This window comes from Nonomuraea sp. NPDC049625, assembly GCF_040675285.1.
GTDB classification, from domain to species: domain Bacteria; phylum Actinomycetota; class Actinomycetes; order Streptosporangiales; family Streptosporangiaceae; genus Nonomuraea; species Nonomuraea angiospora_A.
On record NZ_JBFAOQ010000008.1, the window covers coordinates 281956 to 339457 of the forward strand.

A 57502-nucleotide genomic window follows, 5' to 3' on the forward strand; every position below is an offset into this window, starting at 1 on the left:
TGCGCCGGTGGTCGGCGCCGGTGGCGTCCACGGTGCTGGTGAGGTTGCCGTAGGAGTCATAGCCGTAGGTGGTGGTCTTGCCCGCGGCGTCCTTGACGGACGAGACGCGGGCCGCGGAGTCGTAGGTGTAGTTCGTGGTGCGGGCGGCGTCCTTGCCGGTGGGGTCCGTCTGCTCGACCTTGGAGACGTTGCCGTCGACGTCGTAGGTGTAGATGACCCACGGCAGATGCTTGACGCCGCTGATCGCGTCCGTGGTCGCGGGGCCGACGGTGGCGGTGAGGTGGTTGAGCGCGTCGTACCCCATCGAGGTGACGACGCCGTTCGGGAACGTGTCGGAGACCTCGGTCACGGCGGTGGGCCGGCCGGCGCCGTCGTAGTCGTACTTCGTGGTGAGCCCGGCCGGGTCCACCACCTGGGCGAGGTCGCCGTTCTGGCGGTAGCCGTACCGGGTGGTCCTGCCGCCGGGGGTGGTCACGGAGGCGAGCAGCCCGTCCGGGGTGGTGCCGCCGTCGACGGCGGCCTCGCTGCCGTCGGTGTAGGCGTATTTGGTGGTACGGCCGGCGGATCCGCTCACGGGAGGCGTGGTGACGCTGAGCAGGTCGCCCGAGATGTCGTAGGTGTAGCTGGTGCGGTGCGCCGGGTCGTTCCCGGCGCCGGCCCGGGCGTCGTACGCGCCGGTGAGCTTGTCGTTGCGGGGGTCCAGCGGGTCGCCGGAGTCCAGGTAGTAGGTGAAGTAGGAGGTCTGGCAGGAGCGCGGCCCCCGGCAGGTCACCTTCATGACCGGGTTGCCCCGGTCGTCGTTGAACAGCTGGGTGGTGTGCCCGTCCGGGTCGGTCACCGAGGCCAGGTTGCCGTTGAGGTCGTAGCCGTACCGCGTGGTGCCGCCCGAGGCGTCGTACAGCGAGGTCGGGCGGCCGCCGTGCCGGGGGTCGAAGCTGTAGACCATCGGCTTGTCGCCCGGGTCGGCGGCGAGCACCGTGGTGGCGGGGATGCCGAACGTCGCGACGTCCTTGTAGTGCGCCTCGATCGCGTCCGTGCTCAGGCTGCTCCAGTAGATCGCCACCTCGTCGATGGTGCCGGTGAAGTGGCCCAGGGTGTCGGAGGGCTTGGCGGGCCAGTTGCCGGCGATGAAGCCGGCGCCGACGTAGACGTGGTTCTGCGCGACGGTGGACACCGGCCCCTTGGACCTGGTCCCGACCACGGCGCCGTCCAGCCAGAGCCACTGGGTGCCGCCGGAGGCCGTCAGCACGACGTGGTGCCAGCTCGCGTCGGTCACGCTCTTGCTCGTGGTGATCGGCGCGACCGATGCGCCGTCCCAGAACTGGCCGCGCAGCTTGCCGTCCGTCCCGACGTACAGCGCGGGCGTGTAGTTCGCCTGCGGCCCGGCCGGGTCGGTGATGGCCTGGGCCTGGTAGGCGAGCAGGACGCCGGGCTTGGCGGTCTTGAACCACAGCTCGGCCGACAGATCTCCGCCGCCCTTGATCTCCCCGTCGGGAAGCTCCAGGTAGGAGGTGGAGCCGTTGAACCCGGCGGCCGTGTCGCCGCCGGTGGCCAGGAAGATGGGCGCGGTCTGGTTCAGGGAGACGTTGTGGTAGGTCGCGTCGGTGTCGCGCCCGTCGCCGTACGCCGCGCTGGCCGCCCGGGTGCCGGAGTACTCGGCCAGGCGGTAGTACTCGCGCGGCCGGGCGCCCAGGACCGCGCTCGGGTAGTACTCGGTGCCGGCCTGCGTCTGGGCGGGGTAGACCCGCCACTTCCCGCCGCCCGCGTCGGTCACCGAGGCGACGCGGTCGTTCTGGGCGTCGTACGCGAGCGTGGCCTGCAGCTTGCCCGAGGGCAGCTTGACCATCTCCAGCACGCCCGTGTACTGCCCGGCCGCGTACTGGGCGGCGACCGACGTGGAACCGAGCGGGTGGGTGTAGAAGGCGGGGTCGTCGATCTGGCCGGTGAAGTGGCCGCGCGCGTCGGCGGGCGCGGCCGGGCACCAGCCCGAGGTGGTCGTGTAGCCGGCCCCGACGCTGGCGTACGGCAGATGGGTGGCCTTGATCTGCTTGGTGCGGCTGGCCACCATCGACCCGTCCACGTACAGGCTCTGCCACGTCCCGCTCGAGGTGAGCACCACGTGGTGCCAGGCGCCGTCGTTCACCGCCGCGGTCGACGCCATCGAGCCGCAGCTGCCGTCGTCGGCCATCTGGCCGTGCAGCTTGCCGTCGGTCCCGACGTAGAGCATCGGCAGGAAGCCCCAGGGCAGCGGGCCCCGGGAGTCCTCCAGCGTGTTCAGCTGCGCGCCGTACAGCACGCCGGCCTTGGTGGTCTTGAACCACATGCCGACCGCCGCGTAGGTGGTCTCGTCGGTGACGCTGTACGGCATGCGCAGGTACGAGCTCGTGCCGTTGAACGTCGCCGAGCCGTCCGTGGTCCCGGCCGGGGCGCCCGCCGCGCCGTAGGAGAGGTTGACCGCCTCCGCGTCGTCCTGGCCGACGAACAGCCGGGCCTCGTTGGACGCGCTCTGGTGCAGCCGGTAGTACATCGCGGGGGCGGCGTCCACGACGGCCGTCCGGTAGTGCGACACCATTTTGTAGGAGTATTTCGTGCAGGCCGTCGTCGTGCCCGGCGGGCAGACCTGGGCGAGCAGGCCGTAGCCGTAGCCGTAGGTCCACGCGGGCGCCCCCTGGGCGGGATCGGTGGCGACCGAGGTCACCACCCCGCTGTTCCAGGTGAAGTAGAGGCCGCGGCCGCTGACCTTGTTCACGACCTTGGCGAGGGTGCCGTCGCCGTTGTAGGTGAGGTACTCGGCGTGCTGGTCGTCGTCGTAGATCGCGGTCAACCGGCCGTTCGGGTCGAACACGTACGCGCCGCCGGACTTGTCGCGGAGGAACCAGGCCAGATCGGTCTTCACCAGGCTCACCGACCGGCCCTCGGGCGGGGCGTACGTGCCGTCGGGGTTGCGGCCGAAGCGCGCCTGCCGCCCGTCGGGGTAGGTGACCACGACGTTGCCGGTGAAGTCGTTGTCGGTGACGATCTTCATGTCGTAGGCCGTGGTCCAGCCCACGCCGAACATCCCCGTGCGCGAGTTCAGGCTGCTGTACGAGCGGGTGACCGCCAGCGCGGGACCGGCGGTGGTGAGGCTCGCGTCCGTGGTGGTGGCCGCGTACTGGCCGGTCAGCGGGTCGATGCCCTTGACGGCGGCCGTGCCGGCGCTGTCGGAGACGTGTGAGGAGACCAGCGGCTGCGGCACGACCGTGCGGAACGTGCTCCACCCGGACGCCGGGCTGGAGTCCTTGCCGTCGGTGACCAGGACGCGCCACATGTACTGCTCGCCCCACTTGAGCTTGCCCTGCGGCACCGCCCAGCTCGCGGTCTGGGCCCCGGTGTTGGAGTCGCCCGTGACCAGACCGGCCGCGGGGCACGTGTCGGGGTCGGAGACCAGGCAGACGTTGAAGATGAAGTTCAGCTCCCCGCCGGGCCACTCGTCCCCGTCATGGCCGGAGGCCGTGAACTCCGGCGTCAGCGTGGACTCCACGTACCCGCTGCCCGGCCACATCGAGTCGATCTGGGGCGGCAGGTTGAGCACGGTCAGGCTCACGCACCAGACGGGTACGCCCCAGTCGGAGAAGAACTGCCCGTTCGTCACCATGTCCCAGCAGATCTGGTACGAGCCCGGGTTGAGCGGGTCGATCGTGGCGCTCACCTTCGCCGAGCCGTTGTTGCCGATCGTGGAGGGCAGCGCGGCGGCCGCGGTGGAGCTGCCCACGAAGGTGCCGCCGGTGGTGTAGACCTTGTAGCCCAGCTTGACCGTGCCGGGGGACCAGGAGTTCATCCCGTTGTTGATCACCGTGACGGGGAGCCGGCCGGCGCTGTTGGCCGTCACCGGCGGGTCGATCGTGGCGCCGGAGTCGATCGCGTACAGCGCTCGCCAGGGGCTGTAGTCCACCTGCAGATATGGCGGATTGGCCGAGTTGGCGCTGGCGAACTCCTTGAAGCTGTCGGCGGTCAGCGCCAGGCCGTTGTTGCCCGCGCCGTTGGCCCAGTCCGACAGGGCGGACAGGCCCGCGCTGTTGATCCCGATCCACGCCCAGGCGGCGCCGCCGCAGGTGACGCCGCCGGTGAAGCTGGCCGCGCCCCAGGTGTCGCCGAGGGTCACGCCGGGATAGGAGGCGATCGTGCCGACGTTCCAGCTGCTGGTGATGGCCTTCACCGTGACGGGGTTGGCCGAGCAGGAGTTCGACAGGGTGTTGTAGAGGAAGAGCGCGGCGCCGGTCACGTAGGCGTGGGGGATCTGGGAGGCGAGGTTGAAGTTGATGTAGGCGTTGTTGCGCTTGGTGCCGTCCTGGGAGCCGACCAGGAGCTGGTCGCTGCCGGAGTGGTTCGCGCCGGAGTGGTTGTCGACGTACGTGTCGGAGGCGGCGCCGCTGGTGGTGCGCACGTACGAGGAGGGGTCGACGACCACCGGGAACGCGCGGTCCTTGTCGCGCAGCCACTTCTGGTCGGCGCTGACGCGCAGAACGTCGCCGACGAGGGTGTAGCGGACCGCGTCGGAGCGGGCGCCCTTGGCGTCGAGCATGAATCCGGCGGGGACGGTGATGCGGACGGCGCCCCGCTCGTCCACGAACTCCACGCCCTGCGACGAGCTTCGCGCCGTCAAGCCCCTGGCCTGGAAGGGGAAGTCCCAGGGGCCGGTCGCGGCCTGGCGCGAGGTCAGGACCAGCGACTCCTTGATACCGTTCCAGGTCGCCTCGACCTCGATGTCCGTCTCAGGCAGCACTCCACGATATTTCGCGATATTTCGCGAAATAGTGGCCTTGGTGCTCTTTGCGCCTTGGAGGGCGAAGGACAGGCTGTGCTCCGCGTCCAGGGTGAGCGATTGGAGCCTGGGGTCGGCGGCGTCGTCGGCCACCTCGACCCCGACGTCGTTGGCCGCCTGCCGCCAGCGTCCGTCCGCGCCGGTCAGGTTGACGTCGATGTCCGCCCACTCCCCCGTGGCCGTGCGATAACGCACTGGCCTGGAGTACGTGCGCACGGTGTAGGTGTGGTCGGGGTTCTGGAAGACCTTCGACGTCGCGTCTCCCAGCGTGGGCACCGCCTTGCTCTGCTCGGCGACGAACCCGTGCGCTTCCCTCTTGCCGGGCTTGCCGGTCGCCTTGCCCACCCGCTGCGGGGTGTTCGACAGCCGGGAGACAGGCTCGGGCGGCTTCGGGGCCTCCCGCGGCACGGTCCCCTTGGGCGGCTTGGCGGTGGCCCGCTCCGGCAGCTCGGTCTTCGCCCGGGTCGCCTCCGCCGTCGTCTGGTGGGCGCGGTTCGCCGCCGAGCCCAGCAACTGCTCGGGGAGCGTGGGCTCCTTGGGAGCCGCGTAGGCTGCCTGACCTGCTACGCCGATGACAAGAGTGGTCACCGTCAGTGCAGCGCAAAGACGGGTGGCCCAACGGTTCCTCACGGCGGCGACCGTAATCGCGGCCCGTCCGTCCCACATCAGTACGGATGACGTGGATCAAGCACGTCTGAATGTTCCCGGTTAGGTATGAGATCAACTACGAGTCCGGTACTCTCGCCTCGTGCTGCACGGGCGGATCGCGGAGCAGGCCGGAATCACGCGACTTCTCGCTGGTGAGAGCGGCGCCTTGATGGTCCGCGGGGAAGCCGGGGCGGGCAAGAGCGCGTTGCTCGACTTCGCGGCCGAGATCGCCCGTGATCAAATCGTGCTGCGCGCCTCCGGCACCCCCGAGGAGTCCCACCTTCCGTACGGCGGCCTGCACATGCTGCTGGCGACCACCCGCCCGCACTGGAAACACCTGCCCGCCGGGCAGCGCGACCTCCTCGACCGCCTGGGCGAGCCGGAGCCCCTGGAACAGGTTCCCGGCGAACCCGCCTGGCCGCGCTCGCCGTACCTGCCGGTCTGGAACCTCCTGCGCCACCTGGCGGGACGGCGGCCCGTGCTCTGCCTGATCGACGACGCGCACTGGCTGGACCGGGAGAGCCTGGCGGTCCTGTCCTTCTGCGTCCGCCGCCTCGCCGCCGCGCGCGTGGTGATCCTGGTGGCCGCCGAGGGCGAGCTGCCCGCGCTGCGGGAGATCGACGAGCTGGACCTGCGGGGTGTCGACAGGCAGGCGGCGCTGGACATCGTCGCCGAGTGCCGGCCGGGCATCGTCCCGCAGGTGCGCGAGCGGATCGTCGCGGATGCTCGCGGCAATCCGCTGGCCCTGCGCGAGCTGGCCGCGGGGATCGGCCCCGCGCAGGTCGAGGGCAGGCTGTCGCCGCTGGGCCTCCACACCGGCTGGCCCGGACGTTCGCGGCGGGCCGACCAGCTGTACGGCGAGCGCTTACGCGCGCTGCCCGACCGGACCCGCTCACTCCTCCTGCTGGCCGCCGCCGACCCCGCGGCCTCCCTCTCCGAGCTCCTCGCCGCCGCCCGAGCGATGCCCGCCTTTCAGCCCCGGCTCGTCGCCACCGCCGGAGCGATGCCCGGCCCTCAGCCCGAGCTCCTCGCCGCCGCCCGAGCGACCCCGGCCGATCTGGAGCCTGCCGAGACCGCCCAGCTGGTCGAGGTGCGGCCGACCGGACTCACCCCTCGCCACCTGCTGATCCTGGTCGCCGCCTACCAGTCCGCGCCGGTCTCGGCCCGCATCGCCGCACACCGGGCCCTGGCCGAGGCGTCGCCCGAGCGGCGGGTCTGGCATCTCGCCGCCGCCGCGCTGGAGCCGGACGAGGAGATCGCGCGCGAGCTGGCGGCCATCGGGACGTCGTCGGCGCTGGAGCGCGCGGCCGAGCTGACCGCCGACCCCGAGCTACGCGCCCGGCACCATGCCGCCGCCGCGCTCGCCGCGTGCGACGCGGGGCACCTGCGCCGCGCGGCGGACCTGGCGACCCGCGCGTCCAAGCTGAGTACCGCACCCTCGACGCTGGCCTCGGCCGCCCGCGTGCTGGCCACCGTGGAGGCCGAGATCGGCTCGCCGGCCAAGGCCGCACGGATGCTGCTGGACTCGGTGGCCAGGATCGACGACGACGACCACGCGACGGCCATCGTCATGATCGCCGACGCGATCCGCCTGTTCGGCTACAGCGGCGACGAGGGGCTGGCCGGCCAGATCGCCGCCGCCGTCTGGGCGGCGCCGGCGGCTTCGCAGGTCGCGTGGCCGGAGACCCAGCCCACCTGGTCCGCTCCCCTGGCCCGGTCGCTGCCCCCGCTGGCGAAGATCATGGCGGGTGGCCCGTTCAGCGGCTTCGCCGCCGTCGGCGAGCTGGTCGAGCACACGCCCGCCCTGGCCACCCAGCAGGCCATCACCGCCACCTCTTTGGGCCTGATGGCCGCCGACGCCGGCGCGGCGCTCCGGCTCACCTCCACGCTGGTGACCGACTGCCGTCACCAGGACCTGATGGGGCTCCTGCCGTACGCGCTGCAGCTCCAGTCCCACGCACTCCTGCTGAGCGGCCGCAACGCCGAAGCCCTCAGGCAGGCCACCGAGGGGCTGAAGCTCGCCGGTGAGCTCGGCCAGACCCACCGGGTCGGCCACCTGAGCGGCGTGGTCGCGCTGATCGCCGCGATGAACGGCGACGAGAAGCGCTGCCGGGCCTACGCCGAGTCGAGCCTGGCCCACTGCGCCGACCACGACGCGCCGGCCAGCGCGGCGCTGGCCACCTGGGCGCTCGGCCTGCTGGAGCTGGGGCTGGGCCGGGCGGGCGCCGCTGTGAACCTCCTCGAGCGCGTGGTCATCGGCCCGGCGCACCACCCGGTGATCGCGGTCCGCTGCGCGGCCGACCTGGTCGACGCGGCGGTCCAGGCCGACCTGCCCGGCGCCGCCGTCGAGCCCCTCGCCCTGCTGGAGCAGTGGGCGAAGGACACACGCCAGCGCTGGATAGGCGCGGTGGCGCTCCGGTGCCGGGCGCTGGTCGCGCCGGACGGCGAGGCGGAACCGCTCTTCGTCGGCGCGCTCGACCTGCACGGCCCGCCCCAGGCTTCCTTCCAGCGGGCCAGGACCGAGCTCGCCTACGGACAGTGGCTCCGCCGTACCAGGCGCAGGTCCGAGGCCCGCTCCCACCTGCGGGCCGCGCATGCCGCGTTCGAACAGCTGGGCGGGCTCCCCTGGGCGGAGCGCGCCGCGACCGAGCTGAGCGCGGCCGGGGAGCCGAGCCCGGCAAAGCCGCTGCCGGAAGCCCTGCGCGGGCTGACGCCGCAGGAGCGGCACGTGGTGTTCCTCGCCGCGCAGGGGGCGTCCAACCGGGAGATCGCCGCCCGGCTCTTCCTCAGCCCGCGGACCGTCGGCTACCACCTCTACCGCGCCTTCCCCAAGCTGGGCATCACCTCGCGGACCGAGCTGGCGAACCTGCTGTAGAGGCGGCGGGCGCCCTCAGGGGTAGTACGCGGCCAGCTTGGCCTTGATCTTGGCGACGGTGCCGTCGAAGGGCATGAGCTGCGGGTCGCCGTGCCGGTAGTCGAGGAGCTGGACGGCGTACACGGCGCGACCTTGGCGGACCACGGCGACCCAGAAGTGGTACGTCAGGGTCGAGTACGGGTTGGTGGCGGCGGTGACCCGCAGGACCTCCACGCCGTCCGCCTCACCCGCCCGGGTGATGTCGAACACCGCCGAGCCGCTCTCGCCCGGCTGGTTGCGGTCGACGCAGGTCGCCAGGTCGGCCCGCCACTGCCGTTCGAAGGCGGCCGCGCCGTCCGCGCTCGGGAAGACCCAGACGTCGTTGTAGGAGTGGAACCACGTCGGCGTGGAGAATCTCGCGCTGACGCCCGCGCTCGCGCCGGTGCCGCGCCCGTACTCCCAGCAGGTCGGGCCGGTGACGCCGGGCTCGAAGTACGGGTTGACCCACGGGTCCCCGTACGACTCGCCGGCCGGGGGCTGATCCGCCTTGGTCAGCAGCACGCCGCGGTCGACTCCGGCCTGGGCGGTCGAGGCCAGTGGGACGGAGGCGGTCGCGGGGAGGGCGGTGAGGAGCATCGCGCAGACGACGGTGGCACCGCTCAGAGCAGCCCGGACTGCGGATAAATGCATGTGGTGTCCTCTCTCCGAAACTTGACTCCATTGATCATCCGATGTCATGCGGGAGAGTCATGCAGATTCGGCAATCGTGATCGAAGCGCAACAAAGATCACGGGCATCGCGGCATGATCCCCTACCGGCGAAAAAATGTACAGCCGTTGAGTTTTGTTGCCCGTCCTCCTAGCCTGAGGGCGACCGTCATCGCGGACGACAGGGGAACTCGGCATGATGAAAGTCATCGGCGCGGGCCTTCCACGCACCGGCACCACGTCAATGAAAGCCGCGTTGGAGCGGCTGGGCTTCACCCCCTGCTACCACATGGTCGAGGTGATGACCCATCCCGGCCACGTCGATCACTGGCTGGAGGCCACCGCCGGGAAGGTCCGGACCCGAGAGGACTGGGACCGGGTCTTCGAGGACGGCTACCAGGCGGAGGTGGACTGGCCCGCCAGCTTCTACTGGCGGGAGCTGGCCGACGCCTATCCCGAGGCGAAAGTCATCCTCACCGTACGTGACCCGCACAAGTGGGACCCGAGCATCCGGATGCTGCTCTCCGGCGAGAACCGTCCGGCCCCTTCGGACGAGATGCCCGAGCAGATCCGCCGGCTCTTCACGACCATGCAGCGCATGCGGCCCGCTCTGGACCAGATGGGGCGCTCCCTTTTCGGCCCCGACTGGACCTTCGGGAACGACCCCGGCGACGAGGAGCTGGTCGTCGCGGCCTTCAACCGGCACGTGGAGACGGTGAAGCAGAGCATCCCGGCGGATCGGCTGCTGGTGTTCGACGTGCGGGAGGGGTGGGAGCCGCTGTGCGCCTTCCTCGGCGTGGACGTCCCGGTCGACGAGCCGTTCCCGCATCTGAACGACGCCGAGTCGATGCGGCAGGCGTTCGAGCGGATGAAGGCGGGCGACATGTCCGGCTTCCCGCTCGGGCGGCCCGGCGGCTGACAGGCCGGTAGTCGATAGCATCGGCCTGCGCAGGAAGAGGTGACCAGCAGTGACCGATGTCATCGAGCAGGCCGGCAACGGTGAGAGAAAGGGCGAGCGCACCCGCCGCCGCATCCTGGAGGCAGGGCGGCGGGTGTTCGGCGAGGTGGGCTACGACCGCGCCACCATCCGGGCCATCGCCGCCGAGGCGCAGGTGGACAAGTCCTCGGTGATCCAGTATTTCGGCACCAAGGAGCGACTCTTCCGCGAGGCCCTCGACCTCCGCATCAACGTGGACGCGCTCACTGTCGAGGGTGACCCGGCGGCCTCGGCGGAAAGGTACCTGCGCGCCATGCTCGAACGCTGGGCCGCCGCCCCCGACAGCCCCATGGCCGTGCTCCTGCGTACCAGCCTGACCAGCGATGAGGCCGCCGACCTGCTACGCAGGCACATCACCGCCGAGGCCATCGACCGCATCGCCTTCCACCTGGAGGGCCCGGACCCCCGGCTGCGGGCGGCGCTGGCCGGGGCCGTCATGTTCGGCATCACCTTCCACCGCCACCTGCTGCGCACTCCCGATCTGGCCGGCGCCCCGCTGGACGACGTCCTGCGCCTGGCCGTCCCGCTCATCCACGAACTCCTCGCACCGCCGCCCGCGACCGCCACACAGGAACCCTGACGGCCCGCCCATGATGAGCTGGACCTACGAGGCCGAATGTTGGCTCACCTCAAGCGCTCGGCCCCGGCTCTCCTCGATCCACGGCACCGGTCTGTTCGCCGTCAAGCAGATCCGCCAGGACGAGGTCGTGATGCGGCTCGGCGGACGCGTCATCGGCGATGAGACCCTGGCCCGCCTCACACCGCCCTACAGCAGCCTCACCGTCGCCGAAGGCGTCCACCTGCTTCTCGATCCCGCTCACCCGGTGCGCTACGGCAACCACTCCTGCGACCCCACTCTCTGGCACCGTGACGCGACAACGGTGATCGCACGACGCGACATCGATCCAGGCGAGGAGCTCACCATCGACTACGCCACGCACACCGGTGTCGAAGCGTGGTCGATGGCCTGCCGTTGTGACACGCCTTCGTGCCGTCGCGTCGTCACCGGCCACGACTGGCGGCTGCCACGGCTGCAGGCCGCCTACGGCACCATTGGAGCCCGCCCCTGCTCGAACGTATCGAGGCGACCTCTAAGGTCAGCGACCAGCCGGAGTGACCACAACCCCCGGCGGGGAGAAGTGCTTTCTGCGACGATGGCCGCATGGACGGGAGGGGCCAGGACCACACGGTCAACGTCGTGACCGGCGACGTACACGGGGCCCTCGTCCAGGCCGGGTCCGTCAGCGGCGGCGTCCACGTCCACATGCCGGCGCACCGCTCCGCCTCGCCGCGGAGCCGGGCTGCCGAGCGGCCGTCGTGGCTGGCCCGTCTGTCCGACGGCACGGCCGGCGTACTGCTGGGCCCGCGCCGGATTCTCGCCCTCGGGTCTCCGTCGTCGGCCGAGATACTGGCCGACCTGCCTTTCGGCGGGGTACACGGGCGTTCGGCCACGGTCGCGCTGCGCGGGTCCACCGCCACGGTGCTGGAGTTGGCCGAGCCCGTCGACGTCATCGGGGCGCCGTTGGCCGCGCCGGCCCTCGGCGAGGGGCACGAGTTCGTGCTCGTCATCGGGATCCAGAACGACATCGCCGTCATCGAGACCGAGATCCAGGGCGTCGTCCCGGAACTCGGCACGCCGTCCGAGCCGTGAGCCTCCTGTCGCGCGATCGACGGGTTGTCACGTCACTCAGTACAGTGTCGGGGTGTCAGGTGAGCAGGTGAGTGCGCGGGTGGACAGCTGGATCTGGTCGGTGCGGCTGACCAGGACCCGTTCGATCGCGTCCGACGCCTGCCGGGGCGGTCACGTCCGGGTCAACGGGGTACGGGTCAAGCCCGCGCACGTCGTCCGGGTCGGTGATGAGGTCCGGCTGCGGCACGAGGGGCGCGAACGCATTGTGGTCGTCTCCCGGATCATCACCAAGCGCGTCGGCGCCGCCGTGGCCGCCGAGTGCTACGTCGACAAGAGCCCTCCGCCTCCTCCGCGCGAGGAGACGGTGACGGTGGCCGTCCGGGCTCGTGGCGCGGGCCGTCCCACCAAACGCGAACGCCGCAGCATCGACAAGCTGCTCGGACGCCGGGCGGCCGAGGAGCGGGGGCCCGCCCCCGAGTGAACCCGGCCATTCGTCTGAACCCTCACATCAGCGGACCCGGCCGGGTCACCCCTGTGCCGCGTCAGAACGCAGCCATGATGGCTCTGACCTGTGGTTGGACGGGCCCCGTCCCTGCAGACAAGATCGCGTCTTGTGCTTGTCCGCCTGCTTGACTGGGCCGATCGAGCCGTCCTGGCGGCCTTGGCCCGGTGGCTGCCGGCGTGGCATCGTCGTTTGCTACGACGGGCCTGGACCTACCCACATCGGCCTTCTTCCACGTTGGGACGATCTTCCTGCAGCGCCTGGATCAGGACGGTCGCGCCAAGTGCACCGACCGCATGCTGATCTACGGTGAACGTCGCCTGCGCTCGGTTCTGAACGAGTACATCGATCACTACCACGGCCACCGACCACCCGATCAAAACGAACAGGCAGTGGTGTCCATGGAAGGCCAGATCGAACACCACGAGATACTCGGAGGAGCGATCAACGAGTACCGCCGAGCCGCCTGGCCCGATCAGCGAAACCCCAGATCAGACCCTACGCGCGAGTTATGACGCGCTGCACCACTGGCTGATCGTTCGCTCGGACTGCGACAACCTCTCCTCCTGCTTTTCGCTCGCGGGTCAGGCCAGGGTTGAGAAGTCCGGGGAGGTGGAGACGGTCATGATGGCTCCCACCGCCGTGATCATCGTCGGCCCGACCAGCCTTAGCCAGTACAAGTCAGGCAGACCGTCGAAACGAGTCACCAGTCCGTCGGCTTCACTGGGCCATGTCGTGGCCGTGCGCAACAGCGGCGTGAGAGTGATCTCGTCGACGAGTGACGATGCGATGTCCGGACCCTTGTCGACGGTGACGTGCCGCACGTCCTCCAGCAGCAGGCTCACCATCGGCCATTTCAGGGTCTGGACGATCTTTATGTCGAGATAGTCGCGCTCGCCGAGAGCTGCGAAGGCCACCGTGTCGAGGAAGCCACCGGCGCAGTGCGCAAGCACCGCGCCGGCTCGCTCACAGGTCATCTGGACCGTGTTGTCCACCATGGGTTGCTCAGCATTGCAGGTTCTCGCCCGTGTGGTGGGACAACAGGGCGTACGAGCACGGCCGACATCACTCACGATCATTCCACCGATGACGACAGCCACCCCTGATCCTGTCTCCGCTGTTGCGGTCGGCGGTCTCGCCCGAGTCGGCACGCTCAGCCGTCCTTCATGACGTAGCGGATGGGGAGGCGTTTGAGCCCGCCGACGAATGTGGTGGCGGTCCACACAGGCTCGCCGCCGAGCTCGACGCTCGCCAGCCTGGGGACGAGTTCGGCGAAGAGCGCGCGGATCTCCATGCGGGCGAGCGCGGCGCCCAGGCAGTAGTGGATGCCGAAGCCGAAGGCCAGGTGCCTGTTGGGGTCGCGGCCGACGTCGAAGCGGAACGGTTCGGCGAAGACCTCCTCGTCCCTGTTGGCCGACGGGTACGACAGCAGCACGGATTCGCCCTTCCTGATTGGCGTGCCGTTGACCTGCGTGTCAGCGGAGGCGGTGCGCATGAACTCCTTCACAGGGCTCACCCACCGGATCATCTCCTCGACGGCCGTCGGCAGCAGGCCGGGGTCGTCCCGCAGTCGCCGCAGCTCGTCCGGGTGCCGGATGAGCGCCTCCAGGCCGCCCGCGATGGTGGAGCTGGTGGTGTCGTGCCCGGCCGTGGCAATGAGGATGTAGTAGGAGGCGGCGGTGTTGTCGTCCAGCGGCCGGCCGTCGATGCGGGCGTTGGCGATCTCCGAGGTGAGGTCGCCAGTCGGCCTGGCCCTGCGCTCGGCCGTCAGCTCGTGGAAGTAGGCGAAGAGGTCCTCCAGCACGGAGGTGTGGCCCTGCGGACTGCCGCCGCGCCCGGTCTCCTCGTCGTGCTGGCCGAACAGCTCCTGCGTGAGCCGCAGCATGCGCGGGAAGTCCGACTCGGGCAGGCCCAGCAGGGTAAGGATGACGTAGAGCGGATAGTGCACGGCGACTTGGCGGGCGAAGTCGCACGCGCCGCCGTACTCTGCCATCCGGTCCACGTGCAGGCGGGCGAGCTCTCGGACCCGCATCTCCAGGGCACGCATGGCCTTGGGGCGGAACCAGTCGGCCCCGACGGCGCGCAGGACGCGGTGCTCCGGATCGTCCATATGGACGATGCTCCTCAGCGCGGTCCCCCGCGCCCGGCGCGTTTCGAGTGCGGCGTCGAGGTCCGCGGTCCTCAGCACGGGGCGCGGGGCGCTGAGCCACAGGGTGTGGTCCCGCTCGATCTCCAGCACGTCGGCGTGGCGGGTGACCGCCCAGAACGGGGTGTATCCGGGGACCTCCACGCGATGGACGGGAGATTCACGGCGCAGCAGCGCGAGTGCCTCGTGGAGGCGGGTCTCGTCGGTGTACGCGGCGGGCCTGGCAAACGTTCGCCCGGCTTCGCTCACGGACATGGTGGGGTTCACGGTGAAGCCTCCTGTCTCATCGGGTGGCGCGACGGGGGCAGTACATCCGGCCGGGAGGAGTGCCTTCCCTCCGGCGCCCTCCAGGCCAGGAGGTGCCATTCCCGCGGCGCCGCCTCCCCATGCGGGGAGTCGATTCGATCAGACGTTGACCCGGTTCTCTCTGAACGTCGATGGGGACAAACGTCGCCGCACCGACACGGGGGTGACAAAAGGATCATTTATCCCGTAAGTTCACCGGATTCCCACCAATTGGAGGATCTACGGTGAGCACCCCCCAACGTCGTATGGCTGCGGCCTGTTTGGCGTTCGGCACCATCACGGCGCTCCTCACGCCGGGCACCGCCCAGGCCACGACCGAACCGACCGCCACCGTCTTCTACCCCAACGCGGTCCAGAGCACGGGCGACGAGTCCCTCGTCGACGACCACGACCGCGACGGCGCGGCCTTCGCACCGGCGTACCGCACCGTCACCCTCACCGACCTGGACAGCTCCGGCACCCTCACCGGGCGCTACGTCACGGTCAAGAGCGAGACCGGCAAGGCCGCCAAGACCGTGAACGGGGCCTTCCCGACCTGGCACCGCGACACCGACCAGTTCGAGCAGGTCATGGGCTACTACTGGGTCACCACCGCCCAGCACTACATCCAGTCACTGGGCTTCGGGTCCCGGCTGCGCCCGGTGAACCAGCGTCAGATCGAGCTGCGGATCAACCAGTACGGCGGCGACAACTCCTTCTTCAGGGAGGACAAGGCCAACATCACCCTCGGCAAGGGTGGCGTGGACGACGCCGAGGACGGCGAGGTGATCGTCCATGAGTACGGCCACTCCGTGCAGGACGGCCAGGTGACCGGCTTCGGCACGACCCTGGAGTCGGGCGCGATCGGTGAGGCCTTCGGCGACTACCTCGCCGTGGCCGTCAGCAGCTGGAAGACCGGCGTACCCACGCGGACTCCCGAGGCATGCGTGGCCGACTGGGACTCGGTCTCCTACACGTCAAGGGCCCCGCACTGCCTGCGCCGACTGGACGGCACCAAGCACTACCCCGAGGACATGGTCGGCGAGGTGCACGCGGACGGCGAGATCTGGTCGTCAGCCCTGTACGACATCCGCACCAGGCTTGGTGACACGCTGGGCAGCACGGTCATCATCGACGCGCAGTTCGACTTCGCCAAGGACACCACCTTCAAGGCGGCGGCCGAGGCCGCGGTGAACGCGGCACAACGGCACGGCGGTGACACTGCCGCGGCAGCCGTACGTGCCGCGTTCACCTCCAGAGGGCTTCTCTAGCTCTGCCGGAGCGCGGGCATCGAGATCGGGACGGAGTAGGCGGTGGCACCTCCGCCTACTCCGCCCTCACACGGCCTCCAGCCCATGGCCGAGGACGGCCATGGGCTTCACGAGGAGCGCTGTTTTGACCTGCGAGGCTCAGTCCGAAGAGCATGAGGCTGAGGAGCACCAAGCTGCTGGTCAGGGTCGCCTGGGATCGTACGCCGTTACTCGGGTGTTCACCGGCGCCGGCCTGCGGGTCATCAAGAGTCCACCGCAGAGCCATCCTCGGCGGCCTCATCCACGAGTACCAGATCGGCAGCTGACGAGGCGTTCAACAACCGGCATCGGGCCCATCAAGTCCTGGCTCAGGCGGCTCCGCTAAGCGCCGTCCCGGATCCGGCTGGAATCGTCGACCTGAACGTACGCCGACGAGACCGGCTGGGTGGGGTTCTTCACGAATACTCCCGTGCCGCTTGAACTGCACGGACGGAGTTTTCGGCAGGCGCACTGTTCAACGCCGTCACCGGCCACGCACCGTCCCTGGAACACGCCGCCCACTGGTCACCCTGGCGACGCCGCCACCAAGCACGCGCCCGCCTGACCACCGCATACATCCAGCTCAACCAACCAAAAATGGCTGCCGTACCAGCGTTATCCCCATCGCCTGGTGCATTGATAGGCGATCCAGCGACCGCCGCCCGCATTGGCTACGGCGTTCCTCTTCGCCCTGGCGGGCGTGCTCCCCCTGCCGCCCCAAAAGACGTTTCTCCTGGAATTGTAGGCGACGGCGCCGCACCCGTTGACGAAGGTGACAAGGACTTTGCAGCTGGAGCGGCCGCATTCTCTCAGTGCCCGCCGTTTGGCGGAAGCCAGTGTTCTGTAGTCCCAGGACCTGCCGGTCCGGCCGTTCCGCGCCACAGCGATGGCACCGTAATAATAACGTGCTTGACTTTCCCCCGCAGTAGCCGATGTAGCCGCAACAGCTGCCACGGGAGACGCCGTAGCCAGCACCCCGCTCGCCATAAAGACGCAAGCGGCCATAGCAGTGAGCCTCTTGCCTAGCTGCATGATGTCTTCCCTTCGTGCCGTCCAAGCGGACGGCAGCGTGATTCGTGAGGAGAGTCTGTATTGTGCCACTTGCAAACCACTTAAACCGATAGATGCTCATGGGAGCAATGTGAAGGCCGTCAGCGGAACGGGCAGGAGTTGAGCCGCTTGCGCGCCTCGCGGAGCGGCGCCGAGCCAATCCCGTTGCATAGGGCTTGAGCTGCACGTTCTTCAAAGCGCCTATGCGCGTCCCGCTCAGAAACACGATTTCGTGCTCTGAACTGGGATTTTGCTGTGCGCGGATCGGAACGGTCGCGGCGTCATCGGAGCGATCAACCGCGGTGGGGAGGCTCTTGTCCACGTGACAGGACCTGAGCCACGGCGGCGCTCCCAAACCCGCGTGTGATCGCCGCTCCCGGAGCGGGGACCGTCAACGACCCGCCGGAGGAGAACGTCGTGGCGGTCACGATCAATGTCTCCGCTCAGATCACCAGGAGTGCCCGTTTGAGGGCCGGCCGCTGAGACGACGTGCCTTCAAGGCGAGGTGCAGGTGGGAGCGCACCAGCCCGTCGCGAAGATCCGCCCCGAGGGTCGTGGCTATCCGGTCGAGCCGGTAGTACACCGTGGTGCGGTGCAGATGCAGCGACGCCGCCGTGCGCTGGACATCACAGCCGGCATCGAGGTACGTCTCCAGGGTCCGCACAAGCTCTTCATCGTTTTCAAGCGGGACGAGCACGGGATCAGGCCCCGGCGCGACGGGAAGCAACATGCGGTACGGCCCGGCGCCCGACCACGGTAGAACGCGCGGCAAGGCCGGATCCAGCGCGGCCACCCCGGCCGCCGCCCTGGCTTGTCCGTACGCCTCGCGCACCGCGCGAACTTCGAAAGGCACCGGGTCACCGATCCCGATGGCGAAGGGACGACGGGCGGACTTGCGCAGCGCCTCGTCCAAGGCCATGGGACCGCTGGGACCGTTGGGACCAGACAAGAGCAGGGCGGTCACGTGCGTGGGAGCGACGAAGCAAGGAAGCGCCCGCGGTAGAGCCGTGCCGAGGCGCTCCAGCTCGGCGGCGGACAAGGCGGGCACCTGCTGGCGGTGGCGACTGATCGGCACGCCGACGCAGATGAGAACCTCGGAGGAGAGCAGCGACGGCTCGAGCACAGCCAGCCGATCACGGGCTCCTTCCCCGGTTCGGTCCGGATCGAGCAACCAGCGGATCAAGTCCTCGCGCTCGTCGCCCCGCCCTGCCAGGACCCGGGCCAGTTCGGCGGCGGCACCCTGCAGCGCGCCGAGCGCAGTCTCGTCGAGCGCCTTACCGTCCGCGGAGGCCCACAGATAGCCGAGGCATCGCCCATCACGCCGGATGGGGACACAGAAGCGAGCCCGTATGCCGAGCTCGGCGTTCGGGGGCAGGCGGACGACCTTCGTGGCCTTGGAGATCCCGTACCGGTTCTGCCACTCACGAATCTCAGGCGCGACCCGGCGCGACATGACCGAGGCGACGCGGGCCGGGTCCGCGTGCGCGTCCTGCTTGCTGTAGCCGAGCATTCGGCCATCCGTCGAGTCGACGAACAGTCCGCGGCCCAGCCGCTGAGCGAGGTCTTCGAGCAGGTCTTGAAGATCCATGCATGACTCTCCCTCCGCCGTGCGACAAATGTCGAGACCGATACGGCACGATCTCGGCGTCGATCCGATGTGCCGGCCGCCTGTCGCTGCTTACCGTCGAACCGCACGAGCCCGAACCGGGAGATGAGACCGTGATGCGTGCCCGCTTTCCCCGTCCCTGGATCTCCGCCGCGACCGAACGGCTGACGCGCGAGGTAGCAGGCGCCGTGGCCGGGCGATCCCCCGCCGCCACGTTGGAGGAGATCGGCCGTCTGGTGGCCTGGAATGACCGCATTCACCAGGCTGAGGCGGTCAATCTCAATCCTGCGACGAACGTCATGAATCCCCGGGCCGAGGCGCTGCTCTCGGCTGGGCTCGGCACACGTCCCTCACTCGGCCATCCGGCCGAGAAGTACGAGACGGGCCTGGAGGCCATCGAACGGATCGAGATCATCGCCGCCGAGCTGGCCGCGCAGGTCTTCGACGCCGACTACGCCGAGGTCCGCGTCGGCTCCGGCGCGCTTGCCAACCTGTACGCCTTCATGGCGACCTGCCGCCCCGGCGACACGATCATCGTTCCACCCACGAGCGTCGGCGGCCACGTCACCCACCACGCTGAGGGCGCCGCCGGACTGTACGGACTCACCACCGTTCCCGCCCCCACCGACGTGGGCGGCTACACGGTCGACCTGACCGGGCTGCGGGAAATGGCCATGCGGTTCCGTCCGAAGTTGATCACCATTGGTGGCAGCCTCAACCTCTTCCCCCACCCGATCGCGGCCGTGCGGGAGATCGCCGACTCCGCCGGAGCACGCGTGCTCTGCGATGCCGCCCACATGTGCGGCATCATCGCCGGTGGGGTCTGGCCGAACCCGCTGCGCGAGGGCGCGCACCTGGTCACGATGAGCACGTACAAGAGCCTTGGGGGGCCGCCCGGCGGGCTGGTGGTCACGGACGATGAGGAACTGGCGCAGCGTCTTGACGCCATCGCCTACCCCGGGTTGACCGCCAACTCCGACGCCGGTCGCATCGCCGCATTGGCCGTCACGATGCTCGACTGGCAGGCGGAGGGGGCCGCCTACGCGCAGGCGATGGTGGCGAACGCGGCCCGGCTCGCGGCCGAACTGCGAGCACTGGATGTGCCGGTGTTCGCGGATGGGACCAGGTCGCACCAGTTCGCCGTGCCCGCCCACCGCTTCGGCGGAGGGCAGTGCGCCTCCCGCCGACTGCGAGTCGCCAACCTGCTCGCATGCGGCATCGGCCTGCCTATGGCGCCGGTGGCCGGCGACCTGAACGGCCTGCGGCTCGGCACCCCGGAGATCACCCGTATCGGCATGAACGAGGACGACATGCCCGCTCTGGCCGCCTTCATCGCCCGTGCTCTCGCCTCCGACAGCGTGCCGGCCACGCTGGCGGCCGAGGTCACCGCATGGCGTGCGCCCTTCACCGAAGTGCGCTTCACAGCGGTCCCTCACCAGTGAGGACCGCGTCACGCCCCCTTCGACCAGCAAGGACCATGATGGAGCCGCTTTCCCGTTACAGCGACCGCTATTTGGATGTGCCCCGGCTGACCTGCCAGGTCGGGGTCCCGCTCGCCGATCAGCCCAAGATCGGGCACAACCGCTGGCATCCCGAGATCCCACCGGCCGTGACGGTGGATCCAGGCGGCGAGGTGATCCTGGAGTCAGCCGCTTATGACGACTACCAGATCCACGACAACGGCAGTCTCGACGAGTTGCGCCACGTCGATCTGTCCCGCATGCATCCGCTGACCGGCCCGGTGCACGTCGACGGCGCACGGCCCGGTGACGTGCTGGTCGCGGAGGTGCTCGGCGTCGAACCGCTGAGCGGCATCGCCTTCGCCAACATCCTGCCCGGCACGCCCGGACTACTTGGCGAGATCTTCCCTGACGGTTATCGCTCGACGTGGTACGCCCGCGGCGGCATCGCCGAGTCGCCGGAGGTGCCAGGCGTGCGCATCCCCGCCCAGCCCCATGCCGGAACCATGGGGGTCGCGCCATCGTACGAGCTGATGCGCCTGTGGGACGAGCGCGAGAAGCCCCTGTACGCCGACGATCGCGCCTTCCCCCCGGATCCGCGCAACGCGTTGCTGCGCGGCCTCGGAGCCGACGCCGCCCGGATGGCGGCCCGAACCCAGCCGCCCCGGGAGAACGGCGGCAACATGGATATCAACACTCTCGGTCCGGGGGCCACGGTCTACTTCCCAGTGTTCGTGGAGGGCGCACTACTGTCGCTCGGCGACCACCATCTCGCGGCAGCGGACGGGGAGTGCAGCTTCAACGCGATGGAGATGGACGGCCGCACCTGGCTACGGCTGCGTCTGATCAAGAACGGCATGGCCCGTCACCGAATCACCACGCCGATCGTCCGTCCGGCGCCCCTGGTCGCGCAGTTCGGTGCCGACCGCTATCTCGGCTTCACCGGTTTCTGCTTCCGCGGCAAGGAGCAGCGGTATCAGGACGCGAGCTTCGCCGCCCAAGAGGCGGTGCGCCGGGCCGTGGACTACCTGACAGGGCTGGGCTACAGCGGCGAGCAGGCGTACGTGATCCTGAGCGTCGCGCCCGTCGAGATCCGCGTCAGCTGCATCGTCACCATTCCCAATCCGACGGTGACGCTCTACCTGCCGATCGACATCTTCGACCGGGACGTCTTGCCGAGCTGACATCCAGCCCCGGCCAGGTCGGCGATCACACCGTTCTCAGCGCTCTGTCGGCGACAGACGTGCGGCCTGTCGGTGACAGGCGTGTGGCGCGCACGGCGGCAGGAGGCCCGCGACGATCGGCCCCGGCGGCTTGCATCGCCTGCGAGTTGTGAGCGCGGTCCTCCCGCCGGCGCGTCGAGACCCGCACGAGCTGCTGTTCCAGTCGGGGATCAGCCTGGCCATCATGGCGGTGGTGTCAGTCGAGCTGGGCTGGTTGGCCGCGGACCTCGCTCGGGCGTCGGAAGGTACGGATTCCGGACTCGTGGTGTGGGGTGAGCTGGGTATCGGACGCATCCGGGGCACCGCAAAGGCGCGCTCACCGTCGAACCACGCTCGCTCTGCCCGACTGGCGGCTGCTCGTGCCGCGGAAGTGGTCCGGGAAACGCTCGCCGACCACCGGGGCCGACCGGAAGGCGTTCGTTCTGGAGTCGTTGGCGGCGGTGGGGCCGCCTCAGGATCACCTGCGCATGCGGGCGGTCGCGGAGCGGATTCGGTGGAGAGTCGAGTACGACCGGACGTTGCCGGCCGCGAGTCCGCCGCATCTCTCGCCTACTCGGTCGGCGGCCTGACCGCCATTTCAACCACCATCGCCCGCATCAAAGCCGTTCGCTTCGCCCGCCGTTGCACGAACCTGGTGAGGTGATCGACATGGCCTCCCGGATGCACCGTCGAAGGACCGTCGCTGGACTGATCAGCGAGTACCGGAAAGCGGCCTGATCGCCCTGCGAACGCCCAGTTCAGCAAATGGTACTCGCCGTTCTGGCACCCCACAGGCCGTGCTCATCCTGGTGCTCGCCCTCACCAGACACGCCCCTGCCCCAAGCCACTCCGTACCGGCGGAAGGCGGGCACAGCAGGTGAGGGGCCGGGAGCAGGCCCTGCGGGCACGTCCTTGAGCCGCTACGGCAGCGAGGACCATTGAACGGCAGGCGCCCCGGGTGGAACGCCCGTGCGGGTGCCGACAAATCAGGTCTCAGAGGGCGTTTCTCTATGTTTTGTGGCGATGTGCTGGCTTTGCGGCCAGAGACTTTGGTCCGATTCGCCCTCTAGCGATGCATTCATAGATACCAGCGCGATCATGAGAGCGCCCGTTTAGCGAGCATATACACCTCGAATTCCGTCTGATCTAGAGATGAAACAGAAACTCCATAATGGTGGAGAGCCGCCGCCGATCACACAGTACGGGGGAAAATTCTGCCATGAATGAGCAGAAGCCGTACCCCAGCGACATATCCGATGCCCGCTGGGCGTTAATCGAGCCCACCTTGACCGCCTGGCGGCAGGCCAGGCTCAACCGCCGGCCCACCGGCCAACCAGCCTCCGTCGAGCTACGGGACATCTTCAACGCGATCCTGTACGTCAACAGAACAGGAATCGCCTGGAAATACCTGCCGCACCGACTTCCCCTCCTACAACACCGTCTACACCTACTACGCAGCCTGGCGCGACGAAGGAATCTTCGCCCAGCTCAACTACGAACTGACCGGCCTGGCCCGCGTCAAGGAAGGCCGAAAAGCCGAACCAACCGCCTGCGTGATCGACACCCAGAGCGTGAAGACCTCCACCAACGTGCCCCTCACCAGCCAAGGCACCGACCCCAGCAAGAAGATCGTCGGCCGCAAGCGAGGCATCGTCACCGACACCCTAGGCATCATCCTCGCCGCGACCGTCGCCGCCGCAGGCCTGTCCGACAACGTCATCGGAATACGACTGATCAACCAAACCAAAACCGCCTACCCGACGATAACGAAAACCTGGGTCGACTCCGGCTTCAGAAACGCCGTAATCGAGCACGGCGCCACATTAGGCATCGACGTCGAAGTCGTAGCCAGAAAGCCCGAGACCCGCGGATTCCATGTCGTCAAACGCCGATGGGTCGTCGAACGCAGCCTGGGCTGGCTCATGCTCTATCGCCGCTTAACCCGCGATTATGAAACCCTCCCCTCCAACTCCCAAGCCATGATCCACCTCGCATCAATCAACAACCTCACCAAACGCATAACGGACGAGACCACCCCAACCTGACGAGGCGCCTACTAGGACATAAGCCGCAACCTACTCAAATCAAATGCCCTCTTAGGCGACCCCGCCGATACGATCCTGCACGAACTCTGACTGGTCGGCACGCTGGAGCAGGCCCGCGCCGCCCCTTGCACGCTCATCCGCAGGAAGCTGGGGCCATGATTATGCTGGCTGTCCCATAGGTGCACTGATGCAGATGGCCGAATTGTTGGAGTTCTGAATCGTCTCAGTGAGTGGCGATGAGTTTCTGTAGCTGCGGACCGCTCTGCGAAATAAGATGAGGATAATGTCGAATGAGCAGCTTTGCCACGAGATCGTCGACATTTTCCCTAAGGAGGCTGCTGTTCATGCTGAGAAGCTCTTCGCAGATGTCGAGGAAGCACCTGATCACGTCCTTGTCGTCGTCCTCCTCCACGGCTGGCATAAACACTTCGGCAACGACCTCGAGCAGATATTCGAACATGCTGATGTAGGTTTCACCGTCTTGCTCGGCCTCCGCGTCGAGCGTCTGAATGAGTCGTCGCGCAGAGGGCATCTTCCAAAGGATCTCACGAGTTCGCCGGATCTGTTCTTCCAGGCTCACAAACTCGTCGCGATCAAAGTCATTCATGGTCATCCCCGAGGGAATATTCGCCGAATACTGAAGTGATAGGTCGAGGAGGCCTCAGGCCGCTGCGCAGTGCGCCTGCCCATAATTACATCCGCCCAGGTCATGACCGTGCGAGAGCTTCGCGTGGTGTGCGCGAGCTCCGGCCATCCAGGAGACGGAACCAAGTGCGGCATGATGATCAGCCGTGCTCCTTCGCCTGGCCTACCTCACCATCACGAACACGTTCGCCGCGCTGCGGTTGCTGCCCATGGGCGATCGGGACAAGGATTCGCACCTGAGGACCGAGCCTTTCTTACCGCCCTGCTGACCTCGTTGCCCCGCGAGGTCCTGCGCCGACTGCGACTCCTCGTCCGGCCAGACACCGTCCAGCGCTGGCGCCGCGATCTGGATACAACGGCGTCATGCCCGCACCTGCCGGCCGAAGCAGCCTGGGCGCCCACCCACGGTCCGCTCCATCCGCACTCTCGTCCTGCGCCTGGTTCGGGAGAACCCCGGCTGGGGATATCGGCGGGTGCATGGTGAACTCACCACGCTCGGCATCAAGGTCGCACCGTCCACGGTCTGGGAGATCCTCAAGCAGGAAGGTCTTGATCCGGCGCCCGAGCGGGCGTCCACCACGTGGGCCGATTTCCTGCGCTCTAAAGCAGACGCACTGCTGGCCTGCGATTTCATCGAGACCATCACGCTCAGCGGCCAGCGTTAGTACGTCCTGGCTGTCATCGAGCACGCCGCTCGGCACGTCCACGTGCTGGGCACCACCGCTCACCCGAGCGGGAACCAGGTGATCCAGGCGATGAAGAATCTCGTGATGGATCTGGAAGATGCGGGCTGCCAGGCACGCTTTCTGATCCGAGACAGGGATGGGAAGTTCCCCGCCCTCATGGACGAGATCCTCGCCGACGCAGGCATCCAGACCGTACTCACCGGCATCCGAATACCTCGCATGAACTCAATCGTGGAACGCTGGGTGCAGTCCCGCCACGACCTCCTCGGCCGTTGCCTGCTCTGGAATGAACACCACCTGCGCCACGCCCTGCGCGAGTACGAACACTTCTACAACCAGCACCGAGCCACCAAGGCATGAGCCAAGCGGCTCCACTACGCTCCGTTCCGGGCCCAATCACCGATCCAGCCATGATCGACAACCTCAACGTACGCCGACGTGACCGGCTCGGAGGAGTCGTGCACGAGTACGAACATGCCACTTGAACTGCATGGATGTAATTTTCGGCAGGCGCACAGTTCTCGGAGAAGGCCACGCGGATTGATGTCAAGGACACCCAGCCCACAACAGCCAGAAAGGGGACGTTTCTTATTAATTCCGGCAATGGTGTGAGCTTTTGTTATGGAGTACCAGTAAACGGGTGTCCATAACTCGGCAGGAGTGGCATTTGATAAACCTGCAAACGGCTGTTAATCGCGCCGTCGAGCTGGCAGTCGTAGCCGAAATCCAGCCTTGCGGGCGCCGCTAGCACGTGGATCAACGCAGCGCAAGAGGTTGATTGCCATTTGTCAGCGTGAGTAACTGTCAACGCCCGACGGAAACGCCGGCAAAGACCCAGCAGCTGCACGGACGGGTGCCGCGACCAACGATCCCCGCCCGTGGAGCACCATTCGATGCAAGGGGAGCCTACCCGCTATGTCCATGAAACGCACGCTCTTACCGGCCACTCTGATCGCGCCGTTCGCGATGCTTGGCGCGCCCCCAGCATTCGCCGACGATCCTCAGCCGCTTCCGGACAATCCCAACGTTGTGGTCGGATACGACAACGAGACGGAAATCTTCCCCGCCAAAGAGGCCCCTCCCTCGATGACCATGGCCTGCCGGACGGGAGACGCCACCTACCGGGTCTCCACGTACAGCAACAGCCACAAGGCCGTCGGCCCGACGCAGTCCAATCACAACGGAACGTCCCGCGCCGCCACATCGACCTTCACCGCCACGGTGTCCGGAACCGTCTCGATCTCCTGGAACGTCTCTGGCAGCCTGAAGGTGGACAGGCTCATCGCGGGCGCCGAAGTGGCCGCAGGCGTCAACCTGTCCGCAAGCCTGACGGCCTCGTTGGGGAACCAGATCGCCGTCCCGACCCCGCCGCGCAAAACGACGCTCGCCACGTACGGCGTATGGCGCAAGAAGACCAACGGCATTTACCAGGTTTGCGGCCAAAGCCGTCGGCGACACGTGACCGCGTGGACCCCCTGGCAGGTCGGCTGGTACGTCAAGCAAAGGTGATCTCGACATGACAATCCGACAGGTAGTGCCTCTCCTTGCTTCCTGCACCATCATCGGCTTGGCGGTGGCCTGCGCGGCCCTGCCTCCAGCGAATCCGGTGCCGGACCGGCGAGGCACCACCTCGTCGGCCGTCCCGACCGAGACCGCAGTGACCACACCACCACCGCCCAACCTCACGCCACTCCGCATGCCAGGCATGGACGCGGGCACAAAAACCGTCCTCAAGGCAGGGCCGAGAAGAGGGTCCATGGTCGTCGGCGACATCCCATCCGGAAAGAACGAGCTCTGGGTGCTGTTCAACTGCCGGGGAAAGGGCAAGGCGGAGATCATCCTCGAGCCGGGCTATAACATGCCCTTCACCTGCCTCGACAACCTGATCAGCCCCATCATGAACCGGCTCGACCTCGGCCAGAGGGAGACCCTGACGGTACGAATCCAGGCCCCGGACTCAGTCGAGTGGGCCTTGCGCGTCACACGCTGAGCCTCAGAGGCGTTTCCCAAATCTGTCGCAGATACGGGAGTCAGTCTCTCCACGACCGTCCATGATCAGCTCATTTGCTCTCTGGTGTGCCCCAGGTTGAGCGGAGGTGTGTCATCCATCTGGCAGGAGACCTGTCAATCCCCTGAAAACGTGGAGACGGCCCTATGCCACAGCGGTCCTCAGCAGGGCCGATGAGGCTTTCCTCTTCTCGATCATGTGACGCTCGAATGTGACGGGCGACGAGCCGTCGTTGGCACTGTGCCGCCGGGTGATGTTGTAGAAGTCCGCGATCCAGGTCGCAATCTTTAGACGAGCCTCGACCCTGGTGCGGAACCGGTGGCGGTGCACGTACTCGACCTTGAGCGTGCTGTTGAGCGCGCAGCCGACCCGCCCCATCGACTGGACCACGCCCAGACGCCGACATAGGTCCTGGTAGCGGGCCGCGGTGTACTCCTTGGGTTCAAGGCGTCGTCGCAACACTGCTGTTCAGGAGCGAGTTTAGATGTTCGCTGAAGACCTCTGCAGGCGTCTTCCACCCGAGGGTCTTTCGGGGCCTGGTGTTGAGCGCGAATGCCACGGCCGCCAACTCCTCAGCATCCCATCGTGACAGGTCGGTGCCCTTGGGAAAGTACTGGCGCAGCAGACCATTGGTGTTCTCGTTGGTGCCACGCTGCCAGGGGCTATGAGGATCAGCGAAATAGACCAGCAAGCCGGTGTCGAAGGCACCAGCTCGCACGGCACCGCGCTCAACCGCTTCCTGCGCCGCCACGACATGCAGATCCTGGAGATCAACCGACCCGATCGGGCCCGTCGGCGGCGGCGCGGCAAGAGCGACGCCATCGACGCCGAGAACGCCGCCCGAGCCGTGCTGTCGCAAGAGGCCACTGCCATCGCCAAGACCGGTGACGGCGCCCTCGAGATGATCCGCATGCTCAAAGTCGCCAAGGATTCGGCGGTCAAGGCTCGCACGCAAGCCATCAACCAGCTGCACGCCGTCCTCATGCGCGCCGACCCGACGCTGCGCGATGCGCTCGCTGGCCTTGGGCCGACCACGCTCATCCGCACCTGCGCAGACCTGCCCGAGGATGAGCATCGCACCATCGACGACGCGGCCCGCACCGTGCTGCGCATGCTCGCCCGCCGGATCCTGGCCCTGACCGAAGAAGCTCGCGCTCACGAACGCGCACTGGTCACGATCATCACCGAACGCGCGCCGCGACTGTTGCAGCGGCACGGGATCGGACCGGACACCGCCGCCGCGCTGCTCATCACCGCCGGCGACAACCCCGACCGGCTCGGCAGCGAAGCGGCCTTCGCCGCCCTGTGTGGCGTCAACCCGATCGAGGCGTCCTCCGGCAAGACCGTCCGGCACCGGCTCAACCGCGGTGGCGACCGGCGCAGCAACAGCGCCCTCTACACGATCGTCGTGACCCGCCTTAGCCGCGACGCGCGCACCCGCGCCTACGCCGAACGCCGCACCACCGAGGGCAAATCCAAGAAAGAGATCATCCGCTGCCTCAAGCGCTACGTCGCTCGTGAAGTCTTCCCGATCATCATCCAAGCACTCTCACCTGCGGATACCTCGTCCGCTGCGGCTTGACAAGCATAGGGGCGTCGTCACGCTCGTCTTCCAGCTCGGCGCGTTCCTTCTCCCACACCGCTTTCTCATCGGCGTGCTGCTTGACCAGCGCGGCCTTCTCACGCCGCAGCCGCGCCAGCTCCTCCCGCTCGGACTCCTCCAGCGTTCCACTCCCGTCGCCGTCGCCGCCGCCGTTGTACTGCTCGGCGAGCCGATCCATCACCCGATTGTGCAGCGTGTACGGGCTGATCCCCAGATCCCGCGCCACCTGAGCCACGGACTTGCCGGTCTCCTTCACGATACGCACCGCCCCAGTCCGGAACTCCGGATCAAAGCGCCGCCGCGTGACTGCTGCCACGACCAAACCTCTCCCGATTCGGTCTCCACGCTATGAGGGGAAGCGCATGTGATCGGCCAGTGGCGACAGCGACGACAGTGGCAGTTCCCGATGCGTCCATGCCTGCCTGAGATCCTCGGGGGTGTAGCGGGGAAGCAGGTGAAGGTGGAAGTGGAACACGGTCTGCCAGGCCGTAGGGCCGGTGGCGTGCCAGATGTTCATCCCGCCCGGTTCCAGCGCACGCCGCAGGAGGGCGGCGGTATGCACAGCACCCCGCATCAGCAGGCCCGCGCGATCCGGACCGATGTCGGTCAGGTCGCGACAGTGCTCGCGGGGAACGACCAAGGTGTGACCGCGAGTCGCCTGCGAGATGTCAAGGAAGGCGACCACGTACTCATCGGAGTAGACGATCTCCGCGGGGATCTCCCCAGCAACGATGCCGCAGAATGTACAGGTTTCCGTCATGGCCGCCCTTCCTCCACTTGATCGAACCAGAGCGTAGCGACGCCGGATCAGGCGCAAGAGAGCGAGGCATGTCCGTCGAAGCTGGGCGCCGACCGCAGGCGGGCGGGACAGGCGCTGCCAGCACCCGGTTACCGAGCCATCCCGCAGAACGGGCGAGTTGTGAGAGAGGTGGCGAGACAGCGACCCAGGCGAACGCGGCGATGACCATGCGGCATGCTGGCCTCGCACGACTCCTCATGCATGACAATGGCCACCGTCAATCCGCACGACACGAGAGGCACAGCACGATGGTGAACCGCGACGGCCAGGCCGCTGCACTCGACGACCCGGTGGGTGAATCACTACGCGGTCACCACGCACACCTCGCCCGCCGGCTTGGACGGGCTACCACCTACCTGCCGGAAGTGGCGACCTTCTCCGCGGTAACCGGCGACCCGGGCCCGCAGGAGTGGGCCGACCTCGCCCAGCTGCTGGGGCGAGGCGAGTTCGCCGACATGTTCAGCTGCGCGGCCACACCACCGTCGGACTGGCAACCGGTCTTCGTCCTCGAAGGCCGTCAGATGATCTGGCCCGGCGGCAGCCGGCCCGATCACCCACATGGCACGACCGTCACCGGTGTGGTCGAACTGGGCGCGGACAGCGTGCCCGAGATGCTCGACCTCGTCGCGCGGGCGCAGCCGGGACCGTTCTGGCCGCGCACCCACGAGCTCGGCGCCTATCTCGGCATCCACGACAACGGCACGCTGGTAGCAATGGCCGGCGAACGACTCCGGCCACCGGGATGGACCGAGATCAGCGCCGTCTGCACCGCTCCCGAGGCACGCGGGCGAGGCCATGCCGCCCGCCTGATCACTGCGCTCGTCGCGCGTATCGCCGCTCGAGGCGAACGTCCCTTCCTGCACGTGGCCGAGGCCAACACCGACGCGATCGCCCTCTACGAGCGGCTCGGCTTCGAAACCCGCAAGCACGTAACCTTCCGGGGGTTCCGTACACCGTGACCGCCTGCGCCGCGCCTGGCTTCCAGCGACTTCTCGCGGATGTACGCGCGCTCGCACTCGGCCATCCCGGCGAAGAAAGCGAACAACGCCGCCCCATGCCCGGCAGGGCTGTAGAGCCTCTACACCGACGGGGTCTTCTTCATAGCCCTCGGGTACGACCTCGTTCGGGAGATGACGTCGTACGCGGACGCGTGTAGGCGAGGGCTGGACATAGGGGGATTCCGGATGAAGGCGATTGTGGTGACGGACAAGGCCGCGGGAACGGCCGGGATGACACTGGTGGAACGGCCCGAGCCGCAGGCAGCGCTGAACGACGTCATCGTCCAGGTCCATGCGTCGGGATTCGTCCCGACCGAGATGGAGTGGCCCTCGACCTGGACCGATCGCCTCGGCCGTGACCGAACACCGTCGATCCCTGGGCACGAGCTGGCCGGAGTGGTCACCGCTCTCGGCTACGGCACCAGAGGCAGGTCGGTGGGACAGCGGGTGTTCGGCCTCACCGACTGGACCCGCGACGGCACCCTGGCGGAGTATGTGGCCGTCGAGGCACGCAACCTCGCACCGCTGCCCGGCGACGCCGACTTCACAGTGGGCGCGAGCCTGCCGATCTCGGGACTGACCGCGTGGCAGGGACTGTTCGAACACGGCCGCCTTCAGGCAGGGCAGAGCATCCTCGTACACGGCGCGGCCGGCGCAGTCGGGTCGATGGTGACGCAACTCGCACGAGAGGCCGGCGCCTACGTCATCGGCACCGGACGCGCCGCCGACCGTCAAAAAGCGCTCGACTTCGGCGCGCAGGAGTTCGTCGACCTCGAGAACGACGCGTTGGAAGACGTCGGCGAAGTCGACCTGGTTTTCGATGTCATCGGCGGCGACATCGGCAGGCGGTCCGCAGGCCTGATCCGAGCCGGAGGAACACTGGTGTCCGTCGTCGGACCGGCCGAGGCGCGGCCCGCCGACGGCCTGGCGATCGACTTCGTCGTCGAGTCCGATCGCGCCCAACTGAGTGAGATCGTCCAGCGGGTGCGAGACGGACGACTGCGGACGAACATCGGCAACGTCGCGACCCTCGACGAGGCCGTCGCCGCCCTCAACCCGACCGAGCGACGCACGGGGAAGACGGTCATCCGCGTTCGACCGTGAGGACTCCAGGACGCGATCATCGGGCGGCAGGCTGGCAGTCGCTCAAGCCGTTTTGAGCAACCGCACAGACGGCAACGCTAAAGATCTGCAAGCCTGCCAAGGACTGCCGGTCAGCGCATGAATCGCATATTCGAGCCCTACACCGTGCTGGCGTGCGCCGGTCGGCAACCTCGATGGCGGCGGCCCCGGCCATCCTTCTGACCAGCAGGTATCACAGAATGCGATCGCGGGTAACGACCGCTTGGAACAATGAGTGACTGAGGGGGATGGCGATGTTGGATGGCCGCTGGATGCACGGTGTGCTGGCTGCGCTGGTCCCGCTGGGGCTGACCGCGGGCCAGCCCGGCCCGTCCGGGTCTCCGGCGCGGGAGAAACCCCCGGTCGTGCTGTTCCCCGCGTTCCATTTCACCAAGCTCCAGGCGACCGTACGCGACCAGACCACGGCGCCGGACTGCCCGCGCTCTGGCACCTTCCAGGACTGGTTCCGCAACGACCGGCCGAGCAGGTTCAGCCAGATCTGCCGAGACCGGCTGCTCACCCTGCGCTACCGCGACGATCCGTCCCTGCCGATGCCGCGGCGCTTCGCCGAGCAACCGGGCGTCACCGTCGAGATCATGGAATACGGCCGCACGGACAGCGCACCGTACTACGAGGCTCTCTACCGCAGGCTGGAGACCAACGGGTACGTCCGCGACCGCGACATCCGGGTCGCCGGGTACGACGCCCGGCTCACCCCCGACATGGGCGGCTTCTTCGAGCGCACCCGCCGGCTCATCGAGGACACCTACCACGACAACGGCGAGCGGCCGGTGCACCTGATCGGCCACTCCAACGGGCCGCTGTATGCCCAATACCTGCTCACCCACACCAGCCAGGCATGGCGAGACCGCTACATCCACGGCTTCACCCCGATCGCGGGCAACCTGCCGGGGCAGGGCCTGATGTACTCCCTGATGTTCACCGGGCAGAACATCCAGGACTTCGGCTACCCCACGACCAGACAGAACGCGCGGAGCAGCGCGCGGATGTACCAGAGCGCCCCCTCGACCTACATGAGCGCCGCCGACCCGGCGATCTTCGGCGACCGTGAGGTCGTCATCCGCGACTCCTCGACGGACCGCTCCTACACGCCTCGCGACTATCCGCGCCTGTTCGCCGACGCGGGGCTGCCGACGGCCGGCAAGATCGCCGCGTACTACATCGGCTTCGTCCGGTTCGCCGATCCGAGGTCGTTCCCCGACGTGGACGTCTACGGAGAAAAGGGTTCCGGCCTGCCCACGGTCGTCGGGGCCCGGCTGGCGAACCTGTCCACCGGCCAGATCGCCGACCCCGGTGGCTTCCTGCGACGCGACGGCGACGGTAACCAGGAGGACATCACCAACAACGCCATCCTGGCCTGGCGGGCCATGCACTGCCATCACTTCAGCCTGACAGACAATCCCGGCGTGGAGCACGGCGCGCTGCCCAACGACCCCGCCCTGCTCGACCGCCTGGTCACCGTCCTGGGCCGACCGCGCACCCGCTGCCGGTAGCCTGCTCCACATCGTCGCACCAAACCGGGCTGAGAGGCGGCGTCGTGCTATTCAACCCCGCGGCGGTACGCACCGAGCGTTACCGATACCGGGGAGCGCAGATACCCGAGCCCTGGGCAAGCACAGCATGAGGAACGCCAGGAAATCCATTGGGGCTTGTGGAGCGCCCGGTGCTCAGTAATGGGCACGCCGGGGGCGAAGGGCGGGTCAAGGAAACGGGCCGGTCGAAATACCGGTACCGCGCCTTGGCCCGAACCTACCCCAGGTCCGATGCTCCTATAGATGTCAAGCGGCGAGTTCACGATCGGTTTTGGTGATGATCTGGTAGAGCTCGCGGGCGATATAGCGTTTGAGGCAGCGGATGATCTCTTTCTTGGAGAGTCCCTCTTTGGTGCGTCGTTCCATGTAGCTGCCCCGGCACGCCGATCTGGTGCGGCGGCGCGGGACCTTCAAACGCCGTAGCCAGGGCCGGCCTCCCACCCGCGCCTCCCATCCGGACCTTGGTACTTCGTGTGGGCCGCGAGAATCCGCTGTGGGGTTACCGGCGGATCGCCGGGGAACTCGCCGCTCTGGGCTATCGGGTGGGAGTCTCCACAGTGTGGCTCATCTTGAGCAAGGCCGACATCGACCCGGCACCGCGCCGCGCCGCGCGGGACCATGTGCGGTGTCAAAACTCGTCCATGGCATCTGACCTGGCCTTCTATCCTCGGCACGCGTGTTCCTACGCCTGCTGTATCTGCTGATGGTCCGGTTGTTCGGCTGATTGACGCTTCTCGCGCGGGGCGACACCTCCAAGAAAGTGGCGATCCTGGTGCTGCGTCATGAGGTCGCCGTCCTGCGTCGCCCGGCCGCAACCGGATTGGGCCGACCGGGCGCTGCTGGCCGCACTGGCGCGACTGCTACCCACGCGGCTTCGCCTTCACCGGATCGTGACGCCTGACACCTTGTGAGAATCCCCGATGGGGGCATCGGCGGATCCGGGGTGAACTGCTCGGGCTCGGCCATCGGATCGGAGAAGGCATCATCCGCCGTATCCTCGCCGCGGCCGGCCTGGGTCCAGCACCATGCCAGACCTCGCCGAACTGGCGACGGTTCCTCACCTCGCAAGCCTCCGGCATCCTGGCGTGCGACTTCATACACGTGGACACCGTGTTCTTCAAGCGCCGGTACGTCTTGTTCGTCATGGAGATCGAGACACGCCGTGTGCGCTTGATGGGCGTCACCTCCAAGCCGACCGGCGCATGGACCACCCAGCAAGCCCGGAATCTGCTGATGGACCTGGGTGAACGCGCCAGCGCCTTCAGGTTTCTCAGCCGGGACCGTGACGGCAAGTTCTCCCGCTCGTTCGATGATGTGTTCACCGCCAGCGGTATGCGGGTCATCAAGACGCCCGTGCGGTCGCCACGGGCAAACGCGTTCGCGGAACGGTTCGTGGGAACGCTACGCCGTGAGTGCCTCGATCACCTGCCGAAGGACCGTCACTGGACTGATCAACGAGTACCGCAGAGCGGCCGGATCGCTCTACGAACGCCCAGCTCAGTAGTCGTATCCACGTTTTGGCACCGCACAGGCTGTCGCGCAGCAGGAAGTAGCTGGGCAGGACGACCATCAGCCAGATCAGCGCGGCGCTGCGGCGTGCCGGGCGTCGCGGCGATCTGGCCGCCGAGGCCGCGCCGATCCAGGCCGCCTTGCGCGAGCGGCACCTGGGCCAACCGGCTGCCATCACCGCCGCACACGCCGCCTCCACACGGTCGCTGGTCGCCGTCCTTGTCACCCTGAACGAGCAGGTCGCGGCCCAGCACAAGGAGGTCGAGGCGCATTTTGAGCAGCACCCGGCCGCTGAGATCATCTGCTCCCAGCCCGGGCTGGGAGCGATCCTCGGCGCCCGGGTGCTCGCAGAGTTCGGCGACGACCCCCACCGCTACACCTCAGCGCCCCGCCATCGCCATCGGCCCCGCCGCGATCATCGACAGCGCCGGCCTGGTCTCGGTCACCTACGTCGGAACCGCCGGCACCGTCGGTTGGAGAGGAGGACGAGCCGGAGCCGGTTGGTGCCGATACCCACGATCCCTGCTCGGCGCCCGGGATCGCCGGACTCAGACCAGGAGCGGGGCGAGGTGGTTGGTTCGCGTTCCCTCGGCGGAGGTCAGGTAACCGCGCAGCCGCCCCGCGATGCTGCCCAGTTCGCCGGACAGCGCGTACGACGGGCCGTACAGAGCGGGTGGCCGGATCGCGGCGACCTGTGCGTTGAGGTCGGTGACCAGGCCGGCGCTGGTGCCGCCGTTGGGCACGATGCGGATCGTGTAGTCCAGGATGCTGTCGGCTTCCCCGCCGATGATGTGGGCGCCGGGCAGGATGCCGATGCCGGTGTCCCAGTCCATCGAGTTGCGCACATTCTCGAACACGGCCGAGGTGGCGTGCTTCGTGCCCGGGTTCTTGGAGAAGACCACGGCCACGTTGGGGGTGGTCCGGTGCGTGCCTTCCTGGTAGACCATGGCGTAGCCGCTGGTGGTGCTGGTCGGCGTCCACGGGTAGTAGGGGATGTTCTGGCCCGCCCGGTACCACTCGCTCGGGTCGCCGTTGGCGTCGAGTCGCAGCGCCAGGGCGGTGAAGGCGTCGGCGGAGCGCAGGAACGGCAGCCAGTTCTCCAGGTAGAACTCGACGTTCGCGACTGTCGTTCCGGCGTTGACGACCTTGGGCAGCCGGATGACGCGGCGGATCTCCAGCGTGCCGTTGGACAGTCTGGTGTAGCGGGTGAGCTGCGGGACGGCGTCCGATCCCGCGAAGTCGGCGACGAGTTCGGCGTACCACTGCCGGTCGGCGATGGTCCACACGTCGGTCGCGGTCGGGGTGGTCCGCTCGACGCGGACCGTGCGCTGGTAGGCGCCGGGGCGGGTGCCCGCCTGGTTGACGTTCCAGCGCCGGTCGAGGACGTCGGTCGCGGCTTCGACGTTCAGGCCCCACAGGACGGCCTGCATGACCCGGTCGGTCTCCTCGCCCTCGTAGGTGGGCGAGAGCAGTGGCCGGTAGCCGGTCGGGCAGTGCCGCATCTGCGGGATGCAGCCGCCACCGCCGAGCCGGAAGTCGAACTGCTCCCTGCCTTTCCAGGAGTTGCGCTGCCACACGTCCGTGCCCTCGGTGAGCAGCTTCCACGTCCAGCCCTTGGCCGCCGCCGCGGCGGGCGTCGCCGCGATCAGGGGTAGCGTCGCGGCGGTCGCCAGAACGGCACGCCTGCTCAGGCTGGTGCTCCGTTTGTCGCTCATGTTGGTGTTCTCCTTTGCTGGGGGAATTCAGGAGGTGTAGGGCTCCAGCCCGGCCGGTACGGCAGTGCGCTCCCATTCGGCCTCGTATCCGATGCCGGGCGCGGTTCCCGCGTGGACGAGCCCGTTGGCGTCGACCGCCTCTTCCCTGGTCACGGGGTTGGCGGGGACGAACGACTCGTAGTAGGTGGTGTTGGGGATGGCCATGCACAGGTGGGTGTGCACGATGCCGCCGCCGTGGACCTCGGCGCGCATCCGGTAGGCGTCGGCCAGGTGGGCGATCCGCATCGCCCCGGTGACGCCGCCGCGCAGGCCCGCGCTGGTGCGCACCGCGGTGGCGGAGCCGTTGGCGATGAAGTCGGCGGTGTTCATGTGGGCGCCGTCGCTGGTCTCGGCGACGATCAGAGGTACGTTCACTTTCTCCGCCAGGCGCTGGTAGGCGGTCGCGCTGAACTCGCGCATCGGCTCCTCGTACCAGAGGTATCCGGCCTCGGACAGGACTCTGCCCAGCTTGATCGCGTCGAGCAGGTCGAACCCGGCGGATCCGTCGTACATCAGCGGCACCGAGTCGCCGACGTGCTCTCGCAGTGCCGCGCACAGGGCGATGTCGCGGTCGACGTTCCCCCAGGCGTGCAGCTTGATGGCCGGGTAGCCCAGTTCCAGGCACTGGTCGGCGACGTCGAGGTACTCGCTGACGGTGGCGAAGGTCGAGGTGGAGGCGTACGCGGGGATGGCGGTGCGGTACCCGCCGAGCAGTTGGTGCACCGGCAGCCCGGCGGCCTTCCCCGCGATGTCCCACAGCGCCACGTCGACCAGGCCGTGGATGTAGAGCGGCATCTCCTCGATGCGGTCCAACTCCCAGACCCGGTGCCACAACCACTCACGCTGCAGCGGGTCGGCGCCGAGCAGTTCGGAGCGCAGCCGCCGGTCGGCGATGTCGGCCAGGATGGCGCCGCGTTGGCTGTAGGCGTAGCCGGTGTGCCCGTCGTCGGTGGACAGCACGAGCCAGCCGCCGGTGTGCGCGGGCTCGGACCCCGGCAGGCCGTCGCGCCAGCGGAAGGCGGGTGTGACGGCGGGCTGCGCGCACAGAACGACGTCGACAGCGGTGATCTTCACATTCACTCCGTTGCGGTTCAGTTCTTGACGGCGCCGTCGAGCAGTCCGCGCACGAGGTGGCGCTGGGCGAACAGGAAGACGAGCGCCACGGGCACCACGGTGAGCACGCCCGTTATCGCGGCTTCTGGCCGGTGGATGGGGAGATCGCTGCCTCCCAGTGCCGGGTTGAGCGCCGGTGAGCCGGAGATCAGCACGCCGAGCCCGACCGGGAGGTTGAAGGTCTCGTCGTCGCCGAGCATCACGAACGGGAGGAAGTAGTTGTTCCAGTTGCCAATGAAGGCGAAGAAGGTCAGCAGCGCGATCAGCGGCTTGCCCAGCGGCAGGGCGACCCTGGCGAACAGGGCGGCCTCCGAGCAGCCGTCGATCCTGGCGGCCTCCAGCACCTCGCGCGGCAGCAGGGTGGAGAAGTAGATGAAGGCGAGGTAGACCCCGAACGGGTAGAGGCTGGCGGGCAGGATCACCGACCAGGCGGTGCCGGTGAGCTGGACCGCGTTCACCTCGAGGAAGAGCGGGAGCACGAGTGCGGCGGGTGGCACGATCATCGCCAGCAGCGTGGCGATGAGGATGACCCGCCGGCCGGCGATCCTCGTCGCCGCCAGCGCGTACCCGGCCAGCAGTGACGTGGTCACCGACAGCAGCACCGCGCCGCCGGTGTAGACCGCCGAGTTGACGATCCACTGATAGATGACGCCGTCGTTGAAGGTGGTCAGGTTCCGCCAGGCGGTCAGGTAGCCGTCGAGCGAGCCGAAGGACAGCGGATGCCCGCCGGTGATCTGGGCGTCGGACTTGGTCGGCGCCAGCACCAGCCACACCAGCGGCAGTGCGCAGGCCAGGGCCACCAGGCCGAGCACGACGGACACGGACGTCCGCCACACCCACGGCCCGCCGAGCCGCTCGGTCATCGGTCGACCTCCGTCTCGAAGAACTTGGCCTTGAACACCAGGAAGCAGGCGGCCACGGTGCAGACGGCCAGGAGCATCAGGCACAGCGCGGCGGCCGCGGCGAAGTCGCCGTTGTCGAAGGCGAACAGCAGGCCGAGCTGGTTCAGCGACCACGACTTGGAGCCGGTGAAGGCCACGCCGTACAGCAGTTGCGGCTCGATGAAGATCTGCAGTCCGGCGGTGAAGGCCAGGATGACCATGTACACCACGTACTTGGAGATGAGCGGCAGCTTGATCCGCAGGGCCGTCTGCCACCAGGTGCAGCCGTCCACCTTGGCGGCCTCCAGCACCTCGCGCGGCACTCCCTGCAGCGCGCCGTACATGATGACCACCCACTGACCGAAGCCGGTGGCGAAGGCCATCAACGCGAAGATCATCACCAGGTACGACGGTTTCAGCACGTCGTTGCCGGTCCGCATGCCCAGGCCGTGCAGCAGCGGGGCAAAGGGGCTGAGCGCGGGCTGGAGCATGACGTACCAGAGGAGCACGCTGGCCGAGCCGGTGACCGCACCCGGCAGCATGTAGACCAGGCGCAGCGCCGTGCCGTACAGGGGACGCTGGTCCTGGACGAACAGCGCCAGCAGCAGCACGCCGATCACCATGACCGGCAGGTACAGCGCCATGAACAGCGACACGTTGCCCAGCGCGGGCAGGAAGCGGAAGTCGGCGATCGCGTTGCCGTAGGCCCGCGGGTCGCTCAGGGACTCGTAGAGGGCGTACATCACGGGGCCGATCCCGAAGACCGCGAGCAGCACCAGGTACGGGGTCACGCACAGCCAGCCGAACAACTTACCCGACGTCATAGCCCTGTGCCTTCGCCAAATTCACCAGCTCGGCCTGCAACGCGTCCAGGCCGGCCCGGACACTGCCGCCGGAGCGGATCGCGGGGACCACCGTCTGGGTGAACGCGCCCTCGACGTCGTAGCGGGTGGGCTGCTGCACCGGGTTGACCTTGGCCGCCTGCTCCCGCATCACCGGGAACGGGTCGGACGCGTAGAACGGGTCACCGGCCAGCCGCTTGGCCCACGCGTCGGCCGAGGGGCCGTAGGCAGGGTAGGTCGGCGCGCCCTTCTGGTAGCCGGCGTCGGTGGTCATCCACTGGATGATCTCGGCGGCCCCCTTCATGTTCTTGGAGTGGCGCGAGACCAGATAGACGCCACCACCCGCGCTGCCGGACCAGTTGGTCGTCTCGCCGTCCCAGGACGGGTACGGCGCCGCGGCGATCTGCCCGTTGGGGGTGGCGAACAGGTCCTTGGGCTTGAACAGGTAGTCGCCGAGCCAGGAGGCCCCGGGCAGCATGAGTACTTTGCCCTCCTTGCCCAGCTTGGCCATCTCCGGGTCGAAGAGCCCCGCCTTGGTGACCGAGCCGTTCTTGACCAGCGGGTCGAGCACGTCCGCGACCCGGGTGCACTTGGGGTCCTTCAGGTCGATGTGCACCTTGTCCGGCCCGGTCACCTGCTGGATCGGGCAGCCGCTGGACCAGAAGTAGTCGTAATAGGTGAAGAAGCTGCCCGCGCTGCCGATGACGTAGCCGGGGTGCTCCTTGGCCACCCGCTCGCCCAGCGCCCGGTAGTCGTTCCAGGTCTTGGGGAGCTCGTAGCCGAAGCGCTCCATGAGCGGCTTGTTGTACCACAGCACGGTCTGGGCCAGGTCGTTGCGCAGGCAGTACAGCTTGCCCCCCACCTCGCAGGGCGCGTTGGCCGTGCCGAAGTCCTTCCGGATCTGCTCCTGCACCAGTGAGTCGAGGGGCTGGGCATAGTCGAGCTTCCCGGCGAACTGGGAGACCATGTTGGGCTGCCCGGCGAAGACGACGTCCGGCCAGCCCTTGCCGGTGCGGTTGAACAGCTGGATCTTCGTCAGCAGGCTCTGCCCGTCGTAGGTCTCGACCTTCATCTTCAGGTTCGGGTGCGTCTTCTTGAACTGTTCGAATCCGGCCAGCCGGGTGGGGTCACTCCACACCAGCAATGTCGCGTCACGATCCTCGGTGATGGCACCGCTGACGGCTGCGGGCGTGTTGGACGAACAGGCGGCGAGCAGGGCGCCTGCGAGGCACGCCGTTAGGGGGATGCGAAATCTGATCACAGCTGCCTCGACAAAATCGTGTACGATGTCTGAAGTCAGATGTTGCATGCATGTTACGGCGACGTCAACCCCCATTTGTCGCTATGTTGTGAACGTCAGGAGGCTTGGATGACCGACTCACCCGCGCCGGCACCGGCGCTCCCCCGGCGGCAAGTGCTGGCCGACGACGTGTACGACGTGTTGCGAGAAATGCTGCTCAGTGGCCACATCCCACATGGCAGCCGGGTCAAGATCGACGCCCTGGCGGCCCAGCTGAAGATCTCCAACACGCCGATCCGCCAGGCCCTGGGCCGTCTGGAGGCCGACGGCCTGGTCAGCAAGCACCCCTACCGCGGCTTCGTCGCCGCCGACCTGCCCGACCACAAGACGATCTCCGACCTGTACGAGTGCAGGCTGCTGCTCGAACCTCCCACGGCCGCCCGTGCCGCCCGGGAGTTCCGCGCGGAGGACCGGGCGTTCCTGCGCCGGCAGATCGACGTTCCCGGCGGCGACCTCACCATGCTGGCCAAGGCCGACGAACTACTGCACGGCAAACTCGCCGAGATGGCCAGGAACCTGATCGTGGCCGAGACGCTGGAGCGGCTGTTCGTCCGTTCGCGCGCTTTCCGGATCTTCTACGCCCGGGAAGGCGCCGCCGAGCTCACCCGGGACGAGCACGAAGCCATCGTACGAGCAGTCGTGGCGGGCGACAGCCCGGCTGCGGCGGCCGCGATGACCGCCCATCTGCGATCGGCGGGAGAGCGAATGCTCGCGTCACTGCCGTGAGATCCAGAGGTCCGCGGCCGCCGATGCCAGGGGCTCTGGTGGCCGACGGCGGCGAGGTCACCCACGTCAAGGCCCATCTGGTCATCCCGGTCGACGCATCCGGCGCGGGCGAAACGTTCGACGGGGCCTTCGCCGCGCGCCTGCTGCAGAGCGCCACCGCCGTCGAAGCCGCCCGGTACGCGGCCGTGGCCGCCGCCATCGCCACCACCGGACACGGCGCCGTCCACCCGATCCCCCTCCGAGCCTCTGGCGTGCCCGGTCGGGACTCATCGCGGCGGCGCCGACCGCCGCGCCCCGAAGCTTCCCCGTACTCCGGACGCCTGACCTGAGGTCACCCCTGATCGAATGCGAGCCCTGATAGCTAGGCGCGTGCTGGGGGGCCGTAGGGGCTGACGGCCAGATACGTCTCCGGCGTCGCCGCTTCGAGGAGTCCCTCGTCGCCTTCGAGGTCGAGTTCTGGCTCCTGGGGACGGCGCAGCAGATCACTCCAGTCGCTTGTCGCTCCCCGCTCGTAGGCGTCGCGGAGCCGGGGGCGGGCTTCCTCCTGCTGCTGGCGGAAGATCCGCCGCTGGGTGAGTCGCTGTTCTTCCCGAGCGTCGTCGCTGAGTTCCTGGTCATCGGTCAGCTGGTCCTCGGCGCGGTGAGCGCACGAGCCGAGAACCCTGCTGCCGGCGGCCAGTTGCTCCCACCCCTTGCGGAGCGTGCCGAGACCCACGTCGCCCCCCCTTGGCCTCGATCAGCCAGTACAGGCCCTCTGCCTGGTGCTGCCCCCACAGGTCGGGCAGCTTATTCTTCGGGTTCTTGAACGTGTCCAGCAGGGCGGGGATCGGCAGGCCCACTCAGACATCGTCATACCCAGCCGGTAGGCGGCTGCGTTCTTCGCGCTGCGCTCGGTGCCGTACGCGTACACCGGGTTCAGGGTCAGGCGTTGGCCCGTGGTGCCTCGTACGGGGTGCTGAGGCTTGACAGGGTGCGTTCCGAGGTAGGCGTACAACGGGGAAACCCGGGCGACGAGTTCCCCGTGTGCATACTGCGGCTGATTCTGCAAGTGCGGGGTGGCATCTCGGCCGACCTCAATGGCGGCCTTGATGATCTCCCGCCAGGTGGTCGTCGAGACGTACCAGCCGTCGGTCGCCGGAAACCCACCCGCCCTCGCCCACGGCTTGTGCTTGGCCGTCCGCCACGACGGTCTCTGGCCCGAATACCACGCGTCGCGTCAGAGCGTGCAGCATACGGCCAGGCCGCCGACGTCACCACCCGGGCAGCCCCGGCCCAGGCAGGACGAACACTGTGGCGACAGCAGGCCTCGCGGCATCGGCAGCCGCGACGCCCATAGGAATTCCCTATGGCAGCTGCTGATATTCCATCTTTGCCTCTCGTTCTTCTCCGGACATACCGTGAATCGGGTCGACGAGGCGCGCACCGCGATTGCTCGAAAGATTCGCGCTGTGCCCGCGCCGAGCGAATGAGCAAACAATCGAAAGGAATGGCAGCATGACCACGGTCGAAAACGGAGCTGAGCCGCGAGAGCTTAAAGGAAAGCGAGCCCTGGTCACAGGTGGTTCCCGCGGAATCGGAGCGGCCGTCGTACGCCAGCTCCTGGACGCGGGCGTCGAGGTCTTGGCCACCGCCAGGTCGACCACGTACACGGCGCCGGAGGGAGCCGCCTTCGTGACGGCCGACATCCGGACACAGGCCGGGACGGAGGCGCTGGCCACGGCCGTGCAGGAGACGCTCGGCGGGGTGGACATCCTGGTCCACAACGCGGGTGGTGCGCGGGCCAATGCGGGCGGCAGCGCCATGACGATCCCCGCCGAGGACTGGCAGGACACGCTGGAGCTGAACCTCCTGGCGGCGGTGCGACTGAACTCGCTGCTGGCACCGGGGATGCGGGAACGGGGATCGGGGGCGATCGTGCACATCTCCACGGCCGCGCTCCTCCCGCCGGTGCCGGCGTTCGCGCACTACCAGGCGGCGAAGGCGGGGCTGGAGAGCTACAGCCGGGCCCTGGCCGCGGAGCTGGCCCCGTTCGGAGTCCGGGTCAACGCCCTGGGCCCCGGCAGGACCGCCACGCCCGGCGGCGAGGAGACGCGGAGGCGGTGGGCGAGCGACAACGCGGAATCGGGCGCGACCGCCACACCCCCGCTCGGGCGCGACGGCCGGCCTGACGACATCGCCAACGCGGTGCTTTTCCTCGTGTCCGACCGGGCGAGCTGGCTCACCGGGACCTATTTCTCCGTGGACGGCGGCGAATACCCCAGGAACTGACGCCGAAAAGAAATTCGGCGTCGTACTTTCACATCGAACAACGAAGGAATAATGGCATGGAAAAATACAGCGACAAGAATGTAGTGGTCACCGGTGGCGGCAGCGGCATCGGGCTCGCGATCGCGAAGTTCCTGGCGGACGGCGGAGCCCGCGTGGTGATCACCGGCCGTTCTCAGGCCACGCTCGACGCCGCACGAGAGCGGTTGGGCGAGAACGTGGTGGCCTTCCGCGGCGACGTGTCCTCACTGTCCGACCTGGACGCCCTGGCAGACCAGGTGAAGGCCGAGGTCGGCACGATCGACGCCCTGTTCGTCAACGCGGGCATCACGCTCCTGACGCCTTTCGAGTCGACGACCGAGGAGGTGTACGACGAGCTGTTCGCGATCAACGTCAAGGGCGCCTTCTTCACCGTGCAGAAGCTCGCCCCGCTGCTGAACACGGGTGCCGGCGTCGTCCTCACCACCTCGGTCGCCGGCGCCGTCGGCATGCTGGACACCAGTGTCTACGCGGCCGGCAAGGCGGCGGTGCGCTCCCTGGCCCGCAGCTTCTCCCGCGAGCTGCTTCCGCGCAGGATTCGCGTCAACGCGATCAGCCCCGGTCCCATCGACACGGGCATTCTGGAACGCTCCATGACCAAGGAGGACGCCGAGCAGTTCAAGGCGGAGCGCGTCGCGGACAATCCCATGCGGCGTTTCGGCACCCTCGACGAGATCGCCACCGCGGCCGCGTTCCTCGCCTTCGACGCGACGTACACCGCGGGCGTCGAGCTCGCCGTGGACGGCGGAGTCACCCAACTCTGACCGGCCCCACGCCCGGCCACTACGCCTCATGGCACACCGCGGGCTGGATCACCTTCCCCTACACCGTCCTCGAACCCTCAGTGGAACGAGCGATCACGGCCCAGGACGAGCTGTTCGGCGGCGTTCACCGCGGCAACCTCATCGTGCAGCTCACCGGCCCCAGCGCCTGACCGGCGAAATGAGGCGGAGCTGTCCCAGGTCTCCTGACGCAGGAGCTCCAGCAGAGCGGTCGCCGCCGGGCCCGCGTCGGACCGGACCACGGCGATGACAGGCTGGGACACAGCCGGGAACACCGGACGCGCGAGGTGCTCATAACCGCGGGGCACCGCGGAGGCCGGGACGAGCGTCACCCCCAGGCCGTGGGCGGCCCACCGAACGGCTGTCGCCGTCTGGGACACGCGGGCGACCGTGGCCGGGGTCAGCCCGTCGTTCCGCGACACCTCCAGCAGCACGCCGTCCAGTGCGCTGTCGCGGTCGAACCTGACCCACGGCTCCCCTTCCAGCTCGCGCAGCTCGACCCGGTCCGCGGCGAGCTGCCGGTGCCCGGCGCCCAGCACCACGACGAACTCCTCCTCGCCGAGGCGGTGGGCGTCCGCGGGGCTCCGCTCGCACGCGGCCATCAGGGCGAGGCCCAGCGCACCCCTGCGGCACAGCCGATCCAGCTCAGCGGAGCTCGACTCCTCGAAGACGGTGACCTCCAGCCGCGGGAAGCGGCGCCGCAGCACGCTCAGCGCGCCCGGCAGCTGCCGCGTGCCGAAGCCCAGCTGCGCCGCGACGACCAGCTCCCCCACCAGATCATCCGCGCCGGCCCGCGCCGTTGCCCGCGCCCGCCGAGCCGCGTTCACCGCGACCTCCGCCTCCTTCAGGAACGCCCGGCCGACCGCGGTGGGCACCAATCCGGCCGACGTTCGCGCGAACAGCGTCACGCCGAGGTCACGCTCCAGGTTGCGGATCTGCTGGGACATCGACGGCTGGGCGACTTGCAACAACTCCGCCGCCGCCGTCACCGAGCCCTCCGCCGCGACCGCCAGGGCGTACTCGAACTGGCGAAGGCTCATCAGCTCCCATCCCTCCTGGGGCGAAGCGTGACCCACCCCGTCGTCATCGTGTCCCGAACCACTCACGTCAGCCGGATTCCACGACCGGCGATGAACATTCTTCAGCCCACCCGGCACCCTCGCCTCAACACACTCCCGTCCCGAACCCTTCCCAAAGGTGACGCCGTTCCGCTCTGTCGGTACCGGCCACAGAGCCGGCTCACCGGTGCGCGCCGCACCCTCGCCGTGATAAGCGATCCGCGGAACTACCCTCGCCCGCCACCGCGTCGGTAGCCCGCGCGGTCGGCGGACGCTGTTGTCGTGAGAGAGCGCGGATGCGGGCTGACAGGACCAGGATCCCGGTCCACGACGTGAACACATGCGAAGGCACCCCCCACCCCCAGGTCGGTGGCCTGTCACTGAACCGGGAGAGGCTGAGCGTCAGCGGCGCGACAGGCCAGGCGCTCGTCGTCCTCCACCCCGACCCCGGCACCGACAGCGCCGACAAGCTGGCGCTCCTCGCGTCCGTCATGCGGACATGACCCCGCCCGTGCCCAGCCACCCGGCCGAGTGATCCAGCCCGAGGTGCTCTGCTTCCTCGCCTGGCCGCGCTCCAGGTCTCATCACGTGCACCGTAGTCGCGGCGGACGGCAGATTCACCGCGATCCAAACGGCTGACCATGACTCGATCATGGAGCGATGGGCGCAGTCCTGTCGCCGCGAACTCCTCGACCGTCGCCTGCTGTGGAACGAACGTCATCTGCGCCATGCTCTGCGCGAGTATGAACGAATCCACAACCAGCACGGCGCCCACCAAGCCCGGGCCCAAGCGGCCCCGCCGCTTCCCGTCCCGGCCCCGATCACAGACCCCGAGCGGATCACCAACCTGAACATACGCCGAAGAGACCGGCTCGGCGGAGTTCTCCACGAGTACTCATATGCAGCTTGAAAGGCGCAGTGTTCACGACTGTAAACGGAGCGCCGCTGCGGCCGGACTACCTCACTGGTCGCTTCCGCCGCCTGGTTGCCGCCCCCGGTCCGGCTGCACGATCTGCGACATGGCGCCGCCACGCTGGCGCTGGCCGCGTACACCGATCTGAAGGTGGTGCAGGCGATGCTCGGACGCGCCAGCATCGTGCTCACCGCCGACACCTACGTCTCAGTGCTGCCAGAGGCCGCCCGCCAAGCTGCCCAAGAGACGGCCCAGCTGGTGCTGAACGCCGCGTCCACGCTGGGGCCAGGCCCCTGACGGCACGTGACGGGGCGTACGAGCACGCACCGAGCACGGCTGACCGCCGGGGCTGGGGTCTGACGGCACGCTCCGGGGGTCGCGATCCTGACCGGGCGCTTCGGCATCGGCCACCGGGCTTGTCGCCCAGACCTTGCTGACGTGACTCCCGCGGGCGTCAGTCGCAGCCGCAGCTGCAGCCGTCGCAGCAACAGCCGTCCTCGCCCGGGCAGCAGGAGCAGCAGTTGCCGCAGCAGTCATAGCCGGAGCAGTCGAAGCGCTCGCAGAAGGAGCCCTCGCGGTCCTCGTCCCAGGCGGGCCGGTACAGGCCGCACGTGCAGCAGGTCAGTGCGGCACACGCCAGCGACAGCAGCCCGCCGGGATCCCGCTTCGGCGGCCGTCCTCCTGGCGGCGCGCCGGGATCGCCGGGCGCGTACCCGGGCGGGTGGCCGGTGCCGTGGGTTGCGGCGGTGGCGAAGGCTCGGGAGACGGCGCTGCCGGTCTCCCGCACCAGCAGGGCGCGCGTCAGGCCAGGTCGGGGCAGGTCCAGCTCGTCCACGGCGGCGCGCAGCTCGGCGTGCGCGGCGTCGCAGTGGCGGCGCGCCTCGTCCAGGCCGGTGCCGGTGGCGGCCAGCGGGTTGTACGCCCCAGACGCCCGGTCGTCGGCCAGGTCCTCCACCGCGTCGATCAGGTGTGCCAGCTTCCCGAATCCGCGACCGGCCGCCTCCAGGGCCTCCCGGTTGTGCGGCTTCCCCGCGAGCACTGCGGTGTGCGCGAACGCGGCGGCGACGGCGTCCTCGGTGGGCCCCGTCAACTCTCGTAACCCGGGCGCCGCGCTGCTCCCCGGGGGCGCCTGGGCGGGGGCGCGTTCCAGGAGGGTCTGGCGGCCGGCCGCTGCCGTCAGCGGGGTGGGGTCGAACCCCAGCGTGCCGGCCATGGCCGTGCCGGCCGAGGACCAGCGGCCCGCCAGGCGGGTGGCGCCGACGGCCACCGGGCGGCGGGCGTACACGCCGTCCCCGTCCGCTACGTGGTCGCTCACCTTGCCGGCCGCCAGGAGCAGCGACACCGAGGCCGCCAGCCGTACCCCCTCGGACTCCACTACGTCGGCGCCCTTGAAACCGCGTAGCGCACACGGGCCCGCCCTCCGGCGCGACGCGGACGTGGGCGACTGGGCTTCGGTGAGGACGGACACGAGCAGGCCGTCGTAGTTGGTCACCAGACGGGACAGGTGTCCGTGCTCGTCGCGGAGCGCCAGGCAGAGCCCGCACAGGTGACCCATCCAGTCCGCGTAGAGCCCTTTGCACAGGACATGCTGACACGGGCGGACAATGCCGAACATTCGTCCCCTTATGTGCGTTGGAGAGCCAACCGTAGCACCAGGCTGCCGGTAGATACCGCGGCGGCGAACGGATCCGCAGGAAGGAGAAGGTGCCCTCACCGATTGGCCTGGAGCACTGCGCCTGCCGACCTAAAAGGACCAAAATCGTTTGGACAACGGGTACCCACATGGCCATCGTTTGCCGTGATCGGATCCGGCTCGGTGCGCAGCCGCGCCGCTTGTCTGACCACCACCCGCGGGTTAGAAGCTCCGAACGGATGGCCAGCGGCAAGTCGTTACGTCTGGGCCCGCACCTGACCAGCTTGGGGTCATCCACCGGAGCAGATACGCCCTCGGTCGACGTGGTGCAGGCCCGGCGAGGGCGCTGAGCTCGTCGTCGCGGTCGGCGTGGTGTTTTCGCGCGACCGCGTCGTCGCGATGCGGCCCAACGGCGCCGCGTCCTTCCGGTTCACCGACTTCGACCGCATCTCGGGGGAACGGGGCGAGTACGGATGCGCGCCGAACGTCTACCTGTACCCCATGGCGACCCCACTGACGATCCCCGCAGCGCCACGGCCGGCCCTGGCGGCGCGGGACCTGCACGGCTGGTACAAATGGGGCATGAACGAATCCGTCGGGTATCCCCCGCGGCCGAACGTGCCGGCGGCCCGGCGTGTCTACAGTCGAACGTACCGTGTGTGGGCCCGGGTGCTCCTGTGGACGCCGATCGCGCTCACGGTGGCCGGTGTCGTCCTCGGCCTGGGGCTGTTCGCGGCCGCTGACGCCGACCCGACGTACGGTTCGTCCGCGCTCGGCTATCTCGGCCTCGTTGTGTGGGGCGCCCTCGCGGTTCTGTCACCGGTCCTGCTCGGGTCGTTCATCGCCGGGCTGGTCATGCTGAACCGCACGCGCAATTGAGGTCGCGGCGGGACGCGGCCCGACCCAGAGTGCCGGTACGCGCCTCGATGACCGCCATGACGGCTGCCGCTTGCGCCGGCCAACGAGTGCGGCAGGGTCGGCGCCGTGCAGCGCGTGCGGATCCAGTTCCGGGATCATGGCAAGCCGCCACCTGTTGGCCACGTACTCCAGAAATCTCCCACCTGTGAGGTTCCACGACACGTGCCGCACCTGCGCGTCCTGGCTGAGCCATTCCAGGACGGGCACCCGCGCGGCGTAACCGAAACCGCCGGGGATCAGTATGCCGTCCAGATAGTCGTTGCCCGTGCTATGGCGAGGACGTCGTGTTACGTTGCAAGCGCCTCGTCGAGCTGCGGGCTCGGGTGGGTAGGGATAAGCGGGTCGGCTGGGCCGGGCCCGGCGGTCTCCACACGTTCGGCGCGGAGACCGTTGTGCCTTTCTTCTCGCTCGATGGCTCAGTGCTGTCGCCCTTATGGCACGAGTACGGAACCTGGCCAGACTCATCCTGTGCCGCTCGAATATTGAGTTACGTAGGCTGAGCTGCGGTTAAGCGGCGTGGCGGTATTCGCTGATCATGCCCGCGACGACGGGTTTTCGGTGGATGGATCGCAGGGCGTTGAGGTCGGTCACGTCGCGGGCGGGCCGCGGTGCGGTGTCTGGGGACGTTGTTGCCGGGACTGGTGCGGCCGGTGCCCGTTGTAGGGAATCAGGTACTCGCGAAGCACCTGGGCCAGATGGCGTTCGTGGAGGATCAGCATCCGGTCCAACAGTTCGCGGCGCAGGGTGCCGATGACCCGCTCGCAGATGGCGTTCATCCTCGGTGTCTGCGGCATGGTGGCGATGATCCGAAACCCTTCGGCCGCGAACACCTCTCTGAACGCGGAGGAGAAGAGTGGATCGCGATCGTGGATCAAGAACCGCAGCTCGGCGATGCGCTCCCCCAGGTCCATGACGAGGTTGCGGGCCTGCTGGACCGTCCACGCCCCGGTCGGACGCGCGGTTACCCCACCCAGATGCAGCCGCCGAGTGCCGTGCTCGATGAAGACCAGCACATCCAGCCGTTTGAGCAATACCGTCTCGACCACCAGGAAGTCGCACGCGTTGATCGCGTGGACCTGAGCGGCCAGGAACTGCCGCCAGGTCGGCCCAGCCAGGCCAACTCGCCCTGAATCCGCCTATCCCCAGGTCGGGTTCTCCCGAGCCATCCGCACCATGAGTGTCTTGACCGGCCGGCCGGCGGGTGCCGGGCCGTGCCGGGCGCTGTCTGTCGGTGAAGGTCCACTTGTGTCCGGGTACGACCTCGTCCGGGAGATGACGTCATACGCGGACGCGTGTAGGCGAGGGCTGGACATAGGGGGATTCCGGATGAAGGCGATTGTGGTGACGGACAAGGCCGCGGGAACGGCCGGGATGACGCTGGTGGAACGGCCCGAGCCGCAGGCAGCGCTGAACGACGTCGTCGTCCAGGTTCATGCGTCGGGATTCGTCCCGACGGAGATGGAGTGGCCCTCGACCTGGACCGATCGCCTCGGCCGTGACCGAACACCGTCGATCCCTGGGCACGAGCTGGCCGGAGTGGTCACCGCTCTCGGCTATGGCACCAGAGGCAGGTCGGTGGGACAGCGGGTGTTCGGCCTCACGGACTGGACCCGCGACGGCACCCTGGCGGAGTATGTGGCCGTCGAGGCACGCAACCTCGCACCGCTGCCCGGCGACGTCGACTTCACAGTGGGCGCGAGCCTGCCGATCTCGGGACTGACCGCGTGGCAGGGACTGTTCGAACACGGCCGCCTTCAGGCAGGGCAGAGCGTCCTCGTGCACGGCGCGGCCGGCGCAGTCGGGTCGATGGTGACGCAACTCGCACGAGAGGCCGGCGCCTACGTCATCGGCACCGGACGCGCCGCCGACCGTCAAAAAGCGCTCGACTTCGGCGCGCAGGAGTTCGTCGACCTCGAGAACGACGCGCTGGAAGACGTCGGCGAAGTCGACCTGGTTTTCGATGTCATCGGCGGCACCATCGGCAGGCGGTCCGCAGGCCTGATCCGAGCCGGGGGAACACTGGTGTCCGTCGTCGGACCGGCCGAGGCGCGGCCCGCCGACGGCCTGGCGATCGACTTCGTCGTCGAGTCCGACCGCGCCCAACTGAGTGAGATCGTCCAGCGGGTGCGAGACGGACGACTGCAGACGAACATCGGCAACGTCGCGACCCTCGACGAGGCCGTCGCCGCCCTCAACCCGACCGAGCGACGCACGGGGAAGACGGTCATCCGCGTTCGACCGTGAGGACGCGAAGACGCGAAGACGCGAGGACTCCAGGACGCGATCATCGGGCGGCAGGTCGGCACAACCAGGACGACATTCCCCGGGCAGCTCGGTGCTGATCCGCTCTGACCTGTCGAAGGATGCCGACCTGCTGGTGCTCCGTCACGAGAACCAGATGCTCCGCCGTCAACTCGGTCGCCGGCCGCGGTGGGAACCCGCCGACCGGCGCTGGCTGGCGGCGTGGTCTTGGCTGGTTCGCCGTCGCCAGTGGGCGGAGCTGTTCCCGGTCACCCCGGCGACGATCCTGCGTTGGCATCGCAGCCTCGTGGCCCGTAAATGGACCTTCACCGACAGGCGGCGCCCGGGACGGCCCTGCACCCGCCAGTCGGTCAAAGCACTGATCGTTCGGATGGCGCGGGAGAACCCGACCTGGAGCACCGGAGAATCCAAGCCCACGCGATCAACGCGTGCGACTTCCTGGTGGACGAGACCATACTGCTCAAACGGCTGTATGTGCTGGTCTTCATCGAGCACGGCACCCGACTGGAGCATGGACGGTGCAGCAGGCCCGCAACCTCGCCATGGACCCGGGTGACCGCATCGCCGAGCCGCGGTTCTTGATCCACAACCGGGATCCGCTCTTCACCTCCGCCTTCAGGGAGGTCTTCGAAACCGGAGAGCCGCGGATCATCGGACGCCGAGGACGAACGCCATCTGCGAGCGCGTCACCGGCGCCCTGACCCGCGAACTCCTGGACCACATCCTGATCCTCAACGAACACCACCTGGCCCGCGTGCTCCACGAATACCTGATCCACTACAACGGCCACCGGCCGCACCAGTCCAGGCAACAACGATCTCCGGACACCGCGACGCGGCCCGCCCGCGACGTGACCGACCTCAACGACCTACGATCCACCCGCCGAAAACCCGTCGCTGCAGGCACGGTCAACGAATACCACCACGCCGCTCAGACCACGTAACTCACCGATGTGCGTACTTCCCACTTACGCGGCTGCTTCTGGTCGCACATGATGGACTTGGATTCATCGATGGCTAGATCTCCTGTCACGATAAGGAAGGCATCATGCCCCCTTCCATCGTCGGGCACGACGGCCCCCTCACCGACCGCCACTTCCCGCTCGGTGACACGCCGACGACCTTCGGCCGCAGGCAAGACTGCAGCGTGGTGCTCTCCAGCGAACGAGCTTCGCGCCGCCACGCCGAGATACGCCACGAGGCAGGGCGTTACATCCTGCACGACCTGGGAAGCCGAAACGGAACGCTGGTCAACGGCAGGCGCGTCACCTCACAGGTGCTCCAACCGGGCGACCTGATCACGATCGGCGACGAGCAGTTCCGCTTCCTGCCCTCCGACGACGTCGCCACGGTCTACGGCGCATCCCCGCTGCCGCAGGCGAGGAGACCCGCCCCATCGGTCAATCCGGGGCCGGTACTGCGGGTGACCGTCTCCGGCGGTGGGCCTGTCGGGCTGAGTTTCGCGCTTCTCCTGGAGCACCTCATGGGATCACGGGTCGCCGTCACTGTTTACGACGGCCGCTGGACCCAGGACGGTGCTCAGGTCGCGTGGAAAGGGCAAGATCAGGGAAATGTACGGCGCCAGCAGGTCGTCACGGTTCAGAGCCGCCAGTACCTGAACCTCCCCGACCCGGTGCAGGCTCGGCTGTTCAAGCCCGGGGCGTACTCCGAGATGTGGCCGCCCGGCCCCGACTCCATCCGAGGACAAGCCCCGCGCAACCTCCGCATCGCCTACATCGAGGACACGCTCCTGGAGATGGCCGGCGAGAAGTCCGACCGCATCCGGCTCGTCCCCACCCGCTTCGATCCCGACGAGCATGGCGACAGCGCGAAGCAGGATCATGTGCTCGCCATCTGCGAGGGTGGCCGTTCGCGCACGCGGGAGCATTTCACCGGCAAGTTCGGCACCGCCGACAGCTCGATCTACTCCTTGAACGGCAAGCACCTGCAGGATGTCGTGCTGGGCTTACGCGTCAAGTCCGACCTGCCTGACGCCATGTCGGTCCTGCTGACCGTGGCCCAGAACCGCTACCTGCTCAACGCCCTGGGCGGCGAGGGTTTCCTCAACATGCGACTCACCGACGAGGAGGCCGAGGAGGTCATCGGCATCGATCCCGTCCGTCGCGTGTTCGAGGAGTGTGTCGCCGCCAACCCGTGCATGATGGGCCGCACCGACGACGGCGACTTCCACTGCTCCACTCACGGCACCTTGTTCCTGCCCGCCCTGATCAAAGGGTCCGCCCTGTGGCGGCGGGTGCAGGAAGGGCTGGCGATGTTCGGCGTGGCCGAGTACAACCTCAGCGCCGTCACCGCCTTCCGGCTCGACATGGTGCAGCGGCCGCGCTTCACCGCGCGCCTGCACGCCCCTACGTCCGCCACTCCGGGCACCTACGGCTTCCTGCTCGGCGACGCCGCCAACGCCATCCACTTCTGGCCGGGTCGCGGGCTCAACAGCGGGCTGGCCTCGGCCATCTCTCTGGCCCGGTCGCTCAACCAGGCCTGGCGCGGGCGGGCCTTCCGCGACGCGGACTTCATCCGCCACGAGGCAGCCATGGCGATGCTCCAGTACCGGCACAAGAGCCGCGCCTGGCAGGCGATGGTCACTACCGACGAGGATGGCGTCACCCGTGCCATCAAGGACAACATCGCCAAGGGCAGCGCCGACGCGCAGGCCGCTCCGAGCTCCGACGCGCAGGTCGCGGCGGACATCGACACACTGATGAACCGGCTCGGGATCGTCCGGGGCCGTCTGTCACAGCGCGTCTCCGGCCTGCCCGACGACGCCGCCCTGCGTGCCCACCTCGGCCGGCTGTCAGCTGAGACTCTGCGCATCCTGGTCATCAGCGACGCGTGGGACACAGTGGTCATGGGCGGTGAAGAGGTCGACATCGACATCTTCTACCGCGAGGAGCCCGCGTCCGCTTCGGGTGGAGAACCTGTGTGGGCTCCACGACTCGCCAGCGAGCGCGAACAGCACACCAGGCTGATCTCCAGGTCGGCAAGCCGATCGCCACGGCCAACGGCACAGGCCCCCCGGTAGACATCGCCGCAGGTCAGCTCACTGCTTCTCTCTAGGGCTCCGCCTCCGTCCGGAGCTGGATAGGCTCCAAGCCATGGCCTCGATTGACGTGACCCGGTGAGCGCCACCCGTCTGCTGGTCATCGGAGCCGATGCGGCAGGGATGAGCGCGGCGCACCAGGCGATCCGGGCGGCCGGGACCAAGCTGGCTGTGACCGCGCTGGAGGCGACCGGCGATACGTCGTACTCCGCCTGTGGCATCCCCTACTGGGTCGCCGGAGACGTGTCCAGTGGCAACGCCCTGGTGGCCCGCACCGCTGAGGAGCACCGGGCAGCCGGGATCGACCTGCGGCTCGGCGCCACCGCGACCGGGATCGACCGACAGGCCCGCACGGTCACCTACCAGGATGCCGACGGTGAGCAGGTGTTGGGCTACGACGAGCTGGTGATCGCGACCGGTGCGTCGGCCGTGGTGCCGGACTGGGCCGTCCACCCCAGCACAGGGCAACGGTATGCCGGCGTCGCGCCGGTCAAGACGCTCACCGACGGCGCCGTCTGGTTGGACCTGCTCGGGAGACTGCCCAAGGGCAGCGGCCGGGTGGTTGTCGCCGGTGGCGGCTACATCGGCGTCGAGATGGCCGAGGCCGCCAGGAGACGTGGCTACGAGGTCACCGTGATCACCCGGACTCGGGTGATGAGTTCCTTGGACCCGGACCTGTCCGCTCGCATCGAGAAGGGGATGCACGAGGCGGGAGTCCGGGTCGTGGTCGGCTCACCGGTCGTGCGGCTGGACGTGGCGGACGGACGAGTGCGTGGCGTGTACACCGCAGAAGGCGAGCGCTATCCGGCGGACCTGGTCGTGCTGGCGCTGGGGATCACGCCGAACACCGGTTACCTTGACCTCGACAAGTTGCCGAGCGGCCCGAATGGCGGTTTGCGACCCGAGCCGGACGGGAGCCTGGCCGACGGGATCTGGGCCGCCGGTGATTGCTGCGAGACCCGGCATCGGCTCACCGGCACGTGGACCTACATGCCGCTCGGCACCCATGCCAACAAACAGGGCCGGATCGTCGGCACCAACCTCGTCACACCAGGCGCGCTGCGGTTCGGCGGCGTGCTGGGCACTGCGATCACCCGATTCGCCGAGGGCACGACCTACTTGGAGATCGCCCGCACCGGTCTGAATGAGCGTGAGGCAGCCGCCGCCGGCATCGAGGTGACGTCCCTGGTCACCGAAGGCGGCACGGCCAGCGGCTACATGAGCGAGGCCGATCCGGTCGCGGTGAAGTTGCTGGCAGCGCCGTCGGATCATCGGCTGTTGGGCGCGCAGATCGTTGGCGGGCGTGGGGCGGGCAAACGTATCGACACCGTTGCCACCGCGTTGTGGCACGGCGCGACCGTTGATGACTTGGCCTGGTCGGACTTGTCCTACGCGCCGCCGTTCGCCACCGCGTGGGACATCGTACAGGTCGCGGCCCGGCGGCTGGCCGACCAACTGTAGCTGCTGCTCTGGCTCGACGAGCGCCCCGACTGGCCTCGCGCCGACCACAACCGAGCCCTGTTCCTCAAGATGGCTGACCGCACGCGCCGCCGGCCAGGTCGGGAGTGTTCGCGAGCAGGAACCCTCACCAGTTGGTGAAGGCGCCGTCACGGGTGCGCAGGTGGGGGCGTTCGGCGGCGATGGCCTGATATTTCCGGGCCTCGGCCCGGTCGATGTCGACGCCGAGGCCGGGCAGGTCGGGGATCTCGAAGCGACCTCCTCGGACCACCGGCCGGGCGGTGAACACGTCCGGCAGCTCGGGCAGGGCTTGGTGCTCCTGCACTCCGATGTACGGTGAAGCCAGGTTCAGGTGCAACGACGAGGCCGCCGTCACCGGGCCGAGCGGGTTGTGGGTGGCCAGCTTGACGTAGTGCGCCTCGCACATGGCGGCGATCTTCCTGGCCTCGGTGAGCCCGGCCGCCACGGCGATGTCCACCCTGGCGTAGTCGATGAGGTCCTGCTCGATGAGCCGCTGGAACTCCCATTTCGACCCGAACTGCTCGCCCGCCGCCAGCGGCACCGCCGTGCGGGATCTCAACGACCGGTACACCTCCAGGCTCTCGCACCGCAGCGGGTCCTCCACGAAGTACGGCTTGGCCGCCTCGATCTCGCGGCACAACGTCACGGCCTCGGGCAGGTCGAGCCGCGTGTGCACGTCGAGGATCAGCTCCACGTCGTCGCCCACGGCCTGCCGTACGGCATGGAACAGGTCGATGCCCCACCGCATCGAGGCCCGCTGGTCCAGGGTGCCGTCCTCGTCATGGGGCACGGCGAAGCGAAGGTGCCGCCAGCCTTCCGCCACGAACGCCCGCGCCCGGTCCAGGAACGCCTCGAGGTCGTAGTACTCGTCGCCCAGGTGGGCGTAGGCGGGGACGTGGTCACGCGTCCGCCCCCCGAACAGGTCGTAGACCGGCACTCCAAGCGTCTTGCCCCGGATGTCCCACAGCGCCACGTCGATGGCGGCTATGGCGGACGACAGGATGCGATCGGCCGGGAAGAAGCCCCGGCGGAACATCACCTGCCACAGGTGCTCGATCCTGGTGGGATCCTCACCCAGCAGCAGCTCCCCCAGGTGCTCGATCGCCCCCGAGACCGCCTTCTGCCGCGAGCGGATGCCCACCTCGCCGATGCCGTGCACGCCCTCGTCGGTGTCGACGACGACCAGCATCATGCTGTCGCCGTGCTCGGGCAGCGTGAGCACTTCCCAACCAGTGATCTTCACAGATGAACTCCTATGAGAACGTTACCGGGATTCTCAGAAACCCAATCATGCATCCTTCTTGCGGCGATGACCAGAGCGGATTTAACAGGTTGGTGACCGCGAAGAAACGCTCTTGACGCTTCCGGGAACGTTTGCAACCATCCTCCGTACCGGTACGAGGAGGACAGCGTGGCAGTGACGATCAGGCAGGTGGCGCAGGCGGCCGGGGTGTCGGTCTCGACGGTCTCTCGCGCGTTCACCGCCCCCGATCAGGTGCAGCCCCAGACCTTGCAGCGCATCCGGGACGCGGCCGCGAAACTGGGGTACGCGCCCAACCCGGCGGCCCGCTCACTGCGTGGCGGGAAGACCGAGTCTCTCGGGCTGATCATCCCCGACATCGCCAACCCGTTCTTCCCGCCGATCTTCAAGGCGATGCAGGCCCGGGCCCGCAGGCTCGGCTACACCGTGCTGGCCGCCGACACCGACGAGCGGGAGTCCGACGAGCTGGAGACCATTGCCGCGGTCTCCAAGCGGGTCGACGGCATGATCCTGTGGGCCTCCACCCTCTCGGAGGACAGGCTGGGCGAGCTGGCGGAGACCATGCCGGTGGTCCTGGTCAACCGGCACGTGCCCGGCATCCCGGAGATCCGGATCTCCCTGACCGCCGGCATCTCCCAGGCGGCCGAGCACCTGAAGGCCTACGGCCACACCAGGTGCGTCTTCATCAACGGCTCGCGGCCCGAGCACAGCCGCGGCAAGTCGATAAGGGAGGCGTTCGAGGCGCACGACCTGTCCCTCGTCGAGCTCGGCCCCTACGAGCCGCGCTTCGAGACCGGCCTGCACGCCGCCACCTTGGTCACCTCCGCCGACGCCACCGCGGTGCTCGCCCACAACGACCTGGTCGCGCTCGGAGTGCTGCACCAGCTCGCCAAGCTGGGCGTCGACGTGCCGCGCGACGTCAGCGTGATCGGCATAGACGACACGCTGCTCGCCGAGACCGCCACCCCGTCGCTGACCACCATCCGCATCTCGGCCGAGGAGCTCGCCACCCGGGCCACCGACCTCCTGCTCGACACCATCGGCGGGCGGGGCGGCGGGCGCATCGTGGAGATC

At 68.3% G+C, this 57502-nt stretch carries 52 protein-coding genes and 3 pseudogenes (2 of these 55 running past the window's edge); 33 read left to right on the forward strand and 22 right to left on the reverse strand.

The features are described 5' to 3' along the window. Positions 1 to 5389: the 5' portion of a LamG-like jellyroll fold domain-containing protein gene (locus AB0J87_RS33315; protein WP_363971549.1), read on the reverse strand. Its footprint begins 4217 nt before the window's first position; only the first 5389 of its 9606 coding nucleotides appear in the window; it begins with the start codon at positions 5387 to 5389; its stop codon lies off the left edge, out of view. Positions 5390 to 5549: 160 nt separating this feature from the next. Here AB0J87_RS33315 and AB0J87_RS33320 point away from each other — a divergent pair, with 160 nt between their 5' ends. Beyond that, positions 5550 to 8324 (forward strand): LuxR C-terminal-related transcriptional regulator, encoded by a 2775-nt coding sequence (locus AB0J87_RS33320; protein WP_363971551.1) that lies wholly within the window; start codon positions 5550 to 5552, stop codon positions 8322 to 8324. Positions 8325 to 8339: 15 nt separating this feature from the next. Here AB0J87_RS33320 and AB0J87_RS33325 read toward each other — a convergent pair whose 3' ends face one another. After that, positions 8340 to 8993 carry a hypothetical protein gene (locus tag AB0J87_RS33325; RefSeq protein WP_363971553.1) on the reverse strand — a complete coding sequence of 218 codons (654 nt, stop codon included), beginning with the start codon at positions 8991 to 8993 and terminating at the stop codon, positions 8340 to 8342. Between the two features lie 213 nt (positions 8994 to 9206). Here AB0J87_RS33325 and AB0J87_RS33330 point away from each other — a divergent pair, with 213 nt between their 5' ends. From AB0J87_RS33330 to AB0J87_RS33355, 6 genes are all read left to right on the forward strand, one after another. Then, positions 9207 to 9929: a sulfotransferase family protein gene (locus tag AB0J87_RS33330; protein ID WP_363971555.1), complete on the forward strand. Its 723-nt coding sequence runs from the start codon at positions 9207 to 9209 to the stop codon at positions 9927 to 9929. Between the two features lie 49 nt (positions 9930 to 9978). Beyond that, positions 9979 to 10587, forward strand: coding sequence for a TetR family transcriptional regulator (locus AB0J87_RS33335; protein WP_363971557.1), 609 nt, complete (start codon positions 9979 to 9981; stop codon positions 10585 to 10587). 10 nt (positions 10588 to 10597) lie between these two features. Further along, entirely contained in the window at positions 10598 to 11209 is a 612-nt protein-coding gene (locus AB0J87_RS33340; protein ID WP_363971559.1) for an SET domain-containing protein-lysine N-methyltransferase, read from the forward strand. Continuing rightward, complete coding sequence (locus tag AB0J87_RS33345) at positions 11170 to 11658, forward strand: hypothetical protein (protein WP_363971561.1); 489 nt, start codon at positions 11170 to 11172, stop codon at positions 11656 to 11658. Before AB0J87_RS33340 ends, AB0J87_RS33345 begins: the two co-directional genes overlap by 40 nt. Before the next feature lie 52 nt (positions 11659 to 11710). Next, the gene (locus AB0J87_RS33350) at positions 11711 to 12118 is read left to right on the forward strand and encodes an RNA-binding S4 domain-containing protein (protein ID WP_363971563.1); all 408 of its coding nucleotides are present in this window, start codon (positions 11711 to 11713) and stop codon (positions 12116 to 12118) included. A 188-nt stretch (positions 12119 to 12306) separates the two neighbouring features. After that, positions 12307 to 12654 (forward strand): hypothetical protein, encoded by a 348-nt coding sequence (locus AB0J87_RS33355; protein WP_363971565.1) that lies wholly within the window; start codon positions 12307 to 12309, stop codon positions 12652 to 12654. 69 nt (positions 12655 to 12723) lie between these two features. Here the strand turns inward: AB0J87_RS33355 and AB0J87_RS33360 are convergent, their stop codons facing one another. Both AB0J87_RS33360 and AB0J87_RS33365 read right to left on the reverse strand, forming a co-directional pair. After that, on the reverse strand, positions 12724 to 13137 hold the full coding sequence (locus tag AB0J87_RS33360; protein ID WP_363971567.1) for a hypothetical protein: 414 nt from the start codon (positions 13135 to 13137) through the stop codon (positions 12724 to 12726). Between the two features lie 155 nt (positions 13138 to 13292). After that, the gene (locus AB0J87_RS33365; RefSeq protein WP_363971569.1) at positions 13293 to 14552 is read right to left on the reverse strand and encodes a cytochrome P450; all 1260 of its coding nucleotides are present in this window, start codon (positions 14550 to 14552) and stop codon (positions 13293 to 13295) included. Positions 14553 to 14815: 263 nt separating this feature from the next. On the opposite strand from AB0J87_RS33365, the gene AB0J87_RS33370 reads away from it, so the two are divergent. Beyond that, the gene (locus AB0J87_RS33370; RefSeq protein WP_363971571.1) at positions 14816 to 15841 is read left to right on the forward strand and encodes a M36 family metallopeptidase; all 1026 of its coding nucleotides are present in this window, start codon (positions 14816 to 14818) and stop codon (positions 15839 to 15841) included. Positions 15842 to 16474: 633 nt separating this feature from the next. On the opposite strand, the gene AB0J87_RS33375 is transcribed toward AB0J87_RS33370, so the two are convergent. Together AB0J87_RS33375 and AB0J87_RS33380 are read right to left on the reverse strand one after the other, a co-directional pair. Continuing rightward, positions 16475 to 16891, reverse strand: a complete 417-nt coding sequence (locus AB0J87_RS33375; RefSeq protein WP_363971573.1) for a DUF4189 domain-containing protein — start codon at positions 16889 to 16891, stop codon at positions 16475 to 16477. 466 nt (positions 16892 to 17357) lie between these two features. Next, positions 17358 to 18497, reverse strand: a complete 1140-nt coding sequence (locus AB0J87_RS33380; protein WP_363971575.1) for a helix-turn-helix domain-containing protein — start codon at positions 18495 to 18497, stop codon at positions 17358 to 17360. Positions 18498 to 18631: 134 nt separating this feature from the next. Here AB0J87_RS33380 and AB0J87_RS33385 point away from each other — a divergent pair, with 134 nt between their 5' ends. The 4 genes and pseudogenes from AB0J87_RS33385 (at position 18632) to AB0J87_RS33400 (ending at position 23222) form a co-directional block, all read left to right on the forward strand. Further along, positions 18632 to 19957 carry an aminotransferase class I/II-fold pyridoxal phosphate-dependent enzyme gene (locus AB0J87_RS33385; RefSeq protein WP_363971577.1) on the forward strand — a complete coding sequence of 442 codons (1326 nt, stop codon included), beginning with the start codon at positions 18632 to 18634 and terminating at the stop codon, positions 19955 to 19957. Between the two features lie 35 nt (positions 19958 to 19992). Beyond that, on the forward strand, positions 19993 to 21159 hold the full coding sequence (locus tag AB0J87_RS33390; RefSeq protein ID WP_363971578.1) for an acetamidase/formamidase family protein: 1167 nt from the start codon (positions 19993 to 19995) through the stop codon (positions 21157 to 21159). A 148-nt stretch (positions 21160 to 21307) separates the two neighbouring features. Further along, the gene (locus tag AB0J87_RS33395) at positions 21308 to 21841 is read left to right on the forward strand and encodes a hypothetical protein (protein ID WP_363971580.1); all 534 of its coding nucleotides are present in this window, start codon (positions 21308 to 21310) and stop codon (positions 21839 to 21841) included. A gap of 555 nt (positions 21842 to 22396) precedes the next feature. Next, positions 22397 to 23222, forward strand: a pseudogene (locus AB0J87_RS33400) (IS5 family transposase). Positions 23223 to 23445: 223 nt separating this feature from the next. On the opposite strand, the gene AB0J87_RS33405 reads toward AB0J87_RS33400, so the two are convergent. Beyond that, a complete protein-coding gene (locus AB0J87_RS33405; RefSeq protein WP_363971582.1) occupies positions 23446 to 23835 on the reverse strand; it encodes a hypothetical protein in 390 nt (129 codons plus the stop codon). Between the two features lie 178 nt (positions 23836 to 24013). Here AB0J87_RS33405 and AB0J87_RS33410 point away from each other — a divergent pair, with 178 nt between their 5' ends. The 5 genes from AB0J87_RS33410 (at position 24014) to AB0J87_RS33430 (ending at position 26543) form a co-directional block, all read left to right on the forward strand. Next, positions 24014 to 24136 carry a hypothetical protein gene (locus tag AB0J87_RS33410; protein WP_355200006.1) on the forward strand — a complete coding sequence of 41 codons (123 nt, stop codon included), beginning with the start codon at positions 24014 to 24016 and terminating at the stop codon, positions 24134 to 24136. A 204-nt stretch (positions 24137 to 24340) separates the two neighbouring features. Further along, entirely contained in the window at positions 24341 to 24532 is a 192-nt protein-coding gene (locus tag AB0J87_RS33415) for a hypothetical protein (RefSeq protein WP_363971584.1), read from the forward strand. 42 nt (positions 24533 to 24574) lie between these two features. Continuing rightward, positions 24575 to 24913: a hypothetical protein gene (locus tag AB0J87_RS33420; protein ID WP_363971586.1), complete on the forward strand. Its 339-nt coding sequence runs from the start codon at positions 24575 to 24577 to the stop codon at positions 24911 to 24913. Positions 24914 to 25474: 561 nt separating this feature from the next. Beyond that, positions 25475 to 26062 (forward strand): hypothetical protein, encoded by a 588-nt coding sequence (locus AB0J87_RS33425; protein ID WP_363971588.1) that lies wholly within the window; start codon positions 25475 to 25477, stop codon positions 26060 to 26062. A gap of 7 nt (positions 26063 to 26069) precedes the next feature. Beyond that, positions 26070 to 26543 carry a hypothetical protein gene (locus AB0J87_RS33430; protein ID WP_363971590.1) on the forward strand — a complete coding sequence of 158 codons (474 nt, stop codon included), beginning with the start codon at positions 26070 to 26072 and terminating at the stop codon, positions 26541 to 26543. A gap of 162 nt (positions 26544 to 26705) precedes the next feature. Here AB0J87_RS33430 and AB0J87_RS33435 read toward each other — a convergent pair whose 3' ends face one another. Both AB0J87_RS33435 and AB0J87_RS33440 read right to left on the reverse strand, forming a co-directional pair. Further along, positions 26706 to 27020 (reverse strand): IS3 family transposase, encoded by a 315-nt coding sequence (locus tag AB0J87_RS33435; RefSeq protein WP_363971592.1) that lies wholly within the window; start codon positions 27018 to 27020, stop codon positions 26706 to 26708. Continuing rightward, positions 27004 to 27261, reverse strand: a pseudogene (locus AB0J87_RS33440) (IS30 family transposase); the annotation flags it as partial. The pseudogene AB0J87_RS33440 and the gene AB0J87_RS33435, both read right to left, overlap by 17 nt. Here AB0J87_RS33440 and AB0J87_RS33445 point away from each other — a divergent pair. Beyond that, on the forward strand, positions 27226 to 28143 hold the full coding sequence (locus AB0J87_RS33445; protein ID WP_363971594.1) for a transposase: 918 nt from the start codon (positions 27226 to 27228) through the stop codon (positions 28141 to 28143). The pseudogene AB0J87_RS33440 and the gene AB0J87_RS33445 sit on opposite strands and share 36 nt — an antisense overlap. On the opposite strand, the gene AB0J87_RS33450 is transcribed toward AB0J87_RS33445, so the two are convergent. Next, positions 28097 to 28480, reverse strand: coding sequence for a transposase (locus AB0J87_RS33450; protein ID WP_363971596.1), 384 nt, complete (start codon positions 28478 to 28480; stop codon positions 28097 to 28099). The two genes, AB0J87_RS33445 and AB0J87_RS33450, sit on opposite strands and share 47 nt — an antisense overlap. 30 nt (positions 28481 to 28510) lie before the next feature. Next, positions 28511 to 28924 (reverse strand): HIT family protein, encoded by a 414-nt coding sequence (locus AB0J87_RS33455; protein ID WP_363971598.1) that lies wholly within the window; start codon positions 28922 to 28924, stop codon positions 28511 to 28513. Between the two features lie 287 nt (positions 28925 to 29211). Between AB0J87_RS33455 and AB0J87_RS33460 the strand changes: the two genes are divergently transcribed. From AB0J87_RS33460 to AB0J87_RS33470, 3 genes are all read left to right on the forward strand, one after another. Further along, positions 29212 to 29922 carry a GNAT family N-acetyltransferase gene (locus tag AB0J87_RS33460; protein WP_363971600.1) on the forward strand — a complete coding sequence of 237 codons (711 nt, stop codon included), beginning with the start codon at positions 29212 to 29214 and terminating at the stop codon, positions 29920 to 29922. 171 nt (positions 29923 to 30093) lie between these two features. Further along, a complete protein-coding gene (locus tag AB0J87_RS33465; RefSeq protein WP_363971602.1) occupies positions 30094 to 31065 on the forward strand; it encodes an NADP-dependent oxidoreductase in 972 nt (323 codons plus the stop codon). A gap of 266 nt (positions 31066 to 31331) precedes the next feature. Further along, the gene (locus tag AB0J87_RS33470; RefSeq protein WP_363971604.1) at positions 31332 to 32597 is read left to right on the forward strand and encodes a hypothetical protein; all 1266 of its coding nucleotides are present in this window, start codon (positions 31332 to 31334) and stop codon (positions 32595 to 32597) included. Positions 32598 to 34087: 1490 nt separating this feature from the next. Here the strand turns inward: AB0J87_RS33470 and AB0J87_RS33475 are convergent. From AB0J87_RS33475 to AB0J87_RS33500, 6 genes are all read right to left on the reverse strand, one after another. Next, on the reverse strand, positions 34088 to 34516 hold the full coding sequence (locus AB0J87_RS33475; protein ID WP_363971606.1) for a hypothetical protein: 429 nt from the start codon (positions 34514 to 34516) through the stop codon (positions 34088 to 34090). Positions 34517 to 34693: 177 nt separating this feature from the next. After that, positions 34694 to 35860 (reverse strand): hypothetical protein, encoded by a 1167-nt coding sequence (locus AB0J87_RS33480; protein WP_363971608.1) that lies wholly within the window; start codon positions 35858 to 35860, stop codon positions 34694 to 34696. Positions 35861 to 35887: 27 nt separating this feature from the next. Continuing rightward, positions 35888 to 36973, reverse strand: a complete 1086-nt coding sequence (locus AB0J87_RS33485) for an enolase C-terminal domain-like protein (RefSeq protein ID WP_355199997.1) — start codon at positions 36971 to 36973, stop codon at positions 35888 to 35890. A 17-nt stretch (positions 36974 to 36990) separates the two neighbouring features. Continuing rightward, positions 36991 to 37875, reverse strand: coding sequence for a carbohydrate ABC transporter permease (locus tag AB0J87_RS33490; RefSeq protein ID WP_350727272.1), 885 nt, complete (start codon positions 37873 to 37875; stop codon positions 36991 to 36993). After that, positions 37872 to 38717 (reverse strand): sugar ABC transporter permease, encoded by an 846-nt coding sequence (locus AB0J87_RS33495; protein WP_350727271.1) that lies wholly within the window; start codon positions 38715 to 38717, stop codon positions 37872 to 37874. The genes AB0J87_RS33490 and AB0J87_RS33495 overlap by 4 nt, the downstream gene beginning before the upstream one ends. Then, complete coding sequence (locus AB0J87_RS33500; RefSeq protein WP_363971611.1) at positions 38704 to 39996, reverse strand: extracellular solute-binding protein; 1293 nt, start codon at positions 39994 to 39996, stop codon at positions 38704 to 38706. The genes AB0J87_RS33495 and AB0J87_RS33500 overlap by 14 nt, the downstream gene beginning before the upstream one ends. A 108-nt stretch (positions 39997 to 40104) precedes the next feature. Here AB0J87_RS33500 and AB0J87_RS33505 point away from each other — a divergent pair, with 108 nt between their 5' ends. Both AB0J87_RS33505 and AB0J87_RS33510 read left to right on the forward strand, forming a co-directional pair. Further along, complete coding sequence (locus AB0J87_RS33505) at positions 40105 to 40761, forward strand: GntR family transcriptional regulator (RefSeq protein WP_363971613.1); 657 nt, start codon at positions 40105 to 40107, stop codon at positions 40759 to 40761. Between the two features lie 23 nt (positions 40762 to 40784). Further along, positions 40785 to 41090: a PfkB family carbohydrate kinase gene (locus AB0J87_RS33510; RefSeq protein ID WP_363971615.1), complete on the forward strand. Its 306-nt coding sequence runs from the start codon at positions 40785 to 40787 to the stop codon at positions 41088 to 41090. A gap of 32 nt (positions 41091 to 41122) precedes the next feature. Here the strand turns inward: AB0J87_RS33510 and AB0J87_RS33515 are convergent, their stop codons facing one another. After that, positions 41123 to 41476: a hypothetical protein gene (locus AB0J87_RS33515; protein WP_363971617.1), complete on the reverse strand. Its 354-nt coding sequence runs from the start codon at positions 41474 to 41476 to the stop codon at positions 41123 to 41125. A 779-nt stretch (positions 41477 to 42255) separates the two neighbouring features. Between AB0J87_RS33515 and AB0J87_RS33520 the strand changes: the two genes are divergently transcribed. Together AB0J87_RS33520 and AB0J87_RS33525 are read left to right on the forward strand one after the other, a co-directional pair. Then, the gene (locus AB0J87_RS33520; RefSeq protein WP_363971619.1) at positions 42256 to 43029 is read left to right on the forward strand and encodes an oxidoreductase; all 774 of its coding nucleotides are present in this window, start codon (positions 42256 to 42258) and stop codon (positions 43027 to 43029) included. 56 nt (positions 43030 to 43085) lie between these two features. Beyond that, entirely contained in the window at positions 43086 to 43829 is a 744-nt protein-coding gene (locus AB0J87_RS33525; RefSeq protein ID WP_363971620.1) for an SDR family oxidoreductase, read from the forward strand. Positions 43830 to 43906: 77 nt separating this feature from the next. Here AB0J87_RS33525 and AB0J87_RS33530 read toward each other — a convergent pair whose 3' ends face one another. Next, positions 43907 to 44887, reverse strand: a complete 981-nt coding sequence (locus tag AB0J87_RS33530; RefSeq protein ID WP_363971622.1) for a LysR family transcriptional regulator — start codon at positions 44885 to 44887, stop codon at positions 43907 to 43909. Positions 44888 to 45201: 314 nt separating this feature from the next. Here AB0J87_RS33530 and AB0J87_RS33535 point away from each other — a divergent pair, with 314 nt between their 5' ends. After that, entirely contained in the window at positions 45202 to 45408 is a 207-nt protein-coding gene (locus AB0J87_RS33535) for a hypothetical protein (protein ID WP_363971624.1), read from the forward strand. A 482-nt stretch (positions 45409 to 45890) separates the two neighbouring features. Next, positions 45891 to 46115: a hypothetical protein gene (locus AB0J87_RS33540; protein ID WP_363971626.1), complete on the forward strand. Its 225-nt coding sequence runs from the start codon at positions 45891 to 45893 to the stop codon at positions 46113 to 46115. 157 nt (positions 46116 to 46272) lie between these two features. On the opposite strand, the gene AB0J87_RS33545 is transcribed toward AB0J87_RS33540, so the two are convergent. Then, positions 46273 to 47433: a DUF5685 family protein gene (locus tag AB0J87_RS33545; RefSeq protein ID WP_363971628.1), complete on the reverse strand. Its 1161-nt coding sequence runs from the start codon at positions 47431 to 47433 to the stop codon at positions 46273 to 46275. A 387-nt stretch (positions 47434 to 47820) separates the two neighbouring features. On the opposite strand from AB0J87_RS33545, the gene AB0J87_RS33550 reads away from it, so the two are divergent. After that, positions 47821 to 48330: a hypothetical protein gene (locus tag AB0J87_RS33550; protein WP_363971630.1), complete on the forward strand. Its 510-nt coding sequence runs from the start codon at positions 47821 to 47823 to the stop codon at positions 48328 to 48330. Positions 48331 to 48956: 626 nt separating this feature from the next. Here AB0J87_RS33550 and AB0J87_RS33555 read toward each other — a convergent pair. Beyond that, positions 48957 to 49415 (reverse strand): integrase core domain-containing protein, encoded by a 459-nt coding sequence (locus tag AB0J87_RS33555; protein WP_363971632.1) that lies wholly within the window; start codon positions 49413 to 49415, stop codon positions 48957 to 48959. A 295-nt stretch (positions 49416 to 49710) separates the two neighbouring features. Between AB0J87_RS33555 and AB0J87_RS33560 the strand changes: the two genes are divergently transcribed. From AB0J87_RS33560 to AB0J87_RS33575, 4 genes and pseudogenes are all read left to right on the forward strand, one after another. Beyond that, on the forward strand, positions 49711 to 50613 hold the full coding sequence (locus AB0J87_RS33560; RefSeq protein WP_363971633.1) for an NADP-dependent oxidoreductase: 903 nt from the start codon (positions 49711 to 49713) through the stop codon (positions 50611 to 50613). A 682-nt stretch (positions 50614 to 51295) separates the two neighbouring features. Then, positions 51296 to 51574, forward strand: a pseudogene (locus AB0J87_RS33565) (integrase core domain-containing protein); the annotation flags it as partial. Positions 51575 to 51678: 104 nt separating this feature from the next. Beyond that, a complete protein-coding gene (locus tag AB0J87_RS33570) occupies positions 51679 to 53670 on the forward strand; it encodes an FHA domain-containing protein (RefSeq protein ID WP_363971635.1) in 1992 nt (663 codons plus the stop codon). A 96-nt stretch (positions 53671 to 53766) separates the two neighbouring features. After that, on the forward strand, positions 53767 to 55149 hold the full coding sequence (locus AB0J87_RS33575; RefSeq protein ID WP_363971638.1) for an FAD-dependent oxidoreductase: 1383 nt from the start codon (positions 53767 to 53769) through the stop codon (positions 55147 to 55149). Positions 55150 to 55273: 124 nt separating this feature from the next. Here the strand turns inward: AB0J87_RS33575 and AB0J87_RS33580 are convergent, their stop codons facing one another. After that, positions 55274 to 56410, reverse strand: coding sequence for a mandelate racemase/muconate lactonizing enzyme family protein (locus tag AB0J87_RS33580; protein WP_363971640.1), 1137 nt, complete (start codon positions 56408 to 56410; stop codon positions 55274 to 55276). A gap of 168 nt (positions 56411 to 56578) precedes the next feature. Here AB0J87_RS33580 and AB0J87_RS33585 point away from each other — a divergent pair, with 168 nt between their 5' ends. Next, positions 56579 to 57502 carry the 5' portion of a LacI family DNA-binding transcriptional regulator gene (locus tag AB0J87_RS33585; RefSeq protein ID WP_363971642.1) on the forward strand. The gene runs 48 nt beyond the window's last position, so only the first 924 of its 972 coding nucleotides appear in the window; the start codon lies at positions 56579 to 56581; its stop codon lies off the right edge, out of view.

Excerpts from the sequence above, each read along its gene's own strand:
- AB0J87_RS33325 (WP_363971553.1), bottom strand. The coding sequence starts at position 8,993 with ATGCATTTATCCGCAGTCCGGGCTGCTCTGAGCGGTGCCACCGTCGTC.
- AB0J87_RS33330 (WP_363971555.1), top strand. The coding sequence starts at position 9,207 with ATGATGAAAGTCATCGGCGCGGGCCTTCCACGCACCGGCACCACGTCA.
- AB0J87_RS33340 (WP_363971559.1), top strand. The coding sequence starts at position 10,598 with ATGATGAGCTGGACCTACGAGGCCGAATGTTGGCTCACCTCAAGCGCT.
- AB0J87_RS33345 (WP_363971561.1), top strand. The coding sequence starts at position 11,170 with ATGGACGGGAGGGGCCAGGACCACACGGTCAACGTCGTGACCGGCGAC.
- AB0J87_RS33360 (WP_363971567.1), bottom strand. The coding sequence starts at position 13,137 with ATGGTGGACAACACGGTCCAGATGACCTGTGAGCGAGCCGGCGCGGTG.
- AB0J87_RS33375 (WP_363971573.1), bottom strand. The coding sequence starts at position 16,891 with ATGCAGCTAGGCAAGAGGCTCACTGCTATGGCCGCTTGCGTCTTTATG.
- AB0J87_RS33380 (WP_363971575.1), bottom strand. The coding sequence starts at position 18,497 with ATGGATCTTCAAGACCTGCTCGAAGACCTCGCTCAGCGGCTGGGCCGC.
- AB0J87_RS33385 (WP_363971577.1), top strand. The coding sequence starts at position 18,632 with ATGCGTGCCCGCTTTCCCCGTCCCTGGATCTCCGCCGCGACCGAACGG.
- AB0J87_RS33390 (WP_363971578.1), top strand. The coding sequence starts at position 19,993 with ATGATGGAGCCGCTTTCCCGTTACAGCGACCGCTATTTGGATGTGCCC.
- AB0J87_RS33405 (WP_363971582.1), bottom strand. The coding sequence starts at position 23,835 with ATGACCATGAATGACTTTGATCGCGACGAGTTTGTGAGCCTGGAAGAA.
- AB0J87_RS33425 (WP_363971588.1), top strand. The coding sequence starts at position 25,475 with ATGAAACGCACGCTCTTACCGGCCACTCTGATCGCGCCGTTCGCGATG.
- AB0J87_RS33430 (WP_363971590.1), top strand. The coding sequence starts at position 26,070 with ATGACAATCCGACAGGTAGTGCCTCTCCTTGCTTCCTGCACCATCATC.
- AB0J87_RS33445 (WP_363971594.1), top strand. The coding sequence starts at position 27,226 with ATGAGGATCAGCGAAATAGACCAGCAAGCCGGTGTCGAAGGCACCAGC.
- AB0J87_RS33455 (WP_363971598.1), bottom strand. The coding sequence starts at position 28,924 with ATGACGGAAACCTGTACATTCTGCGGCATCGTTGCTGGGGAGATCCCC.
- AB0J87_RS33460 (WP_363971600.1), top strand. The coding sequence starts at position 29,212 with ATGGTGAACCGCGACGGCCAGGCCGCTGCACTCGACGACCCGGTGGGT.
- AB0J87_RS33465 (WP_363971602.1), top strand. The coding sequence starts at position 30,094 with ATGACGTCGTACGCGGACGCGTGTAGGCGAGGGCTGGACATAGGGGGA.
- AB0J87_RS33470 (WP_363971604.1), top strand. The coding sequence starts at position 31,332 with ATGGCGATGTTGGATGGCCGCTGGATGCACGGTGTGCTGGCTGCGCTG.
- AB0J87_RS33480 (WP_363971608.1), bottom strand. The coding sequence starts at position 35,860 with ATGAGCGACAAACGGAGCACCAGCCTGAGCAGGCGTGCCGTTCTGGCG.
- AB0J87_RS33490 (WP_350727272.1), bottom strand. The coding sequence starts at position 37,875 with ATGACCGAGCGGCTCGGCGGGCCGTGGGTGTGGCGGACGTCCGTGTCC.
- AB0J87_RS33495 (WP_350727271.1), bottom strand. The coding sequence starts at position 38,717 with ATGACGTCGGGTAAGTTGTTCGGCTGGCTGTGCGTGACCCCGTACCTG.
- AB0J87_RS33505 (WP_363971613.1), top strand. The coding sequence starts at position 40,105 with ATGACCGACTCACCCGCGCCGGCACCGGCGCTCCCCCGGCGGCAAGTG.
- AB0J87_RS33510 (WP_363971615.1), top strand. The coding sequence starts at position 40,785 with ATGCCAGGGGCTCTGGTGGCCGACGGCGGCGAGGTCACCCACGTCAAG.
- AB0J87_RS33520 (WP_363971619.1), top strand. The coding sequence starts at position 42,256 with ATGACCACGGTCGAAAACGGAGCTGAGCCGCGAGAGCTTAAAGGAAAG.
- AB0J87_RS33525 (WP_363971620.1), top strand. The coding sequence starts at position 43,086 with ATGGAAAAATACAGCGACAAGAATGTAGTGGTCACCGGTGGCGGCAGC.
- AB0J87_RS33530 (WP_363971622.1), bottom strand. The coding sequence starts at position 44,887 with ATGAGCCTTCGCCAGTTCGAGTACGCCCTGGCGGTCGCGGCGGAGGGC.
- AB0J87_RS33535 (WP_363971624.1), top strand. The coding sequence starts at position 45,202 with ATGCGGGCTGACAGGACCAGGATCCCGGTCCACGACGTGAACACATGC.
- AB0J87_RS33545 (WP_363971628.1), bottom strand. The coding sequence starts at position 47,433 with ATGTTCGGCATTGTCCGCCCGTGTCAGCATGTCCTGTGCAAAGGGCTC.
- AB0J87_RS33570 (WP_363971635.1), top strand. The coding sequence starts at position 51,679 with ATGCCCCCTTCCATCGTCGGGCACGACGGCCCCCTCACCGACCGCCAC.